The sequence below is a fragment of the Pseudomonas sp. SC11 genome (assembly GCF_047039205.1).
In the GTDB taxonomy this organism is placed as follows: domain Bacteria; phylum Pseudomonadota; class Gammaproteobacteria; order Pseudomonadales; family Pseudomonadaceae; genus Aquipseudomonas; species Aquipseudomonas boreofloridensis.
In genome coordinates, this window is record NZ_CP178183.1 from 5,068,009 (window position 1) to 5,125,679 (window position 57,671).

Genomic DNA, 57,671 nt, shown 5'->3' on the forward strand with positions numbered 1-57,671 from the left:
TGAATCAGCAGATCGCCACCGCCAGCGAACAGCAGAGCGTGGTGGCCGAACAGATCAATCGCAGCGTGATCAGCGTACGCGAGGCGTCCGACCACACCAGCACTGCCAGCGAGCAGACCGCCAGCTCCAGCTGCGAACTGGAGCAGTTGGGCCAACAGCTAAGGGGAATGGTCGGGCGCTTCAGCTTGTAGCCGTGCCAAACAATCACCTGATACAGGGACCGCTCTGCGGTCCAATCGCGATGCAAGCCAACTGTCTTTCACCTACCACCGACCCGCGGTCTTGCTCAACTTCTTGGGGGCTGCGGGATCTCGTGGGAGCGGCCTTGCGTCGCGATTGGACCGCGTAGCGGTCCCCGCTTTCCAGCTCTGCCGCCGCAATTGGCATCCCCGCTCACAGCACCTGGCGCAGGAACGCCTGGGCGCGCGGATCGGTGGGTGCGGCGAAGAACGCGGCCGGTGCCGCATCCTCCAGCAGCTTGCCATGGTCGAAGAACAGCACGCGGTCGGCCACTTCACGGGCGAAGCCCATTTCGTGGGTGACGCAGACCATGGTCATGCCTTCCTGGGCCAGGGTCTTCATCACGTCCAGGACCTCGCCGACCATTTCCGGGTCCAGCGCCGAGGTGGGCTCGTCGAACAGCATGACCTTGGGGTCCATCGCCAGCGCACGGGCGATGGCCACCCGCTGCTGCTGGCCACCGGAGAGGCGCGAGGGGTATTCGTTGGCTTTCTCGGCGATGCCCACCTTCAGCAGCAATGCCCGCGCCTTGGCCTCGCGCTCGGCCTTGTTGCGCTTGCGCACCACTTTCTGTGCCAGGCACAGGTTCTCCAGCACGGTCATGTGCGGGAACAGGTTGAAGTGCTGGAACACCATGCCCACTTCGCGGCGGTAGGCGTTGATGTCGGTCTTGGGGTCTTCCAGGCGCAAGCCGTCGATGGCCACATGGCCCTGGTCGAAATGCTCCAGGCCGTTCAGGCAGCGCAGGAACGTCGACTTGCCCGAGCCCGACGGGCCCAGCACCACCACCACCTCGCCCTTGGCCACCTGCGTGCTCACCTGGTCCACCGCACGCACCACCTGTCCCCGGGTGTCGAAGACTTTCAGCAGGTCACGAACTTCAATCACTTTGCGCAAGCCTCCGCTCGAGCCGGCTGGCGATGTGCGACAGCGGCAAGTTGATCAGCAGGTACAGGCCCGCCACGCAGAACCAGATCTCGAAGGTCGAGAAGGACGTGGTAATGGCCTCGCGACCGCTCTTGGTCAGCTCGGTGATGGCGATCACCGACACCAGCGAGGTGTCCTTGACCAGGCTGATGAACTGACCGGCCAGCGGCGGCAGCACACGCTTGAAGGCCTGGGGCAGGATCACGTGGCGCATCGACTGCCCGGCATTGAGGCCCAGCGAGCGCGCCGCCTCGTTTTGTCCCTTGGCGATCGACTGCACGCCCGCGCGCACGATTTCGGCCACGTAGGCGCCGGTGAACAGCGCCAGCGCCGCCACCCCGGCAAACTCCCGGGACAGGTTGAGCACGGTGCCGATGAAGAAGTAGAAGATGAAGATCTGCACCAGCAGCGGCGTGCCGCGCACCAGCTCGACGTACACCGTGGACAGGTCGCGCAGGGTCGGGTTGTTCGACAACCGGCACAGCCCGGCGAACAGGCCGATCAGCAGACCGAAGGCGCCGGACAGCACGGAAATCCACAAGGTGGTCCACAGCCCCCAGGCCAGTGGTCCGGCCGTCCAGTGGCGGGTCACGCCGACTGCGTCGCCCTCGGAGACGTCATCGCCACGGCTCAGTTGCAGGCTGTCCTTGGCCACGTCCAGCACCTGCGTGTCGCCGTCCTCGCCCTTGAGGGTCACGCGCGCCTGGTCGCCGGAGACCACGATCTCTTCGACGCTGCCGTAGCTGGCCGCACGTTGCACGTCTTCGGCCTGGAAGGCGAAGTATTGAGGGACGCGGTTCCAGCGCCACTCATAGGAAATCATCGACGTGGCCAGGTACAGGCTGCACGCCAGCCCCACCAGCACCAGCGCGGTGAGCGCGTGCCAGGGCCACTGGGGTTTGTTGTGTTTGATCACGGGGGTACTCCGCACAGCGCCGCGCGGCAAGCCACACGCGGGCCGCTACGAGCAGACGCGCACCGTCATCAGGTGTCGCGCGTTCTCGTAGCGGGCCGCGTGTCGCTTGCCGCGCGCGTCTGGGTTTATTCCATTTCCTTGAGCCAGTCGGTCTTCTTGAACCACTTGTCGTGGATACGATCGTAGGTGCCGTCGTGCTTGATCTGGTGCAGGAAATTGTTGATGAAGTTGATGCTGTCGTAGTCGCCCTTCTTCAGGCCGAACGCCAGCGGCTCGTAGGTGAAGGGCTCTTCCAGGTACACCAGCTTGCCGGCGCCGGCCTTGTTCACCGCGACCACGTTGTAGGGCGCGTCGTAGACGAAGGCGTCGGCCTTGCCGTTGACCACGTCCATCACGGCTTCCTGCTCGTTGTCGTAACCGTGGTACTTGGCCTTGCTGATCAGCTTCTTGGCCACCATCTCGCCGGTGGTGCCGAGCTTGGAGGTCAGGCGGTACTTCTCGTCGTTCAAGTCCTTGTACGACTTGATCTCGCCTTGCAGTTCCTTGCGGATCAGCAGGGTCTGGCCGACCACGATGAAGGGCTCGCTGAAGTTCAGGCGCAGGTTGCGTTCCTGGGTCAGGGTCATGCCGCTGCCGATCATGTCGAACTTGTCGGTGAGCAGCGCCGGGATGATGCCGTCATAGGCCGTGGAGACGGTCTCCAGCTTCACGCCCATGGACTTGGCCATGGCCTTGAGGATGTCCACCTCGAAGCCGATGATCTCGCCACGCTTGTTGGTCATTTCGAACGGCATGTAGGTCGGGTCCATGCCCACACGCAGGGTGCCGCGCTTGACCGCATCGTCGATGGCGCCGGCCTGGGCGGCGGACACCGCCACCAGTGCCGTGACGCCCAGCAGCATGCGCGACAGGTATTTCTTCATCATCACCAAGTCCCCTAGCAGGAAGTTCGCAGAATCTTGTTGTGTGCACGGCCGTGCCGGCCGCGGCGTTATGTCGGGACGGATGCTAACGCATGCACAGCCTGGGACCTAGGGCCGGAAAGGGACTTTATTGGCCAAATTAGCGCTGGAGGTTGAAAGCAGCGCGGGTGAACCGCCGTAGCGATTCACCCGCGAGAAGGTCGATCAGGCGCCCACCAGCGTCGGCTGCCCCTCGCCCTCAGGCTGCAATGGCAACAACGGCGCATGCGGATCGTTGGCGATCGAGCCGCGCCAGGCCTTGATCCAGGCCTCGTGCTGTTCGGCCCAGACCCGTTCATGCAACCGCGACAGCGCCACCGGGTCGCTCAGCAGCGCCAGGCGGGTGTTGAGGTCGATGCCCTTGGGACCGGCTTCCAGCGCCTTGGCGATGCGCTCGGCGCGCAGCGTCTCGATGGCCTCGGCCTGACCGTGGCGAGCAGTGCCCATGGCGCAGGCCAGGGCGTTCTGACGCGGGTCCACCACCGCCCGGACGAAACCGTCGCGCAGGGCATGCCAGCGGTTCTCGTGGGTGTACTGGTCGGTCGACAGCAGCTCCGGCGGCGTGGCGTATTCCTCGGGAATCAGGAACAGCTGCTCGTCCTTGGCTGCCAGGCCCAGGCGCACGCGGCTGGAAATCACCGACACCGGGATCGACAGCACCAGCGAACCGACGATCGGCGCCAGCCACCACAGGAAGCTCGGGTTCAGCCACGCCACCAGCCCGGCCCAGGCGATGCCCAGCAGGGTTTGCGGGCCATGCCGACGCACCGCCTCGCTCCACGGCGTGGAGTCGTCGTCACGCTGCGGCGAGTTCCAGGTCGCGGCCCAGCCGAGGAACGCGGCCAGCACGAAGCGGGTGTGGAAGATCATCCGCACCGGCGCCAGCAGCATGGAGAACAGCATCTCCAGCAGCATCGACAGGGTGACCTTGATGCGTCCGCCGAATTCGGTGGCGCCCTTGGCCCAGATCAGGATGACGCTGAGCAGCTTGGGCAGGAACAGCAGCACGATGGTGGTGGAGAACAGCGCGATGGCCTTCTCCGGGTGCCACTGCGGCCACAGCGGATAGAGCTGGAACGGCTCGATGAAGTACTGCGGCTCCATCAGCGTGTTGGTCGCCAGCAGCGCCGTGGACAGCACCAGGAACAGGAACCACAACGGCGCCGACAGGTACGACATCACCCCGGTGAGGAACACCGCGCGGTGTACCGGGTGCATGCCCTTGACCAGGAACAGGCGGAAGTTCATCAGGTTGCCGTGGCACCAGCGGCGGTCGCGCTTGAGCTCGTCGAGCAGGTTCGGCGGCAGCTCTTCGTAGCTGCCCGGCAGGTCGTAGGCGATCCACACGCCCCAGCCGGCACGGCGCATCAGCGCGGCTTCGACGAAGTCGTGGGAGAGGATCGCACCGGCGAACGCGCCCTTGCCCGGCAACGGCGCCAGGGCGCAGTGCTCGATGAACGGCTTCATGCGGATGATCGCGTTGTGGCCCCAGTAGTGCGACTCGCCCAACTGCCAGAAGTGCAGGCCCGCAGTGAACAGCGGACCATAGACACGGGTGGCGAACTGCTGCATGCGGGCATAGAGAGTGTCCATGCCCGAAGCACGCGGCCCGGTCTGGATGATGCCGGCGTCCGGGTTGGCCTCCATCAGGCGCACCAGGCTGCTCAGGCATTCACCGCTCATCACGCTGTCGGCGTCGAGCACCACCATGTACTTGTATTCGCCACCCCAGCGACGGCAGAAGTCGTCGAGGTTACCGCTCTTGCGCTTCACCCGACGGCGACGGCGGCGGTAGAAGATGCGCCCGAAGCCCTTGGCTTCACGGCACACTTCCAGCCACGCCTGCTGCTCGGCCACGGCGATGTCGGTGTCGTTGGTGTCGCTGAGCACGAAGAAGTCGAAGCGGTCCAGGTTGCCGGTGGCGGCCACCGACTCGAAGGTCGCGCGCAAGCCGGCGAACACCCGTGGCACGTCCTCGTTGCAGATCGGCATGACGATCGCGGTACGCGCCTCGGCGGCAATCGGTTCGTTGCCGGCACTGCTGCCGGAAATCTTGTACTTGTCGCGACCGGTGAGCAGCTCCAGGAAGCCCATCAGCGCGGTCCAGAACCCAGCCGACACCCAGCAGAAGAGGATGCCGAACAGGATCAGGATGGAGGTCTGCAAGGCATACGGCCAGACCTGCACCACGGTGTCCCACAGCGGTTGGTTGACCACCTCGTTGAAGTCGACGAACGACCAGCCCTGGTACGGCAGGATGCCTTTCATGTACCAGCCGGCGACCAAAGTCTGGCCGATCATCAGCAGCAGCAGGATGTAGCGGCGCATCGAGCCGACCCAACGCCAGCGTGCCGGCGGCAGCTCGCGCTTGGGCGGCTGCGGGGCATTGCTGCGGCCGGTCAGGCGACGCCAGATGCGCACCAGCACGTTGGTGCGCCAGGGTTCGGGCAGCACGCGGGTACGCTTGATGGGCGGTGCGATCTTCAGGCTCAGACGCCCGCCCGCATCGACGCCGAGCATCTCGGCCTCTTCGAGCTCGGCGGCGCTGCCGACGGTCAGGCGCGAGCCCACCGAGGCCTGCGCGGCCTCGCGGGCATCCGGCTGGGCCGACAGGCGTTGGTGCAGCTCGCTGAACGAGGCGCAACTGGCCAGTTCGGCGCGCTGCTCGTCGCTCAGGGGGAGGTGGGCCAGATACTCGCCAAGCGATTCCAGCCTTGCGTTGGGATTACTCATCGGCAGGCAACTGGTAGCTCCAGGTCTCGGTCAGCACCTTCTCGGTGGTGGCCGGGGCCTCGGGGGTGGACGCCGCATCGGCGGCTGGCTGCTCGGCCGGCTTCTCGGCCTTCTCGACCTTGCCGTGCTGAGCCTTGGCATGCTTGGCTGCGGCCTTGTCCTGCTTGGTCTCGGCGGCTTTCTCGGCCTTCGGTGCCTCGACCGGCACGTCACGCAGCAGCGCAGCGCGCATTTCGGTGGACTTCTTCGGATCCTTCACCTTCAGACGCAGGGTCAAACGCCAGCCTTTGGTCTCCGGGTTGTAGCGCAGGTTGTTCTCGACCAGCTCGGCGTTGTCGCCAACGCTGACCTGGCTGCGCACAGCGGTGTCTTCAGGCAATGCGGCCAGGGCCGGGCCATTGAAGTCGACCAGGAAGGCAATGCTGCCGTCAGGTTGACGGATCAGGTTGGCCTGCTTGACGTCACCGGTCGAACGCAGGGTCTGCTTGACCCAGCCCAGGTCCTGAGGCTGGTACTTGGCCTCGTCGATGGTCCAGTGCAGACGGTAGTTGTACTCGAACGGTTTGCCGGGCTCGGGCAGGGTTTCCGGGCTCCAGAAGGCAACGATGTTGTCGTTGGTCTCGTCGGCGGTCGGAATCTCGACCAGGTCGACGGTGCCCTTGCCCCAATCGCCCTTGGGCTCGATCCAGGCGCTCGGACGCTTCTGATAGTTGTCGTCCAGGTCTTCGAAGTCGCTGAAGGCGCGCTGACGCTGCATCAGGCCGAAACCACGCGGGTTCTCGACGCTGAAGTTGCTCACCGCCAGGTGTTTCGGGTTGTTCAGCGGACGCCACAGCCACTCGCCGTTGCCAGCATGGATCGACAGGCCTTCGGAGTCATGCAGCGCCGGACGGTAGTTCTGCACCTTCGACGGCTGGTTCGGGCCGAACAGGAACATGCTGGTCAGCGGCGCGATGCCCAGGCGGCTGACGTGGTCGCGCAGGAACACCTTGGACTTGACGTCGACGATGGTGTCGTCGCCCGGACGCAGGATCATCTTGTAGGCGCCGGTGGAGCGCGGCGAGTCCAGCAGGGCGTAGATCACCAGGTGCTTGTCGTTGGGCTTGGGCTTCTCGATCCAGAACTCGCGGAAGCGCGGGAATTCTTCGCCCGACGGCAGCGCAGTGTCGATGGCCAGGCCACGGGCCGACAGGCCATAGGCGTGGCCACGGCCGACCACGCGGAAGTAGCTGGCGCCAAGCAGGGTCATGATCTCGTCCTGCTTGTCGGCCTTGTTGATCGGGTAGAGCACGCGGAACCCGGCGTAGCCCAGGTTCTTGGTGGCGTCGGCATCGTGGGGCACGTCACCGAACTCGAAGCGGCTTGGGTCGTACTTGATCTCTTCGACCTTGTTGGCGGTGATCTCGTTGATGGTCACCGGCGTGTCGAAGTGCATGCCCTGATGATAGAAGGACAGCTTGAAGGGGGTCTTGTCGTTGGCCCACTCGGCCTTGGACTGGATGAAGCGGATCTTCTGGTAGTCGGCGTACTTCATGTCGCGGAACACCGGCGGCAGATTGCTCTTGGGTGCTTCGAACTTCTGGCCGGCCAGATCCTTCGCCTTGGCTGCAACATCGTCAAGATTGAATGCCCACAACTGGCCAGCGCTCATCAGGCCAACCAGCGCTGCGCCTGCCAACACGGCCTTGCGCAGCCGATTGCCGGGGATTCTTGGTGCATTACAGGGACTTACAATCACGAGCAACCCTCGCCGTAAACAGATCATGAAACCAACGGCCAGCGACCAATGCCGGGTTGGCGAGCACTGTTCGGACCCCGCAACCGGGCAATGATTCCCTAGGCGGATCCAGACAATGCTCGAGTCAGGGTGAAACGAACCTGCGAACGCAGGCTCACGCAGCGCGCGATTATCCAGCAGGCTGCGTGACAACGCATCATGCTTAACAAACTATTTATCAGCCAAATCTGCAAAATCTGTAGCCGCGTGCCTGTCCGTGACAGGCAACGCCGCACCTTGGCTGCAAGCCTGATCCTACACGCGCCAGTGCTTCAAATTTGTAACATAAAAGTCACGGGGCCATCATTGACCAGGTGCACTTGCATGTCAGCCCCGAATTGGCCGGTTTCCACCACCGAATGCTGGCCTCGGGCCTGTTGCACAAGGTAGTCGAAGAGTTCGGCACCGAGCGCAGGGGGCGCGGCGGTGGAAAAGCCCGGCCGCAGGCCGCTGCGGGTGTCTGCTGCCAGGGTGAACTGCGACACCAGCAGCAGGCCGCCACCGATGTCCTTGAGCGACAGGTTCATCTTGCCCTGTGGGTCGCTGAATACCCGGTAATTCAGCAGTTTGTGCAAGAGCTTGTCGGCGTGCTCGCGGGTGTCTTCAGGCTCGACCGCCACCAGCACCAGCAGGCCCTGGTCCACCGCGCCCACCACCTGCCCTTCGACTTCCACCCGCGCACTGCGCACGCGCTGCAGCAAACCTTTCATGCTTCTTCCAACGGCAGGTCCAGCAGGCGCCGGGCCATTTGGTCGGCGGCGCGCACCAGGGCGTCGGTGATGCCTGGCTCGGAGGCGGCGTGGCCGGCGTCGCGAATCACCTTCAGCTCGCTGTTCGGCCAGGCCTGATGCAGTTCCCAGGCGTTGTCCAGCGGACAGATCACGTCGTAGCGGCCATGCACGATGACCGCCGGCAGGTGGGCGATCTTCGGCATGTCGCGAATCAGCTGATCCGGTTCGAGGAAGGCATTGTTCATGAAGTAGTGGCATTCGATGCGGGCGATCGACAAGGCACGCTGCGGCTCGGAGAAGCGATCGACCACCAACGGGTTGGGCCGCAGCGTGGCGGTGCGTCCTTCCCAGGTGGACCAGGCCTTGGCCGCCTGCATCTGGGCGATCTGGTCGTGTCCGGTGAGGCGTTTGTGGAACGCCTTGACCAGGTCACCACGCTCGTCCTGCGGAATCGGCGCAAGGTAATCCTGCCAGTAGTCGGGGAACAGGCGGCTGGCGCCAGCCTGGTAGAACCACTCGATCTCCTGCGGGCGGCACAGGAAGATGCCCCGCAGGATCAAACCATGGACGCGCTCGGGGTGGGTCTGGGCGTAGGCCAGCGCCAGCGTGGAGCCCCAGGAGCCGCCGAACAGCACCCACTTGTCGATGCCCAGGTGTTCGCGGATACGCTCCAGGTCTTCGACCAGATGCCAGGTGGTGTTGTTCTCCAGGCTGGCGTGGGGCGTGGAGCGCCCGCAACCGCGCTGGTCGAAGGTGATGATGCGGTACAGGTTGGGATCGAAATAGCAACGGCTCTGGGCATCGCAACCGGCACCCGGCCCACCGTGGATGAACACCACCGGCAGCCCTTCGGGCGAGCCGCTTTCGTCGACATACAACACATGCGGCGCTTCCACGGCCAGATCGTGCCGGGCGTAGGGTTTGATCTGCGGGTAGAGGGTCTGCATTGCGCACTCCGTGTGGGATTAGTCGGCCGAAGGCCATCATAAACCTGAATCGCGCCAAGAGCATGCCTGTCTCCATCGACATCGGTACGCGAAGCGGCGGCCTGACGATAGCCCCTGCGCCACGCGTATCTGCCAGATCATGTTATGGGGGCAGCGCACAGCCCTGTCCCTAGCATGGGCCCTCCATCACGCGAGGTCCTCCCGATGAACTCGACTGCCGCGACGCCACCGTCGACGTCCTGCGCAACGCCCCCTGCTTCCCAACAACAGTTGATCGCCTGCCATACGCCCGCTTGGATGGTCGCGGCGCCCGCCGACGTCCATTCACGCCTGCGCACCGCACAGCGCGCTGTGCCCGCCTGGTTCCAGGACTGCCGCTTGGCCCGCCCTGACGCCGCCCGCGCGCTTGCCAGTGCCTACGCCGTCAGCCGCGCGGCCGATGCCGCCGCCGAGAAGCGTCTGGAGGCGCTGCCGGACCTGCTGCAGTTCGCCAGAACATTGCTGGTCCCTGCGCTGAAGGCCCGCTTCGACCTGGTGCTGGATGTCGACCGCACTTACCTGTTCAACGCCAACAAGGCCGTCGCCTACCAGCAGGAGGTCAACGGCGACCCGATCCAGGGCGCCGCCCGGGCCTTCAAACTGGCGACCCAATCGCTGCTGCACTGCGCATTGCAGAACTTCGAGGCCGACGAAGCCTGCGAGGGCGGTCTCGATGCGGCGGGCCTCAGCGCGTTGGTGCTGGACAGCGACCGCTTCGAGTCGGTGATTCCCAGCGGCCAGGTGATCGACATCGCGCCCCACGCCTTCGCCGCCCTGTGCCGCGAACTCGACATCGGTGGGAACTACCTGAAGCAGGTCGAAGGCCTGTGCAACGACGGGTCGGCCACCGCCCTCTTCACCCAGGCCCAACGCGGCCAATGGCACCTGGAGGTGCACCGCGCCTACCTGAGTGGAATGCTCGAACACGGGCTGTTCGAAGCCCTGCTGGCCCTGGCCGACAGCGGCCAGGCGCAGTACCTCGACAGCCCGCTACGCTGTGCGCGCATGAGGCTGCTGGGCTTCGAGCTGACCGGCGCCGTGGTCATCGGCCTGGTCCCCAGCCCGGAACGCCTGCTGGTCTATGACCCGCTGCTACTGCCTTACAAAGGCCTGCTGCTGACCTATCTGCCGGGCGCGCCGTCGCCGCTTCAAGTCCACGCCAACAGCCAGCAGGCGCAGCGCTACCTGCGCGAACAACTGTCGATCATGGACCTGGGCGCCCTGTCGCGCGCGGTCGCCGCCGCCGACAGCGCCGCCTTCCTCACCCGGCTGCGCGACGTGCTGCAGCCCATCGACTGGACGACGGTCACGCCCGAGCCTGGGCACGGCGGGGCCAGCGCCCAGCGCAGACCCGATCCGAACGCCTGGATCAGCCTGACCCTCGCGCCCTTCACCCAGGCCTTCATCGATGAGCGCGTCAGCCAGTGGCAGCAGCGCCTCAGGCAGGATGCGCTGCTCCATGCCGTGCCCAGCGCCGAGGAAGACCGCAAGAGCGCCGCCCGCCGTCGCGCCTATTTCAGCCAATGGGCGAGCGATGCGCTGATGGTGGCCGCCTTCGTGGTACCGGGGCTGGATCAACTGATGCTGAGTCTGTCGATCGCCCAGCTCAGCTATGAAACCTACGAAGGCTTCGACAGCTGGGCCGACGGCGAGCGAGAGCAGGCGCAGGGTTACCTGATGGATGTGGTGGAAAACCTGGCACTGACCGCCGCACTCGGCGCCGCGGGCGCGGCGGCCGGCGCTCAGGCCCCTGTGCCCAGGCCAGCGTTCATCGAGGCGCTTCATCCCGTGGAATTGCCCAACGGCGAACAGCGCCTGTGGAAACCCGATCTGCAACCCTTCGCCCACGACATCACCCTGCCCACCAGCCTGCAACCCGATGCCCTGGGACTGCTGCACCATCAAGGCCGCACCTGGCTGACGCTGGAGGGCCAGACCTACGCGGTCGGGCACTCGCCGCAGACCGACCAGTACCACCTGCTGCCCGCACACCCGGCCATGAGCTACCGCCTGCCGCTGCGGCACAATCGCGCCGGCATCTGGCTGCATGCCTTGGACCGGCCCAGCGCCTGGCAAGGCCTGAAACTGTTCAGGCGCCTAGGCCCGCTGGGTGCCGCCGTGGGCGATGACCTGGCACTGCGCTTCGCCCAGTTCAGCGGCGTCGAAGACAGCGTGCTGCGGCGCACGCTCAGCCACCATGAGCGGCTTCCGGCCTTGCTGGAGGATGCCTTGCTGCGCGTCCAGCTCGATCAGGCCATTGCCCAGGACAGCGCCGGGCTGCCACTGGCGCAGCGCCGCAGCGAATTCCAGCGGCGTTATCGGCAGTTGCCCTGCACCGAGGCGCCCGGGGCGGCCGTCATCCAACGGGTCTATCCAAGCCTGCCCAACGCCGTGACTGCAGAACTGCTGGGCAACGCCACGGCCGATGAAGTCCAGCAGTTGATCGATGGCAAGGTGCCGCTGCGTGTGGGCGAAGAGATCCGTGTCTACCAACAGCAACTGCGCCTGAACCGTGCCTACGAGGGCCTGTATCTGGACGCGACACACAGCGCCGACAGCGACCGCCTGATCCTGCACACTGCCGCGCAATTGCCCGACTGGCCAGCCGGACTGGCGATAGACCTCCATGAAGGCGCCATCGATCCACAGCCCATCGACCGCGTTGGCCCTGGCGACAGCCTCCAGCGCCAACTCATCACCCGCTACCCGAATGGCTACACCGTTTCCAAACCCTACCCGGACAGCCCGACCCTGCACCTGCATGCCACGCTTCACGACGCCCTGCACGAAGCGCTCGGCAGTGGCACAGCCGTCGACGCCATCGCCTTGCGCGAGCAGATTCGCCACGCACCCGTGATGCCCCGTGACGCACTGCGCCGACACCTGGGTCTGCAGCGGCGCAGCTTCAGGTCGCCCATGCGCCTGGCCGATGGGCGCTTCGGCTATCCCCTGAGCCCCACCCCTCGCCCCTTGCTGCATGACATCGGCAACCTGGACGCGATCAACCGCCACTTGCGCCAGCTCGAGGGCCAAGGCTTTTCGCCGGCAATCGCCAACTGGATCCTCAGCAACCTGGCCGATGCGCCAATCACCCACGAAGCGATGACCCAGCGCATCGCACTGTTGCCATCGGCCTCGGCCGTCGAGCTGGACGGCAGCCTTACCGCCTGGCGCGCCTCGCCGGGCCAGATCGGCGATGCCATCACCCGTATCCACGCGCGCAATTCCATCGAAATGGCGATCTGGGGTCACTGGATCGAGCGCGCCATTCCCGAATCCAGTACGTCCCCCGACACCCTGACCCTGGAGCGCACCTTCATCGCCGAGTTTCCCCAGCAGTTGCCCGAGAGCTTCACCTCGGGGGTCAAACGCCTGCGCCTGAGCGACGTCTGGATCGCGCATGCGCTCGAGCAGGAGGCGCCGCAGGCGCAGATAGAAGGCCACCTGCACAACCTGTTCCAGCATTTCCCGACCCTGGAGGCCTTGGAAATCGAGCGCCCGTACGCCAGCGACGCGCCGCCCTCGGCGTTTCGCTACAGCCTCGGAGCGATCAGCGAACGCTTGGCCGGGCTCAGGGAGCTGCGGCTGGTCAATCAGAACATCGAACTGAACGTGCAGGCCATCGACCGCCTGGCCAGCCCCGAGGCCATGACCTACCTGGACCTGGGCGGCAATGTGCTGACCCCGCAAGCCGATGCCCAACTGTCGCCGTGGCGGCTGCAATACCTGGGTCTGGAGCGCATGGCGCTGACGCACTGGCCAGCCTGGCTGAATCTGGACGCCCTGGAGCGGATCGAAGCGGTGTCCTTGCTGCACAACGACCTGCACCAGGTTCCTGCGTTTCTGACCCTCAACGAGCAGAGCGATACCTTCCATACCATCGTGTCGCTGAGCGGCAATCCGTTGAGCGAGGCGCACCTGCGCAATCTCATGTTCAGCGAGGATGGCCTTGCGCGCCGGTTTCATTTCAATCTGGCAGCGCCTCTGCATCTGTTGCCGGAACTGCAGACGCTGTTCAACCAGCGCACTCAATTGCGCGAAGCGTTGTTCAACTGGGTGAGCAGCGCGTCGGTGCAGGGCGGCAGTACGCAGCAATACTGGCAGATTGCCAATGAGCTGAGCGGTTACTGGGAGGCGCGGGTGCGCGGCGTGCAGACGCCCTTGCACTTGATGGACCTGGCGCTGGAGCACTTCCCGCGCGGGCTGCCCAGCTTTTTCAACGAGCAGGTGGACCACTTGATTCTTGAGCGTCTGAACGGCACGGCGGCGCAACTGGACACGCTGCTCAGGCATTTCCCACGGCTCTCGACGCTGGCCCTGTACGAAAACATCCAATCCCTGCATCACGTGCCAACGGCCATCACCGAGCTGGCTTCGTTGGTCGAGCTCGAACTGGTGAACCAGGGCTTGACGATCGACAACGACGACCTGCAGGCGCTGCTGAGGCTACCTGCACTCGAATCGCTGGACCTTTCCGACAACAGCGTAAGCCCTGCGCTGAGCGGGCCTTTCCACGTTGCCAGGCGCCTGGAAAACCTGTCGCTGGGCAAGACCGGCATGACCGCTTGGGCAGACTGGCTGTTCGATGTGATGCCTCGGCAGATCCTGGACCTGGACGACAACCAGATCAGCCGCTTGCCGGATGCGGTGCTGGGCGTGGCCGCCGTCGACACCGGCAGGACGCGGGTGTCACTGGTGGGCAACCCGCTGGAGGCCGATATCGTGCAGCGACTGGATGACCCCGAAAGCCTGCACCTGTACCTGCCGCACGACTACCGACCTTGAGCGTCGGCCGCTGATCGGGGCGCTACGGCTACCGGCCGTAGCGCGCCTTGCCCCAGTCCAGCAGGGTTTCCAGCAGTTGCCGCAGCACGGCCTGGGTGGGCCGTGCTAGCTCTGCGCGGTACTCGAATGGCGCCACTTCGTTCATGTAGGTGCTCTGCGCCAGTTCCAGTTGCACGGCATGAATGTGCTGCGCCGGATCGCCATAGTGGCGGGTGATGTGCCCGCCCTTGAAGCGCCCGTTGAGCACATGGCTGTAGTTCGGCGCCTGGGCGCAGACCGCCTGCAAGCGCTCGGCCAACTGCGCATCGCAGCTTGCGCCGTTGAAGGTGCCGAGGTTGAAGTCCGGCAGCTTGCCGTCGAACAGGTGCGGGATGTGCGAGCGGATCGAGTGGGCGTCCCACAGCAGCGCATAGCCGAACTCGGCGCGCAGGCGTTCCAGCTCCTGACGCAGGGTGTCGTGGTAGGGGCGCCAGATCTGCGCCAGGTAGCTGGCGCGCGCTTCGGCCGACGGTGCCTGACCGTCCTTGAACAGCGGCTCGCCCTCGAACAGCGTGGCCGGATACAGACCCGTGGTGGCGCCGACGTACAACGGTTTGTCATCGTCGGGCCTGTTGAGGTCGATGACGAACCGCGAGTAGTGCGCCGCCACTACGCTGGCGCCCAGTTCGCCGACGAAATCGTAGAGCTGCGGAATGTGCCAGTCGGTGTCCGGCAGGCCACGTGCTGACTCTACCAAACCCGCCTGCACCGTCGGCGTCAGCGCGAGACCGGCATGGGGCATGCTGACCAACAACGGCAGGCGGCCTGCGTGAAAACTCAATACCTTGTCCATGACGCCTCTCAATGGGAAATTTCATGGCCCAGGCGCACCACACGCTTGGGCAGGTCGCCGCCGAGCCAGTAGGCCAGGTCGGCGGGACGGTCGATCTGCCAGGCGACGAAATCGGCCACCTTGCCGACCTCCAGCGTGCCGTGGCTGGCGCCAAGCCCCAGGGCGGTGGCGGCATGCACGGTCACCCCGGCCAGCGCCTCTTCCGGCGTCATACGGAACAGGGTGCAGCCCATGTTCAGCATCAAGCGCAGCGACAGCACCGGCGAGGTGCCGGGGTTGAGGTCGCTGGACAGGGCGATCTTCACGCCATGCCGACGCAGGGCGTCCAAGGGCGGCAACTGGGTCTCGCGCAGGAAATAGAACGCGCCCGGCAGCAGCACCGCCACGCTGCCGGCCTTGGCCATGGCGATGGCATCGTCTTCGGTCATGAACTCCAGGTGATCGGCCGACAGCGCCTGGTAGCGCGCCGCCAGGCTCGATCCATGCAGCGACGACAACTGCTCGGCATGCAGCTTCACCGGCAGGCCCAGTTCACGGGCCTTGATGAATACCCGTTCGACCTGGGCCGGGGAGAATGCCAGGTGCTCGCAGAACGCATCCACCGCATCGATCAGCCCTTCGCTGGCCAGAGCCGGCAGCATCTGCTCGCAGACCAGGTCGATGTAGGCGTCGGCGCGCCCAGCGTACTCCGGTGGCAGCGCGTGGGCGGCCAGGCAGGTGGCGCGCACGGTCACCGGCAGTTCCTCGCCGAGGCGGCGGGCCACGCGTAGCATCTTGCGTTCGTTGACCAGGTCCAGCCCGTAGCCGGACTTGATCTCCAGGGTGGTCACGCCATCGCGCAGCAACGCTTGCACGCGTTGGCGGGCGCTGGCCAGCAGGGCGTCCTCGCTGGCCGCACGGGTGGCGCGCACGGTGCTGGCGATGCCACCGCCGTTGGCGGCGATCTCGGCATAGCTGACGCCTTGCAGGCGCTGCTCGAATTCGCCGCTGCGGTTGCCGCCGAACACGGCGTGGGTGTGGCAATCGATCAAGCCGGGGGTGACCCAGGCACCGCCCAGGTCGACCACCCGCTCGGCCTCGACGCTGGGGACGTCCGCCTGCGCGCCGATCCATTCGATCAGCCCGGCATTGCTGACGATCGCTGCCTGCTCGATCGTCGAGTAGTTGCCCTGCGCCATGGTGGCGATATGGCAGTTCTGCCAGAGGGTTCTCATAGTGCGCTCCACACGTCAGCGGTGCAGCTCGGCCTGCTCCCGGGCGACCTGGCCGCCACCGGCGCGCGGTTTGCACCACAGCCGGTAGGACAGCACCAGGAACACCACCCAGACCACGCCCACCAGCAGCGCCGCCTGGGTGTCCGGGAAGTAGCCGAGCACACCGAAAATGAACAACATGAATACGATCGCCAGCGCCGGCCCCCAGGGCCAGAACGGCACCGGGAAGGCCAGCGCGGCGGTTTGCTCGCGGTCCAGGCGTCGGCGCATGGCCACCTGGGTCAGCAGGATCATCAACCACACCCACACCGTGGCGAAGGTGGCGATCGAGGCGATCAGCAGGAACACGTTCTCCGGGATCAGGTAATTGAGCAGCACGCCCAGCAGCAGCGCGGCGCCCATCACCAGCACCGTCAGCCACGGCACGCCGTGCCGCGACAACCGGGCGAAGCCGCGTGGTGCCTGGCCCTGCTCGGCCAGCCCGTACATCATGCGTCCGGCGCCGAAGATGTCGCTGTTGATCGCCGACACCGCTGCCGAAATCACCACCACGTTCAACACCGCCGCTGCCGAGCCGATGCCCAGGTGGCTGAAGATCTGCACGAACGGACTGCCCTGGGTGCCGATCTGCGGCCAGGGGTACAGGCACATCAGCACGAACAGGGTGAGCACGTAGAACAGCAGGATGCGCAGCGGCACCGCGTTGATCGCCTTGGGAATGACGCGTCGCGGGTCCTGCGCCTCGCCCGCCGTGATGCCGATGATCTCGATGCCGCCGAAGGCGAACATCACCACCGCAAAGGAGGCGATCAGCCCGGCGACGCCATTGGGCAGGAAACCGCCGTGGGCGAACAGGTTGCCAACCCCGAGTGCCGGGTCGCCGCCCGCCTGGCCCAGGCCGAAGGCCATGATGCCGAAGCCGGCGAGGATCATCGCGACGATGGCGCCGACCTTCAGCAGCGACAGCCAGAACTCCAGCTCACCGAACACCTTGACGTTGCACAGGTTCAGCGCGCCGATCAGGAACACGATGCCCAGCACCCAGATCCAGCGCGGCACCTCGGGAAACCAGAAGCCCATGTAGATGCCGAAGGCGGTGACGTCGGCGATGCAGACGATGATCATCTCGAAGGCGTAGGTCCAGCCCAGGACGAACCCGGCCAGCGGACCGAGATAGGTACTGGCGTATTGGCCAAATGAGCCGGCCACAGGATTGTGCACGGCCATTTCACCGAGCGCGCGCATGACCATGAAAACCGCCGCGCCACCGATCAGGTAGGCCAGCAGCACCGCCGGCCCGGCCATCTGGATCGCCGAGGCCGAGCCGTAGAACAGCCCGGTGCCGATGGCCGAACCGAGGGCCATGAAGCGGATGTGCCGGGCGGTCAGCGCGCGTTTGAGTCCTTGTGCCTGCTGCATGAGTCGTCCTTATCGTTGGGCTGCTGGAGAGGGCCTGGACAGCAATCACAGACTCGGCAGAACCCCCGCCGGCAACAAGCCGGTGAGACGCCCCTCGGCCAGCAGGTCCACCGCCACCTCGATGTCCGGTGCGAAGAAGCGGTCGCGGTCGTAGTGCGGGACTTCACGGCGCAGGGTGACACGCGCCTGCTCCAGCTTCGCCGAGGTTTTCAGCCCTTCGCGCAGGTCCAACCCCTGGCAGGCGCCCAGCCATTCGATGGCCAGCACCCCACGGGTGTTCTCGGCCATTTCCCACAGGCGCTTGCCCGCCGCCGGGGCCATGGAGACGTGGTCTTCCTGGTTGGCGGAGGTGGGCAGGCTGTCGACGCTGTGCGGGTGCGACAGGGCCTTGTTTTCGCTGGCCAGCGCGGCAGCGGTGACCTGGGCGATCATGAAGCCGGAGTTGACCCCGCCGTTCTCCACCAGGAAAGGCGGCAACTGCGACATGTGCTTGTCCATCATCAGCGAGATGCGCCGCTCGCTCAGCGCGCCGATCTCGGCGATGGCCAGGGCCAGGTTGTCGGCCGCCATGGCCACCGGCTCGGCGTGGAAGTTGCCGCCGGAAATCACTTCGTCCTCGGCGGCGAACACCAGCGGGTTGTCCGACACGGCGTTGGACTCGATGGCCAGCACCTCGGCGGCCTGGCGCATCTGCGTCAGGCAGGCGCCCATCACCTGCGGCTGGCAGCGCAGCGAATAGGGATCCTGGACCTTGCCGCAATGCTTGTGCGACTGCGACACCTCGGTGGAATCGCCCAGCAGGTCGCGGTAGCAGGCCGCCGCGTCGATCTGCCCACGCTGGCCGCGCACCGCATGCACGCGGGCATCGAACGGCGCACGCGAGCCCAGTGCCGCCTCCACGGTGAGCGCGCCGCAGGCGATGGCTGCGGCGAACAGGTCTTCGGCCTGGAACAGCCCGCGCAGGGCATAGGCGGTGGATGCCTGGGTGCCATTGAGCAGCGCCAGGCCTTCCTTGGCGGCCAACGTCAGCGGCTGCAGTCCCGCCACCGCCAGCGCCTCACGGGCGTCCAGCCACTGGCCTTGGTGGCGCGCCTTGCCTTCGCCCAGCAGCACCAGCGACATGTGCGCCAGCGGCGCCAGGTCGCCCGAGGCCCCGACCGAGCCCTTGAGCGGGATGTGCGGATAGACCTCGGCGTTGACCAAGGCGATCAGCGCGTCGATGACCTGCCGACGGATGCCGGAGAAGCCCCGCGCCAGGCTGTTGATCTTCAGCACCATGATCAGCCGCACCAGTGCATCGTCCAGCGGCGCACCGATACCGGCGGCGTGGGACAGCACCAGCGAGCGCTGCAGGTTTTCCAGGTCGTGGCTGGCGATGCGGGTCGAGGCCAGCAGGCCGAAGCCGGTGTTGATGCCATAGGCGGTGCGGTCCTCGGCGAGGATGCGCTCGACGCAGGCGACGCTGGCGTCGATGGCCTCGGCGGCGCCTGCATCCAGGCTCAGGCTCACCGGCGCCTGGTGAATGCGGCGCAGTTGGGCCAGGCTGAGCTGGCCGGGGGTCAGGGTCAAAGCGTCCATGTGATAGCTCCTTGTTATTGTGTTCAGTGCCGTGCCGCCAGCAGCGGCTGCGGCAGTCGAGGGTCTTTGAGCAGGCGCGCGGCGGTGGCGATGTCCGGCGCCAGCCAGCGGTCCTGGCAATAGGCTGGGACGCACGCGCGCAGTTGCCGCCACGCGGCCCCAGTGCCCGCGCCCAGGCGGTGGTCGGCGTGGAACTCGAAGGCCTGGGCCGCCAGCAGGTACTCGATGGCGAGGATCTGCGTGCAGTTCTCCAGTACCTGGTGCAGCTTCAGTGCGGCATTGGTGCCCAGGCTCAGGTGATCTTCCTGAAGCCCCGAGGTGACGAAGTTGTCCAGCACCGCCGGCTGCGCCAGTTGGCGGTTCTGAGCGCACAGCGAGGCGGCCACGTACTGGGCGATCATCATCCCGGAGTTGACGCCGGGCTCGCTGACCAGGAACGCCGGCAGGCCGCTGACCAGCGGGTTGACCAGCCGGTCCAGGCGCCGCTCGGCGATGGCGCCGATCTCGGCCATGGCGATCGCCAGCAGGTCGCTGGCCAGCGCCACCGACTGACCATGGGGGTTGGCCTGCGAGACCACGCGAAAGTCATCGGGGGTGCCGAGCAGCAGGGGGTTGTCGTTGGCGCCATTGAGCTCGGCCTCGACCTGGCGCACCGCGTGGGCCAGTTGATCGCGGGCCGCGCCGTGCACCTGGGGGATCGAACGAATGCTCAGGGCATCCTGGGTGCGGATGCCTTCGCTGGCGGCGATCACCTCGCTGCCGGCCAGCAGCGCGCGCAGGTGCTCGCCCACCACCTGCATCCCCGGATGCGGCTTGAGCGCGATGATCTCGGGATCGAACGCGGCGATCTGGCCGCGCAGCGCCTCGAAGCTCATGGCGCCGATCACGTCGGCCCAGTCCAGCAGGCGCTGGGCATCGTCCAGGGCCAGGCAGGCCAGACCGGTCATGCAGGGCGTGCCGTTGACCAGGCACAAACCGTCCTTGGCGCCCAGTTGCACGGGCGCAAGGCCCGCGTCGGCCAGGGCCTCGGCAGCCGCGACAATGCGCCCGCGATAGCTGACCTGCCCCACCCCCAGCAGGCACACCCCGACATGGGCCATGTGCGTGAGATACCCCACCGAGCCCTGGGATGGCACCTGCGGCGTGATGCCGTGTTCGAGCAGCGCCAGCAACGCCTCGACCACCGCCCGTTGCACGCCCGAATGGCCATGACTGTAGTTGACGATGGCCGCGCAGATGATCGCCCGGGTCTGTTCGTCCGGCAGCGCCGGGCCGACACCGCAGGCGTGGCTGAGCAGGGTGTTGCGCGACAGCGCGCTCAATTGCTCGCCAGCCAGCGACACGTTGCACAGCGCCCCCAGGCCGGTGTTGACGCCATAGGCGCGCTCGCCGCTGTCGACGATGCGGCGCACGATGGCCTGGGCATTGTCGATGCGTGCCCACACCGTCGGCGTCAATTCCAGGCGCGCAGCGCGTCGGGCCACGGCGGCGATGTGCTGCCAGCGCACCGGGCCGTCGCCGAGCAGCACCACTTCAGGGTTCGACATGGGGCTCCTCATACCGCGACGGCGCGGCGCTGGACGAAGCGGTCGACGTACTCGTCGGCCGGCGAGTGCAGGATTTCCTGCGGCGTGCCCACCTGGATCAGACGACCGTCCTTGAGGATGGCGATGCGGTTGCCGATGCGCACCGCCTCGTCCAGGTCGTGGGTGATGAACACGATGGTCTTGTGCAGGGTCTTCTGCAGCTCCAGCAGTTGGTCCTGCATCTCGGCACGGATCAGCGGGTCGAGGGCACTGAAGGCCTCGTCCATGAGGATGATGTCGGTGTCGGCCGCCAGTGCCCGGGCCAGGCCCACACGCTGGCGCATGCCGCCGGAGAGTTGGTGCGGGTACTTCTTCTCGTAGCCCTTCAGGCCCACGGTCTCGATCCACTGCAAGGCACGGGCCTGGCAGGTCGCCTTGCTTTCGCCGCGCACCTTCAGCCCGTAGGCGACGTTGTCCAGCACGTTGCGGTGCGGCAGCAGGCCGAAGCTCTGGAACACCATGCTGATCTTGCGCCGGCGGAAATCACGCAGGGCGTCCATGTCGTACTGCAGGATGTCCTGGCCATCGACCAGGATCTGCCCGCTGGTGGGATCGATCAGGCGGTTGAAGTGACGCACCAGGGTCGACTTGCCCGAGCCGGACAGGCCCATGATGACGAAGATCTCGCCGCTGCCGATCGACAGCGACAGGTCGTTGACCCCGACCACGCAGCCGGTCTGGCTCAGCACTTGCTCCTTGCTGCGCCCGTCGCGGATCAGTTGCAGCGCGTCGGCGGCACGCTCGCCGAAGATCTTGAAGACGTTCTTCACTTCGATCTTGCCGATCGGCTGGGCGCTCATGGGTTCACCTCGTGACGGGGCCGGCCATAGGCCTGGGTAATGCGGTCGATCACCACCGCGAGGATGACGATGGCCAGGCCCGCTTCCAGGCCGCGACCGACGTTGAGGGTCTGGATGCCCACCAGCACGTCTTCGCCCAGGCCTCGGGCGCCGATCATCGAGGCGATCACCACCATCGACAGGGCCATCATGGTGGTCTGGTTGATCCCGGCCATGATGCTCGGCAGCGCCAGCGGCAACTGCACGCCGAACAGCTGCTGCCAGCGGTTGGCGCCGAAGGCGTTGATCGCCTCCATCACTTCCCGGTCGACCTGGCGGATGCCCAGGTCGGTGAGGCGGATCAACGGTGGCGCGGCGTAGATGACGGTGGCGAAGATCGCCGGCACCTTGCCCAGGCCGAACAGCATCAGCACCGGAATCAGGTACACGAAGCTGGGCATGGTCTGCATGATGTCCAGCAGCGGCATCAGCACCGCCCGCAGGCGGTTGCTGCGCGCCGAGAGAATGCCCAGCGGGATGCCGATCAACACCGAGATCAACGTGGCCACCAGCATCAGTGCCAGGGTCTGCATGAGCTTGTCCCACAGCCCGACCGCACCGACCAGGAACAGCAGGCCGACGATCACCAGCGTGGGCAGCAGACGCCGGGTGGCGTGCCAGGCGAGCACGCCAACCAGCGCCAGCATCAGCCACCAGGGCGTGGCACGCAGCAGGCCTTCGAGGTTGACGATGGCCCACAGCAGGGTGTCGGAGATGTGCCGGAACACATCGCCGTAGTGGGTCACCAGCGCATCGACCCAGCCATTGACCCAGTCGGCGATGGAGAACGTGAGGTTGTCAGGAAACATAGGCTGCACTCATCAGGGTGAGGACGCTCACAGCGCCGCGTTGATCTTCTTGGCAGCGTCTTCGCTGACCCACGCCTGCCACACCTCAGGATGTTCCTTGAGGAAGATCTTCGCCAGTTTCGCCGACTCGATGCGCTCCTTGCTCATGCGGCCCAGGTTCTGGTTGAGCAGGTCGATGGGGATGTTGACCTTCTCCAGCACGCCGACCAATTCGGGGGCCTGGTCATGGAAGGCTTTCGACAGGCCGACCTTGATCGACACGGTCTTGTCCACGCCCGGTTTTTCCTCGAGCTTGACCAGGTCCACCTGGCCCATCAGCGGCGTGGGTGTCCAGTAGTAGAACAGGATCGGCTCGCCGCGCTTGTAGCTCGACAGCGCGGCAGCATCGAGCGCAGGCCCGGTGCCGGGGCGGAAGTTGGTGTAGGTGTCTTGCAGGCCGTAGTCCTTGAGCATCTGGGTGTTGTCCAGCTCGCAGGTCCAGCCGGCCGGGCAGTTGTAGAAGCGGCCCTTGCTCGGTTCCTCAGGGTCTTTGAACACGCTGGCGTACTTGCCCAGGTCGGCGACGCTCTTCAGGTCAGGCGCCTTGGCCTCGAGCTTGCGCTTGGCATCGCCCTCGATCACGTAGCGCGGCACGTACCAGCCCTCGACCGCCCCAACCACCGGGGCGCCGACGCCCACCACCTTGCCGGCCGCCTCGGCCTTCTTCCACACCTCGCTGCGTCCGACCCATTCTTCGGCGAACACCTGGATGTCGTTGCTGCCCAGGGCGTTCTCCATGGTGATGGAGTTGCCCGGCAGGCTGTCGGTCTTGCAGCCGTAGCCCTTTTCCAGCACGAACTGCATCAGGTCGGTCAGCAGCATGCCGCTTTCCCAGTTCAGCCCGGCGAATTTCACCGGTTTGCCGGACTCGCACCAGGTCGCGGCCTGCGTGGCACCGGCGGTGCCGAGCAGGCCAACGGCGAACAGCGAAGCAAGCAAGGTCTTGTTGGTTTTCATTGCGTGACGCTCCCAAACTTTAGAAGTGGAATTCGGCAGTCCTTGCAAAGAAGTGGGATGGCCTGGGCTGCATGGCGCGCCCAGGCCCTCCGATCAACCCGTGATCATCGGCAGGTTCAATCCCTGCTCTTTGGCGCATTCGACAGCGATTTCATACCCGGCATCGGCGTGGCGCATGACCCCGGTGGCGGGGTCGTTGGTCAACACCCGAGCGATACGCGCAGCGGCTTCGTCGGTGCCGTCGCACACGATCACCACACCCGAATGCTGGGAGAAGCCCATGCCCACGCCGCCGCCGTGGTGCAGCGAAACCCAGGTGGCGCCGCCTGCGGTGTTGAGCAGGGCGTTGAGCAGCGGCCAGTCGGACACGGCATCGGAGCCGTCCTGCATGGCTTCGGTCTCGCGGTTGGGGCTGGCCACGGAGCCGGAGTCCAGGTGATCGCGGCCGATCACCACCGGCGCCGACAGCTCGCCGCTGCGCACCATTTCGTTGAACGCCAGGCCCAACTTGGCGCGCTGGCCCAGGCCGACCCAGCAGATGCGCGCCGGCAGGCCCTGGAAGGCGATGCGCTCGCGGGCCATGTCCAGCCAGCGGTGCAGGTGCTCGTCGTCGGGGATCAGTTCCTTGACCTTGGCGTCGGTCTTGTAGATGTCCTGCGCGTCGCCGGACAGCGCCGCCCAGCGGAACGGACCGATGCCGCGGCAGAACAGCGGACGGATGTAGGCCGGCACGAAGCCTGGGAAGTCGAAGGCGTTGTTCACGCCCTCCTCCTGGGCCATCTGGCGGATGTTGTTGCCGTAGTCGAAGGTCGGCACGCCGGCCTTCTGGAAGTCGAGCATGGCCTGCACGTGCACGGCCATCGAGCGTTTGGCGGCCTTGACGGTGCCGGCGGGATCGCGCTTGGCCTGCTCGCGGTACTGCTCCCAGGTCCAGCCGCTGGGCAGGTAACCGTTGAGTGGGTCGTGGGCGCTGGTCTGGTCGGTGACCATGTCCGGGCGCACGCCACGCTTGACCAGTTCGGGGAGGATATCGGCAGCGTTGCCGTGCAAGGCGATGGAGATGGCCTTGCCTTCGGCGGTGTAGCGGGCGATGCGCGCCAGGGCGTCGTCCAGGTCGCTGGCCTGTTCGTCGACGTAGCGGGTGCGCAGGCGGAAGTCGATGCTGGTCTGCTGGCACTCGATGTTCAGCGAGCAGGCGCCAGCCAGGGTGGCGGCCAGCGGCTGGGCACCGCCCATGCCGCCCAGGCCGGCGGTGAGCACCCACTTGCCGGTGAGGTTGCCCTGATAGTGCTGGCGACCGGCCTCGACGAAGGTTTCATAGGTGCCTTGGACGATGCCTTGGCTGCCGATGTAGATCCAGCTGCCGGCGGTCATCTGGCCGTACATGGCCAGGCCCTTGGCGTCGAGTTCGTTGAAGTGTTCCCAGTTGGCCCAGTGCGGCACCAGGTTGGAGTTGGCGATCAATACCCGTGGTGCGTCGCGGTGGGTCTTGAACACGCCGACGGGTTTGCCGGACTGCACCAGGAGGGTTTCGTCGTCGTTCAGTGCCTTGAGGCTGGACACGATCTTGTCGTAGCACTCCCAGTTGCGCGCTGCGCGGCCGATACCGCCGTACACCACCAATTCCTTGGGGTTCTCGGCCACTTCGGGGTCGAGGTTGTTCATCAGCATGCGCAGGGGGGCTTCGGTCAGCCAGCTTTTGGCGTTCAGCTGGGTGCCACGGGGGGCACGGATCTCGACGTCACGGAAGGTGGTGGGCTTTTGGTCAGTCACGAACAATGCTCCTTGAGCGATCTGGGCGAACCCGATGAGAGTGGCGGGCCGGGGTGTCACTGTTGCGCTGGGGGACAGCCAGTCCACTGTGGCGCGCTTGGCTTTACTTGTACATACAAGCATATGCAATTGGATTGCCAAGTTTTTTGGGGGGGGTGGGTGGGGTGGCTGGGGGCCTTGTGGTTGGCGGGGTGATGATGGTTTTGGGGTGGGGTTGTCGGGTGGGGGGTGGTTGGGGGATTTGCGCTATTTCGGGGCGATTGGTAACAGTGTGGGCTGTTGGGGGGCGTTACGGGTAACTGGGGGCTCGGGGGTTTTTTGGGGGATTGTGGGCGGGGGATTGTGGATTTTTGTTGCAACTCTTTGATTTGTGGTGGGTTTTAGTCACCTTTTCGCCTTTACGGCGACCCCCTTTTTCTCTTGGGAAAAAGGGGGCAAAAACCGCTTGCTCCCGCATACGGCCCCTGCGCTACGCGCAGGGGTTCCCTCGCGCCGGCGTCGCTCCGGGAGGACCGCGCTTAGGGGCCGTCCTGGCCCCAAGCGCTTGACGGGCATCCATGCCCGTCACCTCCCTGCGCAACGCCTCTGCTCGGCCTCCTGAGGTCGCGATGGGCGGCGTTTGAACTACCGCGCACGAAGATCAAGATCAACGGCAACGGCAACGGCAACGGCAACGGCAACGGCAACGGCAACGGCAACGGCAACGGCGATTCGATCGCGCAGCGCACCAGCACATCTGCCCCACCGCCCCGCGTCTAAGCGCGCAATCGTGCAGACGCCGCCCATCGCGACTTCAGGAGGCCGAGCAGAGGTGGCTCGGAGGGGGTTGACGGGCATGGATGCCCGTCAAGCGCTTGGGGCCATGGATGGCCCCTAAGCGCGGTACCCCCGGAGTGCCACCGGCGCGAGGGAACCCCGCAGCGCAGCGAAGGGGCCGGATGCGGGAGCAAGCGGTTTTTGCCCCCCTTTTTTCCAAGAAAAAAAGGGGGTCGCCGTAAGGGCGAAAAGGTGAATCAGCCTCACCCAATCCACCGGATAAGCCCACCAAAAAAAGCAGCCCCCCAAAACCCAAACCCCAAACCCCCAACAGCCAATCACCCACCAACCCGAGTCAACTCAACAACACAACACCCCCCAGAAACCTCAACCCCCACCACCCCCTCACGACCACTCACCATCAAACAGTCATAACCCCCCAACAAAACCCCATCCCCATCAACCTCAACCCCCACCTCCCCGCCCCCGGCAAACACCACCACCGTCCCAGCATCACTAAAGAACCGCGCCCGCCCTTCAAACCACTGCAACCGAGCCCTATAAAGATCAGGCGCATAAATGAGGTTGAAATCCCGAATCCCCCCACCAGGCAACGTACAAGCCACCTCACTGTCCCCCTTGAAGGCAAAGGCATCGAACACCCGCAACAACCGGCTCCGCTGCCCATCCACCGTCAAGTACATACCATCACCCTGCAACACACTGATGATCCGCTGATACCCCGCAAACCGTGAAAAGCCCCCAGAAGACTCGATATCGGCAATCGACAACCGCCAGCCAAAGCCCTCGAGCCCCTCCCCCGCATCGCGGGCAATTTCTTCAGTGGAGCCACCCCCGTTCTTCCAGGGCATGCGCGGATAATCGCGGGCACGCAACACACGGACCTCGCTCATTTGCTGAACCGTCCTTCCAGGCGATGGCGCGAGCCAGGGTGAATCAGCCGCGCCGCGGTGACCGGCTGACGCCCCGACCACGTACGTCGACGAATGAGCAAGCAAGGTTCACCACGCTCGATCTGCAACAACTGGCATTCGTCCGGCTCCGCCAGGATCGCCTCGACCACATGCTCGCCCTCGGTCAAAGGCGCCACTTGCGACAAATAGGCGTAGGGCGTCTGCCGGGTGAAGTCCTGCTCCAGGTAACCCGGCGCGATGGCGGCGTTGACGTAGCGGTCTTCGATCTGCACCGGCACCTCGTTTTCGAAGTGCACGATCAGCGAATGAAACACCCGCTGGCCTTCGCGCATGTCCAGCGCCAGGGCGCGTTCGGAGCCGGCCGCTTCCTCGGCGAGGACGATCACCTGACAGCGGTGCCGATGGCCGCGACTGGCGATCTCATCGGCGATGTTGTTGACTTCGAACAGCGCCGAGCGGGTCTTGGGCTCGGCGACGAAGGTGCCGACACCCTGCATGCGCACCAGCAGCCCGTCGGCAGTGAGCTCGCGCAGGGCGCGGTTGATGGTCATGCGGCTGAAGCCCAACTGGCTGACCAGCTCGCTCTCCGACGGCACGCGGTGATGCGGCGGCCAACTGCCGGTTTCGATCTGCTGGACGATCATCTGCTTGACCCGGGCATACAGCGGCGCCGGCCCTTCGCCCATCTGGGCCACCAGCGCGGAGACGGAGGGTGTCGGCACGGTCGTGCATCCTTGTGCAAAGTGAGTGGCGGTAGCTTGCCGCAGTTTACCCGGCAGGCAAACGTCTGTATATGTATATACAAATAACCACAGGGTGACCGACCGATGTCCGCCTATTTCGCCGAACGTGCCCTGCTGCCTTCGGGCTGGGCCAGCAACGTGCGCCTGGAAGTCTGCGCCAACGGACAGATCCAACGCCTGGACTGCGACGCCAGTGCCGAAGGTGCCGAGCGCCTCGCCGGCCCGCTGCTGCCGGGCATGCCCAACCTGCATTCGCACGCCTTCCAGCGCGCCATGGCGGGCCTGGCCGAAGTGGTCGGCAACCCCAATGACAGCTTCTGGACCTGGCGCGACCTGATGTACCGCCTGGTCGGCCTGATCACCCCCGACCAGTTGCAGGTCATCGCCCGCCAGCTCTACATCGAGATGCTCAAGGCCGGCTACACCTCGGTGGCCGAGTTCCACTACGTGCACCATGACGCCGCCGGCCAGCCGTACGCCGACCCCACCGAGCTGTCACGCCAGGTCAGCGCTGCCGCCAGCGCCAGCGGTATCGGCCTCACCCTGCTGCCGGTGCTCTACAGCCATTCCGGCTTTGGCGGGCAGGCTCCGAACGACGGCCAGCGCCGCTTCATCAATTCCACCGAACAGTACCTGCGCCTGCAGCAGCAACTCGCGCCGCTCGTGGCCGCACACCCTGCGCAACACCTGGGGCTGTGCTTCCACTCGCTGCGCGCGGTCACCCCACGGCAGATCGCCGAGGTGCTGCAGGCCAGCGATGCCACCTGCCCGGTGCATATCCATATCGCCGAGCAACAGAAGGAAGTCGACGACTGCCTGAGCTGGAGCGGGCGCCGCCCTTTGCAGTGGCTGTATGAGCACGTGCCGGTGGATCAGCGCTGGTGCCTGGTCCACGCCACCCATGCCGAAGCCGACGAAGTCAGCGCCATGGCGCGCAGCGGCGCGGTGGCCGGGCTGTGCCTGACCACCGAGGCCAACTTGGGCGACGGCCTGTTTCCGGCCGTGGCGTTCCTTGCCCAGGGCGGACGCCTGGGCATCGGCTCGGACAGCCATGTCTCGCTCAGCGTGGTCGAGGAACTGCGCTGGCTGGAGTACGGCCAGCGCCTGCGCGACCAGCGCCGCAACCGCTTGTACCGCAGCGACCAGCCGATGGTCGGCCGCACGCTGTTCGACGCGGCCGTGGCCGGCGGCGCGCAGGCGCTGGGGCAAAACGTCGGCGAACTGGCGGTCGGCAAGCGCGCCGACTGGCTGGTGCTCGACGGTCAGGATCCGTACATCGCCACCTCGCAGGGCGACGCCGTGCTCAACCGCTGGCTGTTCGCCGGCAGCGACCGGCAGGTGCGCGACGTGATGGTCAATGGGCGGTGGGTGGTGAGACAGGGGCGCCATGCCCTGGAAGACGACAGTGCCCAGGCGTTCGCGCAGGTGTTGCGCGCATTACTGGGCTGAGTGAAGCGCGGCCACTTTAGTAGAGGGCCGCGCGATTCGCACCGATCAGTGCCGGGCGACGATCTGCTTGTCCGACACACGCCAGACCAGCCGGCTGGTGTCATAGCCCTGCTGGCGCGCCTTGGACAGCAAGTGCTCGCGCTGCCAGGCCGGCAGGCTCGGGGTCCGCGACAAGATCCACAGGTAGCGACGGTTCGGACTGCCGACGATTGCCGTCTGGTAGTGCTCGTCCACGTACAGAATCCAGTAATCGGCGCGGGTCAGACCCGGCACCAGGCGGCTGAACCAATTGTCGAACTCCACCCACAGCTTGTCGGTGTGCCCCGGCTCTTCAATGCCCGCATGGCCCTCGGCGCGCAGCCACTCGTCACCCTCGGTGCGGCAGCGATTGAGCACGCCCAGGCTGCCATCGGGCTTGAGGTTGTAATGGGCTTCGGACTGCGCGCAGTCCTGCTGGAAGCGCATCGGCAAGCGCGCCAGTTCGTACCATTTGCCCTGATAGCGCTTGAGGTCGACGTGGCCGGCGGTCTTGGGCGCCAGCGGATCCACCGACGAACTCGCACAGCCGCCCAGCGCCAGCGCCAAACCCAGCGCCAGCAGCACAGGCCAGCGCTTCATTTGAGGCCCTGCCCGGAGTACATCAGCACTTTGTCAGCGGCGTACTGGACGCTGATGAAGCTGCTCTCGTCGCCCCAGGTACAACTGCTCATACCCAGCGCACCGGAGCATTCCTTCGGCGTGCCGAGCAATTGCTCGACCTCGACCTTGGTCATGCCGGCCTTGAGCTTGGCGTAGTTTTCCTGGTTGATCTTGCTGCACGCGGTCAGCACGACCATCAACGACAGCAGGGCGATAGAACGCAACGACATGAAGGGCTCTCCTGGAGATGAATGCAACAGGCGAGACGGCCTGCAGAGCCCTTAGAAGCGAAAATGCCTCCCCGGTTCCCTGACAAGCCAGCTTTCGTATCAGACCGTTCGTCGGCACACGCCCACCACGACGCACCGCGTGTAAGCGCGGTGCGTCAAGGGCGATGCAAGGGGAAAACGGAGCCCGGAAGCGGGCCCCGTCAACTCAGAACCGGGAGCCCGGTTCGAGCAGGAAATCCATCTCTTCGCTGGTGCTGGGACGATCGAGCACCAGGTTGCGATGGGGGAAGCGACCGAAGCGCTCGATCACTCGCTGGTGCTGCTCGGCGTAGTCGAGGAAGCCTTCGAACAGACGACGGTTGGCCTCGGGCTGTTCGTCCAGCAGCGCGCGGTAGCGCTCCACGCTCAGGTTCTGCCAGTCCAGCACCTCGGCGTGCTCCAGCACCAGCAGCACGAACACCCGCTGGATCGGCAGCAACTGGTAATCCCAGCCCTTTTGCAGACCCTGCATGGCCACCACCTGCGCACGCCGGTCGCCCTCGAAGGCGCGCGGCGTGTCGCGGTAGATCATGCGCGGGAGCTGGTCGAGCAGCAGCAACAGCCCCAGCCAGCCTTGCGGGCTCTGCTGCCAGTCCTCGAGCCCACCGGCCAGGGCCTGCTCGACCTGATCGCCGAACAGCGCCTGGGCGTCGGCGTCATGGTGCTTGCCGAACCACAGCGTGCTCTTCTCGTCAGCCACGGCCTGGGCACTGCTGCCCCAACCGAACCACCACTCCAGCAACGGCTGCCAAGGTGCGAGCATGTCTTACTCCTTGTGATAGGCGGTGACGCGCTCGACCTCTTGCTTCGAGCCGAGGATGACCGACACGCGCTGGTGCAGGCTCTCCGGCTTGATGTCGAGGATGCGCTCGTAACCGTTGGTCGATGCGCCGCCGGCCTGTTCGATGATGAAGGACATCGGGTTGGCTTCGTACATCAGGCGCAGCTTGCCCGGCTTGCTCGGCTCGCGAGCGTCGCGCGGGTACATGAACAGGCCGCCACGGGTGAGGATGCGGTGCACGTCCGCCACCATCGAAGCGATCCAGCGCATGTTGTAGTTCTTCTGCAGCGGACCGGTCTCACCGGCCAGCAGCTCGTCGACGTAGCGCTTGACCGGGGCTTCCCAGTGACGCTGGTTGGACATGTTGATGGCGAACTCGGCGGTGGTTTCCGGCACGCAGATGTTTTCGTGGGTGAGCACGAAGCTGCCCAGCTCGCGGTCCAGGGTGAAGCCCTTGACGCCGTTGCCCAGGGTGAGGATCAGCATGGTCTGCGGGCCGTAGATGGCATAACCGGCGGCGACCTGCTCGGTGCCTGGCTGCAGGAAGGCGTTCTCGTTCAGGGTTTCGTTCTGGCTCAGGTACTCGTTCGGGCAGCGCAGTACCGAGAAGATGGTGCCGACCGAGACGTTGACGTCGATGTTCGACGAACCGTCCAGCGGGTCGAAGACCAGCAGGTAGGCGCCTTTGGGATAACGGCCCGGAATCTGGTAGGCGTTGTCCATTTCCTCGGACGCCATGCCGGCCAGGTGGCCGCCCCACTCGTTGGCCTCCAGCAGGATGTCGTTGGAAATGACGTCGAGCTTCTTCTGCACTTCGCCTTGCACGTTTTCGGTGCCCATGCTGCCCAGCACGCCACCCAGGGCGCCTTTGGACACGTGGTGGCTGATTTCCTTGCACGCGCGCGCCACCACTTCGATCAGGAAGCGCAGATCGGCAGGAGTGTTGTTGCTGCGGGTCTGCTCAATCAGATAGCGACTCAGGGTAACGCGGGACATGTATGGCTCCGAAAAGGAAGAGGGGGTAAAAACCCTCGCAGTTTACAGGGAGAGCTGCGCCCTAGCGAGCGTCGAGGTGGGGCTGGGCAGTGAGACGACGAATAAGGTCGGGAGTTCAGCCGTGCCGGTGATCCTGCTGCCGACAGATGCAGGTTCACCGGCGCGGCCTGAGCTCAATCCAAGGCTTTCCAGATCTCGGTCGCGTACTCGCGAATGGTCCGGTCCGAGGAGAACCAGCCCATGCGCGCGGTGTTGAGCACCGCCATGCGCCACCAGTCCTGCGGCGCGTGCCACAGCTCCTCGACGCGCTGCTGGGCATCCCAGTAGGCGTCGAAGTCGGCGCAGACCAGGAAGCGGTCGTAGGCGATCAGACCGTCGATCAGCCCGGCGTAGCGCCCCGGATCGTCCGGCGAGAACACCCCGCTGCGAATGGCCTGCAACACATCGCCCAGGCGCCCGGAGGCGTCGATCGCCGCCGTGGCGCCGAAGTCGCCGGCGCGCTTGCGCGCTTCCACCTGCTGCGCGGTCAGGCCGAAGATGAACATGTTCTCCGCGCCCAACTGCTCGCACATCTCGACGTTGGCGCCATCGAGCGTGCCGATGGTCAGCGCGCCATTGAGGGCGAACTTCATGTTGCTGGTGCCGGACGCCTCGTAGCCGGCCGTGGAGATCTGCTCGGAGAGGTCCGCCGCCGGAATGATGCTCTCGGCCAGGCTGACGTTGTAGTTGGGCAGGAACACCACCTTGAGCAGGCCGCGCACGGTCGGGTCGTTGTTGACCACCCGGGCGATGTCGTTGGTCAGCTTGATGATCAGCTTGGCCTGGTGATAACTGGCCGCCGCCTTGCCGGCGAAGATCTTCACCCGCGGCGCCCACTGGGTGCCGGGATCGTTGCGCATGGCCTGGTACAGCGCCACGGTGTGCAGCAGGTTGAGCAACTGGCGCTTGTACTCGTGGATGCGCTTGACCTGCACATCGAACAGCGCCTCGGGATTGACCGTGACGCCGACCCGGTCCTGGATGATGCTGGCCAGGGCGCGCTTGCTGTGCAGACGCTGTGCCGCGAACTGTTTACGGAAGGTGTTCTTTTCGGCGAACGGTTCCAGCGCCTTGAGCCCGCCTTGCGGGTCGTCCAGCAGCCCGGCGCCCAGCGCCTCGACCAGCATGGCCGTGAGCGGCGGGTTGGCCTGGTACAGCCAGCGGCGGAAGGTGATGCCATTGGTCTTGTTGTTGATGCGCTGCGGGTAGAGCTTGTGCAGTTCGGCGAACACCGTGCTCTTCATCAATTGGCTGTGCAGCGCCGACACCCCATTGACGCTGTGCGAACCGAGGAACGCCAGGTTGCCCATGCGCACGCGCCGGCCGTTGTCTTCCTCGATCAGCGACACCGCGCGCAGCACGTCGAAGTCATGCTGCCCTTTGGCGCGCAGCGCATCGATGTGGTACGCGTTGATCAGGTAGATGATCTGCATGTGCCGCGGCAGCATGCGCTCCATCAGCGCCACCGGCCAGGTCTCCAGCGCCTCGGGCAGCAGCGTGTGGTTGGTGTAGGCCAAGGTGCCGACGGTCAGCTCCCAGGCGGTGTCCCACGGGATCTCGTGCTGGTCCACCAGCAGGCGCATCAGCTCGGCCACGGCGATCGACGGGTGCGTGTCGTTGAGCTGGATCGCGGCCGCATCCGGCAGGTTGAGCAGGTTCTGGTGCATGTTCAGGTGACGGCGCAGCAGGTCCTGCAGCGAGGCGGAGACGAAGAAGTACTCCTGGCGCAAGCGCAGTTCCTGCCCCGCTTCGGTGCTGTCGGCCGGGTACAGCACCCGCGAGATGCTCTCGGCGCGGGCCACCTCGGCCACCGCGCCCAGGTGGTCGCCGGCGTTGAAGCGCTCCAGGTGCAGCTCTTCCAGCGCCCGCGCCCGCCACAGGCGCAGGGTGTTGACGCTGGAGCCGCGCCAGCCCACCACCGGCGTGTCGTAGGCCACCGCGCGCACGGTCTCGCCGGGGGTCCACACCTGACGCGCCACGCCGTGGGCGTCATGCAGGGTCTCGACGCTGCCGCCGAAACTGATCGGGTAGATCACCTCGGCGCGCTCGAACTCCCAGGGGTTGCCGAAATCCAGCCAGTTCTCGGTCTGCTCCTGCTGCCAGCCATCGACGATGGCCTGGCGGAACAACCCGTGTTCGTAGCGGATGCCATAGCCATGGGCAGCGATGCCGAGGGTCGACATGCTCTCCATGAAGCAGGCGGCCAGCCGCCCCAGGCCACCGTTGCCCAGCGCCGCGTCGGGCTCCAGCAGACGGATGCGCTCCAGGTCCACGTCCAGGCCTTCCAGGGCTTCGCGAGCGATCTCCAGATAGCCCAGGTTGCTCAGGCTGTCGTACAGCAGGCGACCGATGAGAAATTCCAGGGAGAGGTAATAGACCCGCTTCTGACTGCGCCGGTAAGCCTGGCGCGTGTGATCCATCCAGTGATCGACCATGTGATCGCGTGCGGCCAGGGCGATGGCTTCGAACCAGTCGTGGTCGAAGGCGTGCTCCGGATCCTTGCCGACCGCGTAGGTCAGTTTGTCCAGTACAGCGGTGCGAAAAGCAGCCACCTCGGCGTCACGCGCTTTGGGTTCCTGAGACATCGGGCATCCTCGGGCAAGTTGACGAATACGCAAGGGAGAGTGATGAGACTAGACCCTTCGACAGGGCGTTGACATGACGGTTCGCAGTTTTCATGCCTAGCCGGGGTGTCCGGCAAAAGGTTGTACATAATTTGTACAACTCCGGTATGATCGCGCGCCCTCAGCCCCAGATCCGCCCGAAAACGATGAAACCGACCCTGATTGCCGCCGCCGAAGTCGACCGCCTGGAAACCTGGCAACGCTATGCCAGCCACATGTGCGGGGGCTGCCACTCGACCTGCTGCACGCTGCCGGTGGAAGTGAAGATCAAGGACTTGATCCGCATCGGCGTGGTGGACGAATTCGAAAAGGACGAGCCGCCGAAGAACGTCGCTAAGCGCCTGCAGAAAGACGGCATCATCGAACGCTTCAATCAGAAGTCGGGGATTTTCACCCTCACCCGCATGAGCAACGACGACTGCCTCTATCTGGACCGCAAGAGCCGGCTGTGCACCATTTATGACAAGCGCCCGGACACCTGCCGCAACCACCCCAAGGTCGGACCACGGCCGGGGTATTGCGCCTACAAGCCGAAGAAAGTTTGAAGTTGTGAGCGGCAAGCGGCAAGAAAGAGCAATCAGGGCGTCGTAGCGGTGTCTCAGCCGGACTGGGCGCCTGCGCGGCCGTCTTCGACGACGAAGCGCCTCAACGTGGAGATCGTCGCTGCGGGATCGCGGCGCTCTGAAATCACCTGGAAGCGCGTTGTCATTTGTCGCGGCTCCAAGGTCACCGAGACATAGCCGCGCTGGCGGCTGTCGAAGAACTTCACGTGCGGATTGAGCGGCAGCACGGCGTTGAACGCTTCATAGGGCGGGCCGTCGGAGGTCACCGAGGTGCCGACGAATTCGGTGGCAACCACCTTCGAGGCAGGGTCCTGGCTGTCCAGGTGCAGATCGGTGGTCCAGAACGAATGGATATCCCCGCCCCAGAAGACCGGGTTGAGCGCCTTCGTCTGGTCGATCGCGGTGAGCACCCGTTGGCGTGAAGCCGCATAGCCGTCCCAGCCGTCGGTCCAGTGACCCAGCGCCTGGGTGTCGGCAGCGCGTTGCAGCATCGGCGCCACCAGCAAATCCTGGGCGATGACGTTCCAGCGGGCTCGGGACCGCGCCAGCCCGTCCTGCAGCCAGGCCTCCTGCTTCCAGCCGAGCATCGTCCGACGGGGGTCTGACAGGTCCGCGCAGTCGAGCGCGGCGACATGCCCGCGATGGCTGCCGTTGGCTGGAAGGCAGGGCTGTTCGCTGCGGTACTGGCGGCCATCGAGCACATGGAAGCGCGCAAGCTGACCGAAATCGATGCGGCGGTAGACGCGCATGTCGGCGCCGCGCGGCACGCTGCTGCGACGCAGCGGCATGTGCTCATAGAACGCCTGATAGGCCGCCGCGCGGCGACGCAGGAAGGCGTGCGGGCTGACGCCAGCGTCCTGCGACCAGCGGTTGGCGTAGTCGTTCTGCACCTCGTGATCATCCCAGGTCGCCACACAGGGCGCGCTGGCATGCAGCGCTTGCAGGTCGGGATCGCGCTTGTATTGCGTATAGCGCGCGCGATACCCGGCCAGGTCGCTGGCCTCGGCCACGTCGTGGGCACGGACGATCTTGGCTGAGCCGGCGGCGTTGGAGCCTTCGTAGATGTAGTCGCCCAGGAAGAACACCAGGTCTGCCTGCTCCTGCGCCAGGTGCCGATAGGCGCTGAAATAGCCCAACTCATAATGCGAGCACGAGGCAAACCCGAAATGTGCCGGAGCCAGGCTGTCGGCGGCAGGCGCGGTGCGTGATCGTCCGACAGGACTCTGCTCACCCAAGGCTTCGAAGCGGTACCAGTAGGGCCGCCCAGGCTGCAGGCCGGACACCTCCACATGCACCGAATGCGCCAAGCCGCCCTGGGCCAGCGCCTCGCCGCGACGCACCACCTGGCGCATGCCTTCATCGGTGGCGACGGTCCAGCGCACTGGAACCTGGCGCTCGGGCTGCAATCGACCAACCGGCGCCAGGCGGGTCCAGATCACGAAGCCATCGGGCAGTGGATCACCACTGGCCACGCCCAGCGTGAAGGGGTACTCGATGCCGACTGCACGGGCGTAGGGACCGACCAGCGCCAAGCTGCCGCCGACTGCCAGGCCGGTGAGGAGGCGTCGTCTGCCAAGGTCCGGGAGGCCGGATTCAGTGCCCATGAAAATCTGTCCGCCTGATCAAATCGGCGCAGGATGGCAGCCGCGCAAGTCCATTTCATGACATCACAAAAAAGTTAATGGGACCGTCAAAAAGCCCGTCCTAGAGCCTTTTCAATCTTCAAAGGCTGGTCATTTTTTGTTCATTATTGGTTGCTAGTGTCGCCCCTCCAATCGAGACGAGGAGGCTTCATGAGAGCCTGGGACGAGCCAACCAAGCGCAAGGCACACATCGAACTGATCCCCATGATCGACGTGATGATGTTCCTGCTGGTGTTCTTTGTACTGATCAGCCTGAACGTGATTCCGGCGCTGGGCATGAAGACCCAGTTGCCCAGCGCCAGCACCGCGCAGCAGCTCAAGCCGCAGAACAAGTCCATTCTCACCCTGGGCCTGAATGGCGAGCTGCAGCTCGATGGCCAGGCGACCAGCGTGGACGCACTGGTGCCGGCCCTGAAGGGCCTGGAGAAGCCTGACGCCAAGACCGTGATCATCGTCAACAGCGACAAGGGCGTCGAGGTGGCGCGGCTGGTCGAGGTCATGGACACCCTGCGCGCAGGCGGTTTTACCTCCATCTCCATCGCTACCCGCAAGCCATGACACTTTATTTCCTCTATCGCGGCCGCCAATGGCTGGGCGCCGTACCGGCCGTGGCGGCCATCGCCGCGATCCTGGTGGCGGTCAATACCAAGCCGTTGAAGATCGAACCGGTGTACGACGAATCGGCAGTCGAGGTGGCGCTGGTCGAGCCCGCGCCGCCCGAAGAGCCTGCGCCTGCGGTCACCGAGCCCCCACCGCCGCCGGTGGAAACGCCACCGCCGCCGCCCCCTGTGGAAGAACAACCCGAGGCCGCCCTGCCGCCGCCCGAACCGGTCGTGCCCAAGCCCGTGCCCAAGCCTGCGCCGAAGCCCAAGCCAACCCCCAAGCCTGTCGTCGCCAAAGCCGCGCCCAAGCCAGTGCCACAGCCACAGCCACAGCCGACGCCCGTGGCCAGTGCCCCGGTGCGCCCGGCCGCTGAACCGGCCAAGCCAGCGCCCCCGGCACCTGCCGCGCCCAAGGTCGATGTCGCCGCACTCGAAGGCGGCTACATGCAGGGCCTGCGCAGCGACATGGAGCGGTTCAAGCAATACCCCACCGGCCGCCAGGCGGCCCTCGAACGACCCACCGGCGATGTGGTGGTGTGGATGCTGGTGGATCGCGCCGGCAACGTCCTCGACTCGGGTATCGAAACACCGGCTTCGAGCATGCTGCTCAACCGCGCCGCCACCACCAGCCTCAAGCGCATCAAGCAAGTCAAACCGTTCCCGGAGCAGGCCTTCGGCGGCAAATCCCAGCACCGCTTCACCGCCACCTTCAACTACCGCGTGCAATAGGCACCGATACACAGGAAACCCGTGATGAAGTTCAGCAAGCTCACCCTCGCCCTGATGACGGCCGGCCTCGCCCACGGCATGGCTTATGCCGCCGACAGCACCGAGTCCGACATCGGCGCCATCAAGGTCGAAGGCAAGGCCACCCAGGGCGGGGGCTACATGGTCCCCGAGGACAGCGCCAAATCCCGCTCGACCGTGACCAAAGAAGCACTGGACAAGCAGACCGCCACCGGCAACGCCGTCGACAAGCTCAAGTACACCCCCGGCCTGAACATCTCCAGTGAAGACGCCACCGGCCTGTCGGGCTTTCGCTTCACCATGCGCGGCATGAACTCCGATCAGGTCGGCATGAGCGTCGATGGCATGCCGATCAACGACTCGGGCAACTATGCGCTGTACTCCAACCTGCTGGGCGACGCGGAGAACATCGAACAGATCTTCGTCACCCAGGGCGCCTCGGAAGCCGACGGCCCGCACATCGGCTCCAGTGGCGGCAACATCGGCCTGGTGACCCTTCGCCCGACCAAGGAAACCGGTGCCTTCGTCAAGCAAAGCATCGGCAGCAACGCAACCCGCAAGACCTTCGCGCGCCTCAATACCGGTGAGATCAACGGCCTGAGCAACTGGCTGTCGGTGTCGCACGAAGAGGGTGACAAGTGGCGCGGCGACGGGGCGGTGCGCGCCAACAAGGTGGAATGGAACAGCTTCTTCGACGCCGGCGAGGGCAATACGGCCAACCTGATCCTCAAGTACCACAAGCAGGAAAACAACAGCTACAGCCAGCTGACCAAGAGCCAGTACACCCAGTTCGGGCGCCGCTACGACCCCTACCCTTCGGTGGCCGCGCGCAACGGCAGCGGCAAGATCACCAGCTACTACGGCTTGGCGCAGAACCCGTTCGAAACCTTCACGGCGGTGTTCAACACCCACTTCAAACTCGCCGACAACGTCTCCATGGACGTCATCCCGTATTACTACTACGGCAATGGCGGTGGTGGCGGCAGTTCCACCTCCGCGCTCAACAGCGGCTCAAGCGCCAGCGGCGTGTACGACCTGAGCAACCTGGCCTCGGCCGCCACCTACAATGCCGACGGCACGCCCAACAGCGGTGTCTACTATCGCTTGTCACGCACCCAGACCTGGCGCCCAGGCATCACCACCAAGCTGAACTGGGACCTGGGCGAACACAGCCTGCAATTGGGCTACTGGTTCGAGGATGCGCGTCAGCGCCAGACCCAGCCCTTCATCGGCATCGATACCGCCGGCAAGCCCGACAGCATCTGGCCGGACAGCCACCGCGTGACCGACGCCAATGGCCAGATCGTCCAGGGCCGCAACCGCTTCACCGAAACCCCGGCGCAGAAGATCTGGGCCCAGGACACCTGGTACATCAACAGCGACTGGACCCTCAACGCCGGCCTGTCGTTCATGAATGTGGAGCGCAAGGGCCACAACCACGGCAGCCTCACCGAAGCGCCCGTGGACCGCAACCAGACCTACAACAAGTTCCTGCCCAACGCGGGCCTGAAGTACCAGGTCGACGACCGCAACCAGGTGTTCTACAGCGTGTCGCGCAACATGCGCATCCCGCAGAACTACGCGCTGTACGACAACTCGCCCGAGTCCATCGGGCTGAAGCCTGAAACCAGCTGGAACCACGAGCTAGGCTGGCGTTTCGTCGAGCCGGACATGACCCTGTCGGCGAGCCTGTTCTACATGCAGTTCAAGAACCGCCAGGTGTCGTCCAAGGACATCAATGGCGACGCTGCCGACATCAATGCCGGCGCCGTGGACAACTACGGCCTGGAACTGGAGTGGAGCGGCCTGCTGCCGCATGACTTCAACTACTACACCTCGTACACCTACACCCGCTCCAAGCAGAAAGACGACCTGCAAGTGTTCAACAAAGGTGCTGCGATCACCCTGCCGACCGCCGACAAGCAGTTCGCCAACGTGCCCGAACACATGCTCGCCGCCAACATCGGCTACGACAACGGCCGCTACTACGGCACCTTCGGCGGCAAGCTCACCAGCAAGTTGTATGGCGACCTGACCAACGACGAGAGCATCCCCGGCCGCGTGGTCTTCAACCTCGGCGCCGGCGTCTACTTGCCGGTCGACAAGCGTGTGTTCAAGAGCGCGATGCTGCGCCTGAACGTCGACAACCTGTTCGACAAGAAATACCTCGACGGCGTCTACACCACCAAGACCAACTCGGCCACCTACAGCGGTTTCCGCGACGGCGACCCGGCCTACATCGTAGGCGTGGAGCGCACCGTGACCGTCGCCCTCGAAGCCAACTTCTGACGCAACCTCAAGCGGAGCCTTTCATGAACACCGACCTGATGCACGATGTGACCTTCTATGTAATGTACGGCGCGCTGGCGATCGCCGTGTTCATCATCATCGAACGCTCGCTGTATTTCGCCTACGTACGCAAGCAGGCTGCCCGGCTGCTGGCGCAACTCACCCCGGCCGTGCAGAACGAACGCGGCTTGAGCGAAGAGGTGACCGCACGCAAGAGCCTGCCCATGGACATGGTCCGGGAAGTGCTCAAGCAGAAACACGCTGGTGGCAGCCGCAAGGACCTGGACGACGTCGTCGAAACCCAGTATCTCGCTTCCCGGGCGCCCCTGGCGCGCAGCTTGTGGATCGTCGAGACCATCGTCACGGCGGCCCCGCTGCTCGGACTGCTTGGCACCATCCTGGGCATCATCGACACCTTCAAGGCACTGGCCAGCGCCGGTGTGTCCGACCCAGGGCAGATTTCCGCCGGCATCGGCACAGCGCTCTACGCCACCGGCCTGGGCATCGCCATCGCCCTGTTCTGCGTGGTCTTCCACAACCTGTTCCAGGATCGCCTGGAGCGCATCAACGACCAGCTCAAGATGCTGCTGATCCGTGCCTCCATGGGTGCTCGGGTGACGGCGCCCGCCGAGCTGACGCCCGTGCAGGCACCGCACTACCGCACGGCCTGAGGCCGGACTACGAGAGTTCACACGTGAAAGCCTTTACTTCGTCCGACAGAAAACTGCGCCTGTCCACTGCCCTGCATCACGCTCGCGGCCTGGCGGCGATGCTGGCGTGCGCGGCGCTGGCCGCCTGCAGCCAGACGCCCAGCGTCGCACCGAGCGAGCCGGTGGAGATCAACATCGTCGCCATCAACGACCTGCACGGCTACCTTCAGGCCAATCCCTGGCGCTACAAGGATGCCAGCGGCGCCGAGCACAGCCTCGCCGCCGGAGGGATCGCCACCTTGGGCGGCATGCTCGACCAACTGCGCGCCAAAGACCCGCAATTGCTGTTCGTCGGTAATGGCGATCTGATCGGCGGCAGCCCGGCCATTTCGGCGATGTGGGCCGATGAACCCACGCTCGAAGCCTTGCGCGACATGGGGCTGCTGTTCAGCACCGTGGGCAATCACGAACTGGACAACGGCAAAGCCGAACTGCTGCGACAGATCAACGGCGGCTGCCAATCCCATCGACCGCAACAGGCCTGCACCTTCCGGCCTGATTTCGCCGGTGGCGGTTACCCGTACATCGCTGCCAACCTCGTCGACACCGATACCGGCAAGCCGCTGTTCGCGGCCTACCGCATCGAGGAGCGCCGTGGGGTGAAGATCGCCTTCGTCGGCGCGGTGTTGCGCGATGTGGCGCAGGTGGTCAGTGCCAAGGGCATGCAAGGATTGCAGGCCAGCGACGAAGCCGAAGCGATCAACCGTGTGATCCCTGATCTCAAGGCCCAAGGCGTGAACGCCATCGTCGCCATGGTGCACCAGGGCGGCAGTACGCCAGAAGCGTTCGACCAAAGCGATTGCAGCCAGCTCAAGGGCGACATCGTCGAGGTGGCGCAGCGCCTGGATCCGGCGGTGGACGCACTGCTCACCGCCCATACGCACCAGGGCTACCTGTGCAAGGTGGGTAAATTGTCGGTCAGCCAAGGCGGCTCTTACGGCCACCTGCTGACGCAGTTGACCCTGCGTGTCACGCCCGGCACCCATGCGGTGACCGCTGTCACCGCGCGCAACTTGCTGGCCGATCCTCAGCGTTATCCACAGAACGCCAAACTCGCCGCCCTTGAGCAAGAGGTTGAGGCGCGTAGCGCAGCGGTGCTCGAGGCGCCGGCCGGGCGCATCGCCGTGCCCCTGGTGAGCGAGCGCCAGGAGCGCAACGGTGAGTCTCCACTAGGCGACTTGGTCGCCGATTCGCAACTGGCCATGACCCGCCAGTGGGGCGCGCAGATCGCCTTCATGAATGTCGGCGGCATTCGCGCCGATCTGCAACAGTCCCCTGGCAAGGGCCTGACCTATGCGCAAGTCGCCAGCGTGCAGCCCTTCGGCAATACCCTGGTGTTGATGGACCTGACGGGCGAACAATTGCTGGCCTTGCTCAACCAGCAGTTCGGCGCCAGCGACAGCAACATACTGCAGATTTCCCAGGGGTTCAGTTACCAATGGGACGCCAAACGTCCAGCCGGCAGCTACGTGGTACCCGGCAGCCTGCGCCTGGAGGGGCGAGCGGTGGACATGAACACGCGCTATCGCATCGTCGCCAACTCGTTCCTGGCGGCAGGCGCGGAGCGCTTCTCGGTGTTCAAGCAAGGCACGAACGTGGTCGACAGCAAGCGGATCGACCTGGATGCGATGCTGGCCTATCTGCGCGACCGCGAGCAACAAGCGATCCCCGTCGGTGCCACGCACAGCGCCGGGCGGATCGTGCGCAAGAACTGATCGCGAGCGGGTCACTGGCGTGCAGTGACCCGTGTTTTTTTTCAGTCATCTGCGCTCGCTACTCTGCCCAGTAGATCGTGGACACGTGCAGACCTCAGGTAATCACCAGCATGACAGACACCCCCAAAGACAAACGCGATGGCGTGACACCAAGCCCTTCGCCGCAAGACCCCAACCGTAGACGCTTCATCGGCGGCGCCGCACTGCTGGGGGTCGGCCTAACCCTGGGCGCTTGCGAGGACACCGAGAAGCCACGCACGGCGCCCAGCCGCCCGCCGCTGGGCGCGGTGGAACTGGACGAGGCGCTGCAACGGCAGGTCAAGACCGTCGTGGTGATCTATGCCGAGAACCGCAGCTTCAACAACCTGTTCGCGGACTTCCCCGGGTTGCAGAAGCCGCTGTCGTCGCTGGCGCCAGCCGATTATCGCCAGCTCGACCGAGATGGCAGCGCGTTACCCTCGCTGCCAGCACCCTGGGGAGGGGTGCTGCACGTCGGGCCTCAGACCGTGGATGGCGTGACTTACCCCACCGGGCAGGCGTTTCAGGACAACGTGCCCAACGCACCTTTCGCACTGAAGGGTCCACAGGGCGAAGACCTGCCGTTCAGTCTCGTGACCCGCGACTTGTGGCATGTGTTCTACCAGAACCAGATGCAGATAAACGGGGGCAAGAACGACGGGTTCGTCGCCTGGGGTGACTCAGGCGGCCTGGTGATGGGCCACTATGCGCAGTCGCGCTACGAGCTGCGCTTATGGGATGTCGCCAAGGAGTTCGTGCTCTGTGACAACTTCTTCCAGGGTGCTTTCGGCGGCTCGTTCCTCAATCACCACTACCTGGTGGCGGCCAGACCGCCCTACTACCCAGATGCGCTGAACTCGGTCGCCAAGTCGCAGATCGCCACGCTGCAGTCCGACGACCCGACCGACCCGCGCCTCAAGCCGCTTCCCACCTCGCCTGCCAGCGCCATGGACGGCCCTCCACAGTTTGGCCCCAGCGCCCTGACACCCGATGGCTACGGCGTGAACACCCTGGCGCCGCCCTACTGGCCCACATGGATACGCGATCCAGAACGCCCGGACTACTCCAAATCCGGATTGCCCAATGTCATGGTCGCGCAGACGCACGAACACATTGGCGACAAGCTGTCCAAAAAGAACGTGGACTGGGCGTGGTACGCGGGCGCCTGGCAAGCCACCCTGGAGCAATTCAAGGATTCGGGCGGCATTCCGAAGATCCCCAATTTCCAGTTCCATCACCAGCCGTTCAATTACTTCCAGCAGCAGGGACCGGACAATCCCGCCGAGCGCACGCGAAGACTGCGCGACGCAGGGCTGGGCGACACGCCGGCCACCAATCTGTTTCTACGTGACGCGCAAGCCGGGACGCTGCCTGCGGTGACCTTCTACAAGCCCCAAGGCAATCTCAACATGCACGCCGGCTATGCCGATGTCGCGTCCGGCGACCGGCATATCAACCGCGTGTTGAAGGTGCTGCGAGAAAGCCCGCAATGGAACGACATGGTGGTGATCGTCACCGTCGATGAAAACGGCGGCTGGTGGGACCACGTCGCCCCGCCGGCAGGCGACAGATGGGGCCCTGGCTCACGGATTCCGGCGCTGGTGGTCTCGCCCTTCGCCCGTAAAGGCACGGTCGACCACACCGTGTACGACACTGGCTCGATCCTGCGCTTCATCACGCGGGTGTTCAAACTGGAAACCCTCGAAGGTCTCAAGCACCGCGACGAGGCGATGATCGCTCGCGGTCAGCAGCCCATGGGCGATCTGACCAACGCCTTGCAGTTCGGCGCCTAGCTCACTCAAGCGAGCCCACCGCACACTTGCCGCTTACCGCTTGCCGCTAAAAAAAACGCCCCCGGCCTTTCGACCGGGGGCGTTTTCATTCAGCCAGCGCTCACTCAGTTCTTGGCTTTCTTGGCAGCGCGGGTACGCTCGCCTTCGTCCAGGATCTTCTTGCGCAGACGGATCGACTTCGGCGTCACTTCGCACAGCTCGTCGTCCTGGATGAATTCCAGGGCCTGCTCGAGGGTGTGGCGAACCGGCGGAACCAGGGCGATGACTTCGTCTTTGCCCGAAGCACGCATGTTGTCCAGTTTCTTGCCCTTGGTCGGGTTCACGCCCAGGTCGTTGTCACGGCTGTTCAGACCGATGATCTGACCGTTGTAGATCTCCTGGCCGTGCTCGACGAACAGCTTGCCGCGCGCCTGCAGGGTTTCCAGCGAGTAGGTGAGAGCCTTGCCGGTTTCGACCGACACCAGGACGCCGTTCAGACGACCGGACATCTGGCCCGACTTCATGGTGTCGTAGCGGTCGAAGATCGAGGTCAGGATGCCTGCGCCGTTGGTCAGGGTCAGGAACTGGTTACGGAAACCGATCAGACCACGGGCTGGAATGTTGTACTCCAGACGCACACGGCCTTTGCCATCCGGCACCATGTTGGTCAGGTCGCCCTTACGCAGGCCCATCTCTTCCATGACCTTGCCCTGGGATTCTTCAGGGATGTCGATGGTGACGTTCTCGAACGGTTCCTGCTTGACGCCGTCCACTTCGCGGATGATCACTTCAGGACGGCCCACGGCCATCTCGAAGCCTTCACGGCGCATGGTTTCGATCAGTACCGACAGGTGCAGTTCGCCACGGCCGGAGACTTTGAACTTGTCCGGGGAGTCGGTCTCTTGAACGCGCAGGGCTACGTTGTACAGCAGCTCCTTGTCCAGACGGTCCTTGATGTTACGGCTGGTGACGAACTTGCCTTCCTTGCCGCAGAACGGCGAGTCGTTGACCTGGAAGGTCATCGAAACGGTGGGCTCGTCGACGGTCAGCGGCTTCATCGCTTCGACCGCGTCCGGTGCGCACAGGGTGTCGGAGATGAACAGCTCGTCGAAACCGCTGATGCAGACGATGTCGCCGGCCTGGGCTTCTTCGACGTCCACACGGTGCAGACCGTGGTGACCCATCAGCTTGAGGATACGGCCGTTGCGCTTCTTGCCGTCGGTGTCGATGGCGACCACCGGAGTGTTCGGCTTGACGCGACCGCGGGCGATACGGCCAACGCCGATGACGCCGAGGAAGCTGTTGTAGTCCAGTGCCGAGATTTGCATCTGGAACGGACCGTCACGGTCGACCGAAGGCGCAGGTACGTTGTCGACGATCGACTGGTACAGCGGGGTCATGTCTTCGGCCATGGCGGTGTGGTCCAGGCCGGCGATGCCGTTCAGGGCCGAGGCGTAGACCACTTGGAAGTCCAGCTGGTCGTCGGTGGCGCCGAGGTTGTCGAACAGGTCGAAGATCTGGTCCAGGACCCAGTCAGGACGCGCGCCCGGACGGTCGACCTTGTTGATCACGACGATCGGCTTCAGACCGGCTTCGAAGGCCTTCTTGGTCACGAAGCGGGTTTGCGGCATCGGGCCGTCCTGGGCGTCGACCAGCAGCAGCACCGAGTCGACCATCGACATCACACGCTCGACCTCACCACCGAAGTCGGCGTGGCCGGGGGTGTCGACGATGTTGATGTGGTAGCCATTCCAGTTGATGGCGGTGTTCTTCGCCAGAATGGTGATGCCGCGCTCTTTTTCCTGGTCGTTGGAGTCCATGACGCGCTCGTCGTTGAGCTCGTTACGTTCCAGGGTGCCGGACTGGCGCAGGAGTTTGTCGACCAGGGTGGTTTTACCATGGTCAACGTGGGCGATGATGGCGATGTTACGCAGATTTTCGATCACAACTGTATCTCGTGCAGAGGATTCGGTGGCCGCCAGTGTAGGCGGCGAATATGTACGAAAGCAGACTCAGCGGGCCCGTGGGTCGGGAGGGCGATGGCGGATGCTGCCGCCATACAGCCCTGGCGTCTTATGCCGGACGATAAACACGCACATTGGCATGTCCCTCACTGAGCAGATGGTGTGCGTGCAAACGGCTCATCACACCCTTGTCGCAATACAGCAAGTACTGGCGCGTGTCGTCCAGGTGCTTGAACTTGCTGTTGATGGCATAGAACGGCATGACCTGCACCTCGATGCCGTCGAGCACCAGCGGCTCGTCTTCCTGGGCATCGGGGTGGCGGATATCGACGACGATCTGGCCAGGCATCGCCTGCGCCACTTCCTCGACCTCGATGTCCTTGCCCAGCTCGTCGATCACATGGTCGATGGAGATGAACCGGGCGCGCTCGATGGCGCGTTCGAGCACGGCCATCTCGAACTGCTTCTCTTCGTGCTCCATGCGGTGACGCTTGGCATGGGTGGTCGGGTTCACCGAAATCACGCCGCAGTACTCGGGCATGTGCTTGGCGAAATCGGCGGTGCCGATCTGGTAGGCGGTGTCGATGATGTCCTGCTTGTGGCTGGCCAACAGCGGGCGCAGCACCAGCTTGTCGGTGGCCGAGTCGATGATCGCCAGGTTCGGCAGGGTCTGGCTCGACACCTGGGAAATCGCCTCGCCGGTGACCAGGGCATCGATCTGCAAACGCTCGGCCATGCGCGCGGCGGCGCGCAGCATCATGCGCTTGAGGGTGACGCCCATGTAGCTGTTGTCGACCTTGCCGAGGATCTCGCCGACCACTTCTTCGAACGGCACGCTGATGAACAGCACGCGCTGGCTGCTGCCGTACTTCTTCCACAGGAAGTGAGCGACTTCCATCACCCCCAGCTCGTGGGCGCGACCGCCGAGGTTGAAGAAGCAGAAATGGGTCATCAGGCCGCGGCGCATCATCTGGTAGGCCGCCACGGTGGAGTCGAAGCCACCGGACATCAACACCAGCGTCTGCTCCAGCGCGCCCAGCGGGTAGCCGCCGATACCGTCGTGCTGACTGTGGATGACGAACAGGCGCTGGTCGCGGATCTCCAGGCGCACCACTACTTCCGGACGCTTGAGGTCGATACCGGCCGCGCCGCACTGCTGGCGCAACTGGCTACCGACGTAGCGGTCGACGTCCATCGAGGTGAAATCGTGGTGCCCCCCGCGCTTGCAGCGCACGGAGAAGCGTTTGCCGGCCAGCAGATGACCGTAGTGCTGCCTGCATTTTTCGACGATGTCGTCGAAGTCGCCCAGCGGATACTCCTGCACTTGCAGGAAGTGGGTGATCCCCGGGGTGCAGGTCAGGCGCTCGATCATCTCGCGCTGAATCTTCTCGTCCTCGAGGCGGGTGACCACTTCGAGATTGTCCCAGACACCGTTGACCACGAGCTCCGGATCCAGATCCTTGAGCACGTTGCGGATGTTCTTGCCGAGCTGGCGGATGAAGCGCTTGCGCACCGGCCGGCTCTTGATGGTGATCTCTGGGAAGACTTTGACGATAAGTTTCATTGGGTTAACAGCGCGCGCGGAGCCTGCCGAAAATGAGGGGCGCGAATTATAGCGGAAACAGGTAGAGATTTGAGCAACTTTTGATCAGAGGTTTACAGATAGGTGCCGCGTGGCGGTCTGACAGTGCTTTTAGCGGTCTGATGGCTGATGAATCGCCGCAGCCCCCAAACAAAGCACGCTCGCCCCACTGACGCACCATATCAGTGCATTACCAACGAATGACGCCTTCTTTAGGTGCATATCGCCGTTGCGGGGGGCCCTTAGATGCCTATGGACGCCGCCTTTTATCCCGCCCTAGCCATTTTCGGGCACTGGCATGCAATTTGCTCCCTTGTGATGCAGGTAAGCTTGGCCGACTATCCGCGCCCGGCGACACCCTTTTTCCAGGGCAGCGGCCTACCGCGCTCTAGACCATCCGGAGGACAACATGTCGAAGTCGGTTCAACTCATCAAAGATCATGACGTCAAGTGGATTGATCTGCGTTTCACGGACACCAAAGGCAAACAGCACCACGTCACCATGCCGGCTCGCGATGCGCTGGATGATGAGTTCTTCGAAGCCGGCAAGATGTTCGACGGCTCCTCCATCGAAGGCTGGAAAGGCATCGAAGCCTCCGACATGATCCTGCTGCCGGACGATTCGTCCGCCGTGCTCGACCCGTTCACCGAAGAGCCGACCCTGATCCTGGTCTGCGACGTCATCGAACCTTCCACCATGCAAGGCTACGACCGCGACCCACGCGCCATCGCCAAGCGCGCCGAAGAGTTCCTGAAGTCCACCGGTATCGGTGACACCGTATTCGTCGGCCCTGAGCCTGAGTTCTTCATCTTCGACCAGGTCAAGTTCAAGTCGGACATCTCCGGCTCGATGTTCAAGATTTACTCCGAGCAAGGCTCCTGGATGACCGACCAGGACGTCGAAGGCGGCAACAAGGGCCACCGCCCAGCCGTCAAAGGCGGTTACTTCCCGGTTCCGCCGTGCGACCACGACCACGAAATTCGTACCGCCATGTGCAACGCCATGGAAGAAATGGGCCTGGTCGTCGAAGTGCACCACCACGAAGTGGCTACCGCCGGTCAGAACGAAATCGGCGTGAAGTTCAACACCCTGGTCACCAAGGCTGACGAAGTTCAGACCCTGAAGTACTGCGTGCACAACGTCGCCGATGCCTACGGCAAGACCGCCACCTTCATGCCCAAGCCTCTGTACGGCGACAACGGCTCGGGCATGCACGTGCACATGTCGATCTCCAAAGACGGCAAGAACACCTTCTCCGGCGAAGGCTATGCCGGCCTGTCCGACACCGCCCTGTACTTCATCGGCGGCATCATCAAGCACGGTAAGGCCCTGAACGGCTTCACCAACCCGGCCACCAACTCCTACAAGCGTCTGGTGCCTGGCTTCGAAGCGCCGGTCATGCTGGCCTACTCGGCCCGCAACCGTTCGGCCTCGATCCGTATTCCTTACGTGTCCAGCCCGAAAGCTCGCCGCATCGAAGCGCGCTTCCCGGACCCGGCCGCCAACCCGTACCTGTGCTTCGCCGCCCTGCTGATGGCCGGCCTGGACGGTATCCAGAACAAGATCCACCCAGGCGATGCCGCCGACAAGAACCTGTACGACCTGCCGCCTGAAGAGGCCAAGGAAATCCCGCAGGTCTGCGGTAGCTTGAAAGAAGCCCTGGAAGAGCTGGACAAGGGCCGTGCCTTCCTGACCAAAGGCGGCGTGTTCTCCGACGACTTCATCGATGCCTACATCGAGCTGAAGTCCGAAGAAGAGATCAAGGTACGCACCTTCGTTCACCCGCTGGAATACGACCTGTACTACAGCGTCTGATGACTGCGGCGCTTGCGCCGTAGCGATCAACCCAAACGGCTTCCCTCGGGAAGCCGTTTGTATTTTTACGGTCACGCGGTTCGGACGCGTCCTACTGGTACACAAAAGGGCATTGGCCACACTCAGGTCTCCCATTTCAAGGAGATCGCCATGCGCCTCACCCCGCTCTGCCTGTTGTGCATCCTCGCCCTCACCGGCTGCCTGAAAGCCCCGGATCCCGACCCCACCTTCGAGGCCCTGCTAGACAGCATCGAGCAGCGTCTGGCCATCGCCGACGCCGTGGCCCTGCACAAGTGGGACAACGGCCAGCCGGTACAGGACAGTGCTCGCGAGCAGCAGGTGCTGGAAAGAGTGCGCAAGGCCGCATCGAGCCATAACGTCAGCCCGGAGCGTGCGACCCTGTTCTTCAGCGACCAGATCGAGGCCAACAAGCTGCGTCAGTACCATCTGCTCAGCCAGTGGAGCCTGGTGGAGGCCGCGCCAGGCATTCCACGCCTGGACCTCACCCGTGAGATTCGCCCACAACTGGACCTGTTGCAGGCGCAGATGCTCGATCGCCTGGCGCGTTTCGACCGCCACCGGCCCGCGCAATGCGAGCACGCACTGGCCAAGGCCATCGGCCTGCGCTCCAGCGATGCCACTCGCCGCCTCATGCTGATCCGCGCCACCGCAAGCCTCTGCCCACGCGACTAACGAGCAATGCTCTATATTGGTGCAACAAATAGCTGAACGCCCTGCGGTGCAGCCCAAATCAGGTCAGTTGAATCGATAAAGCGCGAATTATTGAGCCGATTTTGCGCACAACCTGCGCTTCATCGGCCAATTCCGCTTCTTTTCGGAGCCTTGGTTTGTTTCTTGCATTTTCCAGGGCAACCAGCGGCTGACCCGTCTGCTTCCTTGAGGCATGCGGGCCGGAACAGCGCCAATAGAGGTCGACAACGCACCATGACCATCAGCGATGCACAGCACCGACTGCTCCTGGACAACCTGACCACCGCGACCCTGCTGCTCAACAGCGAATTGCGCCTGGAGTACATGAACCCGGCCGCCGAGATGCTGCTGGCAGTCAGCGGTCAGCGCAGCCACGGCCAGTTCATCAGCGAACTGTTCACCGAATCGACCGAAGCGCTGCACTCCCTGCGCCAGGCCGTGGAGCAGGCGCATCCGTTCACCAAGCGCGAAGCCCAGTTGACGTCCCTGACCGGCCAGAGCATCACCGTGGACTACGCTGTCACGCCCATCCTGCATCAGGGCAACACCCTGCTGCTGCTCGAAGTGCACCCGCGTGATCGGCTGCTGCGCATCACCAAGGAAGAGGCGCAACTGAGCAAGCAGGAAACCACCAAGATGCTGGTGCGTGGCCTGGCCCACGAGATCAAGAACCCCTTGGGCGGGATTCGCGGCGCAGCGCAACTGCTGGCCCGCGAACTGCCCGAGGACGGTCTGCGCGACTACACCAACGTGATCATCGAAGAGGCCGACCGCCTGCGCAATCTGGTCGACCGCATGCTGGGCTCGAACAAACTGCCGTCGTTGGCAATGACCAACGTGCACGAAGTGCTGGAGCGGGTGTGCAGCCTGGTGGACGCCGAAGCCCAGGGCAGCATCACCCTGGTGCGCGACTACGACCCAAGCCTGCCGGACGTGCTGATCGACCGCGAGCAGATGATCCAGGCCGTGCTCAATATCGTGCGCAACGCCATGCAGGCGATCAACGGCCAGAACGAATTGCGCCTGGGCCGCATCACCCTGCGCAGCCGCGCCGTGCGCCAGTTCACCATCGGCCACGTGCGCCACCGCCTGGTGGCGCGGATCGAAATCACCGATAACGGCCCCGGCATCCCCGCGCAACTACAGGACACCCTCTTTTATCCGATGGTCAGCGGACGCCCGGACGGCACCGGGCTGGGCCTGGCCATCACCCAGAACATCATCAGTCAGCATCAGGGGCTGATCGAGTGCGAAAGCCACCCTGGCCACACCACCTTTTCGATCTTCCTGCCCCTGGAACAAGGAGCCACAGCCCCATGAGCCGTAGTGAAACCGTGTGGATCGTCGACGATGATCGTTCCATCCGCTGGGTCCTGGAAAAGGCCCTGCAGCAGGAAGGCATGACCACCCAGAGCTTCGACAGCGCCGACGGGGTCATGGGACGCCTGGCCCGCCAACAGCCGGACGTGATCATCTCCGACATCCGCATGCCCGGCACCAGCGGCCTGGACCTGCTGGCGCAGATCCGCGAAGCGCACCCGCGCCTGCCGGTGATTATCATGACCGCCCATTCCGACCTGGACAGCGCGGTGGCGTCGTACCAGGGCGGCGCCTTCGAGTACCTGCCCAAGCCATTCGATGTGGATGAGGCCGTGGCGCTGGTCAAGCGCGCCAACCAGCACGCCCAGGAGCAGCAGGCGCTACAAGCCCCACCGACCCTGGCGCGCACCCCGGAGATCATCGGCGAGGCGCCGGCGATGCAGGAGGTGTTCCGCGCCATCGGTCGCCTGAGCCACTCCAACATCACCGTGCTGATCAACGGCGAATCCGGTACTGGCAAGGAGCTGGTCGCCCACGCCCTGCACCGCCACAGCCCGCGCGCCGCCGCGCCGTTCATCGCTCTGAACATGGCGGCGATTCCCAAGGACTTGATGGAGTCGGAGCTGTTCGGCCACGAAAAAGGTGCCTTCACCGGCGCGGCCAACTTGCGACGCGGCCGCTTCGAACAAGCCGATGGCGGCACGCTGTTCCTCGACGAAATCGGCGACATGCCCGCCGACACCCAGACGCGCCTGCTGCGCGTGCTGGCCGACGGCGAGTTCTACCGGGTCGGTGGACACCTACCGGTCAAGGTGGACGTGCGCATCATCGCCGCGACCCACCAGAACCTGGAATCGCTGGTGCAGGCCGGCAAGTTCCGCGAAGACTTGTTCCACCGCCTGAACGTGATCCGCATCCATATCCCGCGCCTGGCCGACCGGCGCGAGGACATTCCCGCGCTGGCCCGTCACTTCCTGGGGCGAGCGGCACGGGAGCTGGCAGTCGAACCGAAACTGCTCAAGCCGGAAACCGAAGAGTTCATGCGCAACCTGCCGTGGCCGGGCAACGTGCGTCAGATGGAAAACACCTGCCGCTGGATCACGGTGATGGCCTCGAGCCGCGAAGTGCTGATCAGCGACCTGCCGCCAGAACTGCTCAACCTGCCCCACGACGCGGCACCGATCACCAACTGGGAGCAGGCACTGCGCCAGTGGGCCGACCAGGCCCTGGCCCGCGGCCAGTCGAACCTGCTCGACAGCGCCGTGCCGAGCTTCGAGCGGATCATGATCGAGACCGCCCTCAAGCACACGGCCGGGCGTCGACGTGATGCGGCAGTGCTGCTGGGCTGGGGCCGCAACACCTTGACTCGCAAGATCAAGGAGCTGGGGATGAAGGTCGATGGCAGCGATGAGGACGACGGCGAGGAACACTGATCGCCAGCGGTCGCTGTCATGACCGGGGCCGCTCATGGCTGGCATAGGGGCTGCTGCGCAGCCCATCGCGACACAAGGCCGCTCCTACAGGGTCCGTGCACGGGTTTTGTAGGAGCGGCCTTGTGCCGCGATGGGCCGCGAAGCGGCCCTTTTCATGTCTGCCAGGACTTGCACCGATGCAGTGCCCGCTGCACCTGCGCAAGGCACAGGATAGGGAGCACCTCACCGAATAAAACAGTCAAGCCATTGAATTTAAAGGCTTTTAAAAACTGGCATGACACCTGCAATAACACTGATAACGACAGTTTCGGGGACCCCGGTACAGGCAGGCCGGGACATCCCCCTCTTTATTCGCAACACCGCCCGTTTTGGGGACCTTGGTACAGGCAGGCCGAGACTCCCTCTTTTATTCGCAACACCGCCCGCTTCGGGGACCTCGGTACAGGCAGGCCGAGACTCTCCTCTTTTATTCGTGCAGCCTGACCTGCACCCGCCAACGCCCCGCGTCCTCTGCAGCGCTCCAGGTGCCGCGCAGGGGACGCGCGGCCACCAGGCTCAGCACCAGTCCCTCATCGCTACGCTGCAAACGCCAGCCCACCGGCCTTCCTTGCAGGGTCAACTGGCCACGCTGCGGTTTGCCCTCGGCCTGGAACACCAGCGCCACGGTGCCATTGACGTTCTCACCATGCAGCTTGGGCGAGGCGTTGAACAACAGGTCCAGGCCTTCATCCATGACCTGCACCTGTTCCAGCACACGCGGCTCGGGCGCCGTCAGCCGACCGATCATCAAACCGACCATCACCCCGACGATGGCCATCGACATCAATACCCGCGGCCATGCCTTCGAACGCGGGTCCGGTTCGAGGGTAGAATGCGCGTCATCTTCTTGCCTGGGGCCGTGCATGTTCCACGTCATCCTCTTTCAACCTGAAATTCCGCCGAATACCGGCAATATCATCCGCCTGTGCGCCAACAGCGGCTGCGACCTGCACCTGATCGAGCCGATCGGTTTCGAGCTGGACGACAAGCGCCTGCGCCGGGCCGGGCTGGATTACCACGAGTATGCCACGCTCAAGCGCCACGACAGCCTGGCCCAGTGCCTGGAAAGCCTCGGCCAGCCGCGCCTGTTCGCCTTCACCACCAAGGGCTCGCACCCGTTCCATGAAGTGGCCTATCAACCCGGCGATGCGTTTTTGTTCGGCCCGGAGAGTCGTGGGCTGCCCGCTGAAGTGCTCGACAGCCTGCCCGTCGAACAACGCCTGCGCCTGCCCATGCGTCCGGGGTGCCGCAGCCTTAACCTGTCCAACACGGTGGCGGTGACGGTGTATGAGGCGTGGCGCCAGCAAGGATTCGCCTGAATCGGCGTAGGTAGGGTGGCCGGCGGCGGGGCGAATCCCCGCTGCCGGCAAAGAGAAGCGTTACTCGACGATGCAGATCCAGCGGTGGTTGCAGCGGTACGGCGCGCGGGTGAAGGCGATATCGACCAGGCGTTTCAGGCCGCGTCGCTTGAGCGCCTGGGTCAGTTCGGCAAGCGTTTCTGCTTCGATAGTCATGCGGTTACCTCGTCAGATTACTGCGTACATAATTCTTGACCGAGGGGACAAACCGGGGATTCACTTTTTTACCGGGCCGATTCGACCACTGGTCCGATAAACGCAAAAGGCCGCATCCTTCAGAGGATGCGGCCTTTTCGATGCAGATGCCGACTCAGTTATCCAGCACGGCTCGTCCGGCGACGCCGCGCTTGCGATGCACCAGCAGCCCGGTGATCACCACGGCGATGCTCAACAGCGCCGTGGCGATGATCTCGATGCGGTGGTCTTCGCGCAGGGCCATCACGCCCAATACGGCGACGATGAACGCGATGGTGGCCCAGGTCAGCCCCGGGAACAGCCACATCTTGAACGAGATTTTCTCGCCCCGCGCCTCACGCTGGGCACGCATGCGCAACTGCGACACGGCGATCACCAGGTACACCAGCAGGGCGATGGCGCCAGAGCTGGCCAGCAGGAACTCGAACACCTCGGCCGGTGCAAGGAAGTTAGCGAACACGCACAGGAACGCAGCCGCAGTGGACAGCAGCACGGCCCAGTGCGGGGTGCCCGCGCGGGTGGTGCGCTGGGCGACGGCTGGGGCGTCGCCACGCTTGCTCAGCGAGAACAGCATGCGCGAAGAGGTGTACAGCGCCGAGTTCAAGCAACTGGTGACCGCGATCAGCACGACGATGTCGACGATCAGCTTGGCGTTGGGCACGCCGATCAAGCTCAGCACGGTCTGGTAGGAGCCCTTCTCGGCCAGGGCCGGATCGTTCCACGGCACCATGGCCACCACCAGGAAGATCGACACCAGGTAGAACAGGCAGATCCGCCAGATCACCGAGTTGGTGGCGCGGCTGATCTGCTTGCCCGGATCCTTCGACTCGGCGGCAGCGATGGTGACGATTTCGGTGCCCATGAACGAGAACATGGTGGTCAACATGGCCGCCAGCACCGCGCCCAGGCCGTTAGGCATGAAGCCCTGGGTGTCGAACAGGTGGCTGACACCGCTGACCTGACTGCCCGGCACCAGGCCGAACATGGCCGCGCAGCCGACCACGATGAAGGCGATGATGGCCAGCACCTTGAGCAGGGCGAACCAGAACTCGAACTCGCCGTAGTTCTTCACGCTGAACAGGTTGGTGACGGTGAGCGCCAGGGTGATGATCAACGAGAAGGCCCACAGATCGACGGCCGGGAACCAGGCATGCAGGATCGCCGCAGCGGCGTTGGCTTCCAGCGGAATCACCAGCACCCAGAACCACCAGTACAGCCAGCCGATGGTGAACCCGGCCCAGCGCCCGATGGCGCGGTCGGCGTAGGTGGAGAAGGAACCTGTGTCGGGCGACGCGACCGCCATCTCGCCGAGCATGCGCATCACCAGCACCACCAAGGTGCCCGCTGCGGCATAGGCCAGCAGTACGGCAGGACCGGCAGCGGCGATGGCGTGGCCGGAGCCGACGAACAGGCCGGCGCCGATCACGCCGGCAATGGAGAGCATGGTGACATGCCGTTGTTTGAGCCCCTGAGCGAGGTCATTGGAATTGTGCTTACCGCTCATAAAACTACCTTTGTAAGGAGTGGACCACCCGATTACTGGAACGAAGCGCGCCAAGGGTTGATTTAGACGGCTTGGCAATCGGCGCCTTGCTGCTGGCAATAACTGCGCCAGCGGTGCAGGTCATGCACATGAATCTTCTCGCTACCGCGATTGACGTGGCTTTGCCGCCCTTCGGCCAAGCAATGACCGAAGGGTCGTCGAAGCGGTCCCCGCAGTGTGCATTACTGAAATACTCACTTACAAACGCACCAAAGGTAGTCCTTAGTAACACCTTCGCACCAAAAAGACGCACCCTAGGTGCAACCCTCAGGCGCAACCCAACTCCGTCCGAGGACGGTCACTCAAGAGCCTGCCATCCACCCGCGAAGCAAAAAGCCTTTCCTCGCCAAACCAAAACTGGCACCATCGCGCCTTTTTTCATCAAGGCTCCGGCGCCGAGCGCAACGCGTTGCGGACATCCGCGCGACGTTGCACTGCAGCGATGCGACAAACTGTCCCGCCAGCGACCCGAGTCCCCTGCGTCCCGGTTGGCCGCCCCGACCCGCTATGCTAGCGTTGCGCACGCCAGGAAGGCCGCCAACAGCTGGGAACGCACCCGATCACATGAGGACCGCACATGGCCCAGGCCACGCCCGCGCTGGAAATCCGCAACCTGCACAAACGCTACGGCGACCAGGAAATTCTCAAGGGCATTTCGCTGACCGCGCGCGATGGTGACGTGATCTCGATCCTCGGATCGTCCGGCTCCGGCAAGTCCACCCTGCTGCGCTGCATCAACCTGCTGGAGAACCCGCACCAGGGCGAAATCCTGGTGGCCGGCGAAGCGCTCAAGCTCAAGGCTGATAAAACCGGTGAGCTGATCGCCGCCGACAACCGGCAGATCAACCGCCTGCGCAGCGAAATCGGCTTCGTCTTCCAGAATTTCAACCTGTGGCCGCACATGTCGATCCTCGACAACATCATCGAGGCGCCACGCCGCGTGCTCGGCCAGAGCAAGGCCGAAGCCGTGCAGGCCGCCGAGGCGCTGCTGGAGAAGGTCGGCATCTTCGACAAGCGCCACAGCTACCCGGCGCAGCTGTCCGGTGGTCAGCAGCAGCGCGCCGCCATCGCCCGTACCCTGGCCATGCAGCCGAAGGTCATCCTGTTCGATGAGCCCACCTCGGCGCTCGATCCGGAAATGGTCCAGGAAGTGCTTAACGTTATCCGCGCACTGGCCGAAGAAGGCCGTACCATGCTGCTGGTAACGCACGAGATGAACTTTGCCCGCCAGGTGTCCAGCGAAGTGGTGTTTCTGCACCAGGGCCTGGTGGAAGAGCAGGGATCGCCGCAGCAGGTCTTCGAGAACCCGACCTCGGC

Annotated in this window: 45 protein-coding genes (2 of these 45 only partly in view); 16 read left to right on the forward strand and 29 right to left on the reverse strand. The window is 64.6% G+C overall.

The window, feature by feature from the left end; genetic code table 11:
• On the forward strand, positions 1-191 hold the 3' portion of the coding sequence (locus ACK2SD_RS22585; protein WP_412460891.1) for a methyl-accepting chemotaxis protein. It extends 1,753 nt beyond the left edge of the window; 191 of the gene's 1,944 nt are visible here — the last part of the coding sequence; the start codon falls outside the window, past its left edge; its stop codon occupies positions 189-191.
• A 202-nt stretch (positions 192-393) separates the two neighbouring features.
• On the opposite strand, the gene ACK2SD_RS22590 is transcribed toward ACK2SD_RS22585, so the two are convergent.
• The 7 genes from ACK2SD_RS22590 to pip form a co-directional block, all read right to left on the reverse strand.
• Entirely contained in the window at positions 394-1,128 is a 735-nt protein-coding gene (locus ACK2SD_RS22590) for an amino acid ABC transporter ATP-binding protein (RefSeq protein WP_412462356.1), read from the reverse strand.
• Entirely contained in the window at positions 1,121-2,083 is a 963-nt protein-coding gene (locus ACK2SD_RS22595) for an amino acid ABC transporter permease (RefSeq protein ID WP_039582714.1), read from the reverse strand. Before ACK2SD_RS22595 ends, ACK2SD_RS22590 begins: the two co-directional genes overlap by 8 nt.
• Before the next feature lie 125 nt (positions 2,084-2,208).
• Entirely contained in the window at positions 2,209-3,006 is a 798-nt protein-coding gene (locus ACK2SD_RS22600) for a transporter substrate-binding domain-containing protein (RefSeq protein ID WP_029612516.1), read from the reverse strand.
• Between the two features lie 204 nt (positions 3,007-3,210).
• A complete protein-coding gene (mdoH, locus tag ACK2SD_RS22605) occupies positions 3,211-5,778 on the reverse strand; it encodes a glucans biosynthesis glucosyltransferase MdoH (protein WP_304484405.1) in 2,568 nt (855 codons plus the stop codon).
• Entirely contained in the window at positions 5,771-7,516 is a 1,746-nt protein-coding gene (locus ACK2SD_RS22610; protein WP_342649918.1) for a glucan biosynthesis protein G, read from the reverse strand. The genes mdoH and ACK2SD_RS22610 overlap by 8 nt, the downstream gene beginning before the upstream one ends.
• A gap of 311 nt (positions 7,517-7,827) precedes the next feature.
• A complete protein-coding gene (dtd, locus tag ACK2SD_RS22615; protein WP_116887407.1) occupies positions 7,828-8,265 on the reverse strand; it encodes a D-aminoacyl-tRNA deacylase in 438 nt (145 codons plus the stop codon).
• On the reverse strand, positions 8,262-9,233 hold the full coding sequence (pip, locus tag ACK2SD_RS22620; RefSeq protein WP_039582708.1) for a prolyl aminopeptidase: 972 nt from the start codon (positions 9,231-9,233) through the stop codon (positions 8,262-8,264). The genes dtd and pip overlap by 4 nt, the downstream gene beginning before the upstream one ends.
• A gap of 204 nt (positions 9,234-9,437) precedes the next feature.
• Here pip and ACK2SD_RS22625 point away from each other — a divergent pair, with 204 nt between their 5' ends.
• Positions 9,438-14,057, forward strand: a complete 4,620-nt coding sequence (locus tag ACK2SD_RS22625; protein WP_412460892.1) for a dermonecrotic toxin domain-containing protein — start codon at positions 9,438-9,440, stop codon at positions 14,055-14,057.
• Between the two features lie 28 nt (positions 14,058-14,085).
• Here the strand turns inward: ACK2SD_RS22625 and hutG are convergent, their stop codons facing one another.
• The 11 genes from hutG to hutC all read right to left on the reverse strand — a co-directional run bounded on the left by hutG (position 14,086) and on the right by hutC (position 27,480).
• Positions 14,086-14,889 (reverse strand): N-formylglutamate deformylase, encoded by an 804-nt coding sequence (gene hutG, locus ACK2SD_RS22630; protein ID WP_412460893.1) that lies wholly within the window; start codon positions 14,887-14,889, stop codon positions 14,086-14,088.
• Positions 14,890-14,897: 8 nt separating this feature from the next.
• Complete coding sequence (gene hutI / locus ACK2SD_RS22635; RefSeq protein ID WP_412460894.1) at positions 14,898-16,103, reverse strand: imidazolonepropionase; 1,206 nt, start codon at positions 16,101-16,103, stop codon at positions 14,898-14,900.
• Positions 16,104-16,118: 15 nt separating this feature from the next.
• Positions 16,119-17,522 (reverse strand): amino acid permease, encoded by a 1,404-nt coding sequence (locus ACK2SD_RS22640; RefSeq protein ID WP_412460895.1) that lies wholly within the window; start codon positions 17,520-17,522, stop codon positions 16,119-16,121.
• Between the two features lie 45 nt (positions 17,523-17,567).
• Positions 17,568-19,100, reverse strand: coding sequence for a histidine ammonia-lyase (hutH, locus tag ACK2SD_RS22645; protein ID WP_304484400.1), 1,533 nt, complete (start codon positions 19,098-19,100; stop codon positions 17,568-17,570).
• Between the two features lie 23 nt (positions 19,101-19,123).
• A complete protein-coding gene (locus ACK2SD_RS22650; protein WP_412460896.1) occupies positions 19,124-20,647 on the reverse strand; it encodes an HAL/PAL/TAL family ammonia-lyase in 1,524 nt (507 codons plus the stop codon).
• An 8-nt stretch (positions 20,648-20,655) separates the two neighbouring features.
• Positions 20,656-21,486 (reverse strand): quaternary amine ABC transporter ATP-binding protein, encoded by an 831-nt coding sequence (locus tag ACK2SD_RS22655; protein ID WP_295486565.1) that lies wholly within the window; start codon positions 21,484-21,486, stop codon positions 20,656-20,658.
• A complete protein-coding gene (locus ACK2SD_RS22660) occupies positions 21,483-22,334 on the reverse strand; it encodes an ABC transporter permease (protein WP_029614635.1) in 852 nt (283 codons plus the stop codon). Before ACK2SD_RS22660 ends, ACK2SD_RS22655 begins: the two co-directional genes overlap by 4 nt.
• Before the next feature lie 27 nt (positions 22,335-22,361).
• Complete coding sequence (locus tag ACK2SD_RS22665; protein ID WP_304484396.1) at positions 22,362-23,330, reverse strand: ABC transporter substrate-binding protein; 969 nt, start codon at positions 23,328-23,330, stop codon at positions 22,362-22,364.
• Between the two features lie 93 nt (positions 23,331-23,423).
• Entirely contained in the window at positions 23,424-25,103 is a 1,680-nt protein-coding gene (gene hutU / locus ACK2SD_RS22670) for a urocanate hydratase (RefSeq protein WP_412460897.1), read from the reverse strand.
• Between the two features lie 1,094 nt (positions 25,104-26,197).
• On the reverse strand, positions 26,198-26,773 hold the full coding sequence (locus tag ACK2SD_RS22675) for a HutD family protein (protein ID WP_412460898.1): 576 nt from the start codon (positions 26,771-26,773) through the stop codon (positions 26,198-26,200).
• Positions 26,770-27,480 carry a histidine utilization repressor gene (hutC, locus tag ACK2SD_RS22680; protein WP_162889581.1) on the reverse strand — a complete coding sequence of 237 codons (711 nt, stop codon included), beginning with the start codon at positions 27,478-27,480 and terminating at the stop codon, positions 26,770-26,772. The genes ACK2SD_RS22675 and hutC overlap by 4 nt, the downstream gene beginning before the upstream one ends.
• A gap of 141 nt (positions 27,481-27,621) precedes the next feature.
• Between hutC and ACK2SD_RS22685 the strand changes: the two genes are divergently transcribed.
• Positions 27,622-28,986, forward strand: coding sequence for a formimidoylglutamate deiminase (locus tag ACK2SD_RS22685; RefSeq protein WP_342649926.1), 1,365 nt, complete (start codon positions 27,622-27,624; stop codon positions 28,984-28,986).
• Between the two features lie 45 nt (positions 28,987-29,031).
• Here the strand turns inward: ACK2SD_RS22685 and ACK2SD_RS22690 are convergent, their stop codons facing one another.
• The 5 genes from ACK2SD_RS22690 to ACK2SD_RS22710 form a co-directional block, all read right to left on the reverse strand.
• Entirely contained in the window at positions 29,032-29,604 is a 573-nt protein-coding gene (locus ACK2SD_RS22690) for a lipocalin family protein (RefSeq protein ID WP_039582690.1), read from the reverse strand.
• Positions 29,601-29,855, reverse strand: coding sequence for an outer membrane protein assembly factor BamE (bamE, locus tag ACK2SD_RS22695; protein ID WP_029614711.1), 255 nt, complete (start codon positions 29,853-29,855; stop codon positions 29,601-29,603). The genes ACK2SD_RS22690 and bamE overlap by 4 nt, the downstream gene beginning before the upstream one ends.
• Positions 29,856-30,060: 205 nt before the next feature.
• Positions 30,061-30,657, reverse strand: a complete 597-nt coding sequence (locus ACK2SD_RS22700; RefSeq protein ID WP_029614710.1) for a DUF924 family protein — start codon at positions 30,655-30,657, stop codon at positions 30,061-30,063.
• Positions 30,658-30,660: 3 nt separating this feature from the next.
• Positions 30,661-31,671, reverse strand: coding sequence for a class 1 fructose-bisphosphatase (locus ACK2SD_RS22705; RefSeq protein WP_039582689.1), 1,011 nt, complete (start codon positions 31,669-31,671; stop codon positions 30,661-30,663).
• A 173-nt stretch (positions 31,672-31,844) separates the two neighbouring features.
• A complete protein-coding gene (locus ACK2SD_RS22710) occupies positions 31,845-34,295 on the reverse strand; it encodes a glycogen/starch/alpha-glucan phosphorylase (protein ID WP_412460899.1) in 2,451 nt (816 codons plus the stop codon).
• 185 nt (positions 34,296-34,480) lie between these two features.
• Here ACK2SD_RS22710 and ACK2SD_RS22715 point away from each other — a divergent pair, with 185 nt between their 5' ends.
• Positions 34,481-34,879 (forward strand): YkgJ family cysteine cluster protein, encoded by a 399-nt coding sequence (locus ACK2SD_RS22715; RefSeq protein ID WP_029614709.1) that lies wholly within the window; start codon positions 34,481-34,483, stop codon positions 34,877-34,879.
• Positions 34,880-34,932: 53 nt separating this feature from the next.
• On the opposite strand, the gene ACK2SD_RS22720 is transcribed toward ACK2SD_RS22715, so the two are convergent.
• Positions 34,933-36,501 (reverse strand): alkaline phosphatase D family protein, encoded by a 1,569-nt coding sequence (locus ACK2SD_RS22720; protein WP_412460900.1) that lies wholly within the window; start codon positions 36,499-36,501, stop codon positions 34,933-34,935.
• A 189-nt stretch (positions 36,502-36,690) separates the two neighbouring features.
• Here ACK2SD_RS22720 and ACK2SD_RS22725 point away from each other — a divergent pair, with 189 nt between their 5' ends.
• From ACK2SD_RS22725 to ACK2SD_RS22750, 6 genes are all read left to right on the forward strand, one after another.
• Positions 36,691-37,098, forward strand: a complete 408-nt coding sequence (locus tag ACK2SD_RS22725) for an ExbD/TolR family protein (RefSeq protein ID WP_412460901.1) — start codon at positions 36,691-36,693, stop codon at positions 37,096-37,098.
• A complete protein-coding gene (locus tag ACK2SD_RS22730; protein ID WP_412460902.1) occupies positions 37,095-37,871 on the forward strand; it encodes an energy transducer TonB in 777 nt (258 codons plus the stop codon). The genes ACK2SD_RS22725 and ACK2SD_RS22730 overlap by 4 nt, the downstream gene beginning before the upstream one ends.
• 24 nt (positions 37,872-37,895) lie before the next feature.
• Positions 37,896-40,178 carry a TonB-dependent receptor gene (locus tag ACK2SD_RS22735; RefSeq protein ID WP_412460903.1) on the forward strand — a complete coding sequence of 761 codons (2,283 nt, stop codon included), beginning with the start codon at positions 37,896-37,898 and terminating at the stop codon, positions 40,176-40,178.
• A 23-nt stretch (positions 40,179-40,201) separates the two neighbouring features.
• Positions 40,202-40,849 carry a MotA/TolQ/ExbB proton channel family protein gene (locus ACK2SD_RS22740; RefSeq protein WP_029614707.1) on the forward strand — a complete coding sequence of 216 codons (648 nt, stop codon included), beginning with the start codon at positions 40,202-40,204 and terminating at the stop codon, positions 40,847-40,849.
• Positions 40,850-40,947: 98 nt separating this feature from the next.
• Positions 40,948-42,603: a bifunctional metallophosphatase/5'-nucleotidase gene (locus tag ACK2SD_RS22745; protein WP_412462357.1), complete on the forward strand. Its 1,656-nt coding sequence runs from the start codon at positions 40,948-40,950 to the stop codon at positions 42,601-42,603.
• Between the two features lie 110 nt (positions 42,604-42,713).
• Entirely contained in the window at positions 42,714-44,414 is a 1,701-nt protein-coding gene (locus tag ACK2SD_RS22750) for an acid phosphatase (RefSeq protein WP_412460904.1), read from the forward strand.
• A gap of 104 nt (positions 44,415-44,518) precedes the next feature.
• Here ACK2SD_RS22750 and typA read toward each other — a convergent pair whose 3' ends face one another.
• Both typA and thiI read right to left on the reverse strand, forming a co-directional pair.
• Complete coding sequence (gene typA, locus ACK2SD_RS22755; RefSeq protein WP_039582676.1) at positions 44,519-46,339, reverse strand: translational GTPase TypA; 1,821 nt, start codon at positions 46,337-46,339, stop codon at positions 44,519-44,521.
• A 127-nt stretch (positions 46,340-46,466) separates the two neighbouring features.
• Positions 46,467-47,921: a tRNA uracil 4-sulfurtransferase ThiI gene (thiI, locus tag ACK2SD_RS22760; protein ID WP_039582674.1), complete on the reverse strand. Its 1,455-nt coding sequence runs from the start codon at positions 47,919-47,921 to the stop codon at positions 46,467-46,469.
• Between the two features lie 427 nt (positions 47,922-48,348).
• On the opposite strand from thiI, the gene glnA reads away from it, so the two are divergent.
• The 4 genes from glnA to ntrC all read left to right on the forward strand — a co-directional run bounded on the left by glnA (position 48,349) and on the right by ntrC (position 53,219).
• Positions 48,349-49,755 (forward strand): glutamate--ammonia ligase, encoded by a 1,407-nt coding sequence (gene glnA, locus ACK2SD_RS22765; RefSeq protein WP_039582672.1) that lies wholly within the window; start codon positions 48,349-48,351, stop codon positions 49,753-49,755.
• Between the two features lie 150 nt (positions 49,756-49,905).
• Positions 49,906-50,448 (forward strand): chorismate mutase, encoded by a 543-nt coding sequence (locus ACK2SD_RS22770; RefSeq protein WP_412460905.1) that lies wholly within the window; start codon positions 49,906-49,908, stop codon positions 50,446-50,448.
• Positions 50,449-50,700: 252 nt separating this feature from the next.
• The gene (gene glnL / locus ACK2SD_RS22775; protein ID WP_039582670.1) at positions 50,701-51,786 is read left to right on the forward strand and encodes a nitrogen regulation protein NR(II); all 1,086 of its coding nucleotides are present in this window, start codon (positions 50,701-50,703) and stop codon (positions 51,784-51,786) included.
• Positions 51,783-53,219: a nitrogen regulation protein NR(I) gene (gene ntrC, locus ACK2SD_RS22780; protein ID WP_039582669.1), complete on the forward strand. Its 1,437-nt coding sequence runs from the start codon at positions 51,783-51,785 to the stop codon at positions 53,217-53,219. The genes glnL and ntrC overlap by 4 nt, the downstream gene beginning before the upstream one ends.
• A 466-nt stretch (positions 53,220-53,685) precedes the next feature.
• Here the strand turns inward: ntrC and ACK2SD_RS22785 are convergent, their stop codons facing one another.
• A complete protein-coding gene (locus ACK2SD_RS22785; RefSeq protein WP_029612666.1) occupies positions 53,686-54,123 on the reverse strand; it encodes a hypothetical protein in 438 nt (145 codons plus the stop codon).
• Between ACK2SD_RS22785 and trmL the strand changes: the two genes are divergently transcribed.
• Entirely contained in the window at positions 54,122-54,577 is a 456-nt protein-coding gene (gene trmL / locus ACK2SD_RS22790; RefSeq protein ID WP_412460906.1) for a tRNA (uridine(34)/cytosine(34)/5-carboxymethylaminomethyluridine(34)-2'-O)-methyltransferase TrmL, read from the forward strand. The two genes, ACK2SD_RS22785 and trmL, sit on opposite strands and share 2 nt — an antisense overlap.
• A 60-nt stretch (positions 54,578-54,637) precedes the next feature.
• On the opposite strand, the gene ACK2SD_RS22795 is transcribed toward trmL, so the two are convergent.
• On the reverse strand, positions 54,638-54,772 hold the full coding sequence (locus tag ACK2SD_RS22795) for a hypothetical protein (protein WP_275898074.1): 135 nt from the start codon (positions 54,770-54,772) through the stop codon (positions 54,638-54,640).
• A gap of 154 nt (positions 54,773-54,926) precedes the next feature.
• Entirely contained in the window at positions 54,927-56,315 is a 1,389-nt protein-coding gene (gene gabP / locus ACK2SD_RS22800; protein WP_029612667.1) for a GABA permease, read from the reverse strand.
• Positions 56,316-56,931: 616 nt separating this feature from the next.
• Between gabP and ACK2SD_RS22805 the strand changes: the two genes are divergently transcribed.
• Positions 56,932-57,671, forward strand: the 5' portion of a protein-coding gene (locus tag ACK2SD_RS22805; RefSeq protein WP_039582666.1) for an ABC transporter ATP-binding protein. Its footprint extends 34 nt past the window's final position; the window shows 740 of its 774 coding nt (coding positions 1-740); the start codon lies at positions 56,932-56,934; the stop codon falls past the right edge of the window.

Bases quoted from the DNA above. Each gene is read 5' to 3' on its own strand.
- hutI (WP_412460894.1), bottom strand. From the start codon at position 16,103: ATGAGAACCCTCTGGCAGAACTGCCATATCGCCACCATGGCGCAGGGC.
- ACK2SD_RS22720 (WP_412460900.1), bottom strand. From the start codon at position 36,501: ATGGGCACTGAATCCGGCCTCCCGGACCTTGGCAGACGACGCCTCCTC.
- gabP (WP_029612667.1), bottom strand. From the start codon at position 56,315: ATGAGCGGTAAGCACAATTCCAATGACCTCGCTCAGGGGCTCAAACAA.
- ACK2SD_RS22735 (WP_412460903.1), top strand. From the start codon at position 37,896: ATGAAGTTCAGCAAGCTCACCCTCGCCCTGATGACGGCCGGCCTCGCC.
- pip (WP_039582708.1), bottom strand. From the start codon at position 9,233: ATGCAGACCCTCTACCCGCAGATCAAACCCTACGCCCGGCACGATCTG.
- hutH (WP_304484400.1), bottom strand. From the start codon at position 19,100: ATGGACGCTTTGACCCTGACCCCCGGCCAGCTCAGCCTGGCCCAACTG.
- ACK2SD_RS22675 (WP_412460898.1), bottom strand. From the start codon at position 26,773: ATGAGCGAGGTCCGTGTGTTGCGTGCCCGCGATTATCCGCGCATGCCC.
- ACK2SD_RS22725 (WP_412460901.1), top strand. From the start codon at position 36,691: ATGAGAGCCTGGGACGAGCCAACCAAGCGCAAGGCACACATCGAACTG.
- ACK2SD_RS22745 (WP_412462357.1), top strand. From the start codon at position 40,948: ATGCTGGCGTGCGCGGCGCTGGCCGCCTGCAGCCAGACGCCCAGCGTC.
- thiI (WP_039582674.1), bottom strand. From the start codon at position 47,921: ATGAAACTTATCGTCAAAGTCTTCCCAGAGATCACCATCAAGAGCCGG.
- hutC (WP_162889581.1), bottom strand. From the start codon at position 27,480: ATGGGCGAAGGGCCGGCGCCGCTGTATGCCCGGGTCAAGCAGATGATC.
- ACK2SD_RS22650 (WP_412460896.1), bottom strand. From the start codon at position 20,647: ATGTCGAACCCTGAAGTGGTGCTGCTCGGCGACGGCCCGGTGCGCTGG.
- ACK2SD_RS22665 (WP_304484396.1), bottom strand. From the start codon at position 23,330: ATGAAAACCAACAAGACCTTGCTTGCTTCGCTGTTCGCCGTTGGCCTG.
- ACK2SD_RS22625 (WP_412460892.1), top strand. From the start codon at position 9,438: ATGAACTCGACTGCCGCGACGCCACCGTCGACGTCCTGCGCAACGCCC.
- hutG (WP_412460893.1), bottom strand. From the start codon at position 14,889: ATGGACAAGGTATTGAGTTTTCACGCAGGCCGCCTGCCGTTGTTGGTC.
- glnA (WP_039582672.1), top strand. From the start codon at position 48,349: ATGTCGAAGTCGGTTCAACTCATCAAAGATCATGACGTCAAGTGGATT.
- ACK2SD_RS22660 (WP_029614635.1), bottom strand. From the start codon at position 22,334: ATGTTTCCTGACAACCTCACGTTCTCCATCGCCGACTGGGTCAATGGC.
- ACK2SD_RS22770 (WP_412460905.1), top strand. From the start codon at position 49,906: ATGCGCCTCACCCCGCTCTGCCTGTTGTGCATCCTCGCCCTCACCGGC.
- ACK2SD_RS22705 (WP_039582689.1), bottom strand. From the start codon at position 31,671: ATGTCCCGCGTTACCCTGAGTCGCTATCTGATTGAGCAGACCCGCAGC.
- ACK2SD_RS22740 (WP_029614707.1), top strand. From the start codon at position 40,202: ATGAACACCGACCTGATGCACGATGTGACCTTCTATGTAATGTACGGC.
- mdoH (WP_304484405.1), bottom strand. From the start codon at position 5,778: ATGAGTAATCCCAACGCAAGGCTGGAATCGCTTGGCGAGTATCTGGCC.
- ACK2SD_RS22710 (WP_412460899.1), bottom strand. From the start codon at position 34,295: ATGTCTCAGGAACCCAAAGCGCGTGACGCCGAGGTGGCTGCTTTTCGC.
- trmL (WP_412460906.1), top strand. From the start codon at position 54,122: ATGTTCCACGTCATCCTCTTTCAACCTGAAATTCCGCCGAATACCGGC.
- ACK2SD_RS22795 (WP_275898074.1), bottom strand. From the start codon at position 54,772: ATGACTATCGAAGCAGAAACGCTTGCCGAACTGACCCAGGCGCTCAAG.
- bamE (WP_029614711.1), bottom strand. From the start codon at position 29,855: ATGTCGTTGCGTTCTATCGCCCTGCTGTCGTTGATGGTCGTGCTGACC.
- ACK2SD_RS22715 (WP_029614709.1), top strand. From the start codon at position 34,481: ATGAAACCGACCCTGATTGCCGCCGCCGAAGTCGACCGCCTGGAAACC.
- ACK2SD_RS22785 (WP_029612666.1), bottom strand. From the start codon at position 54,123: ATGCACGGCCCCAGGCAAGAAGATGACGCGCATTCTACCCTCGAACCG.
- ACK2SD_RS22700 (WP_029614710.1), bottom strand. From the start codon at position 30,657: ATGCTCGCACCTTGGCAGCCGTTGCTGGAGTGGTGGTTCGGTTGGGGC.
- glnL (WP_039582670.1), top strand. From the start codon at position 50,701: ATGACCATCAGCGATGCACAGCACCGACTGCTCCTGGACAACCTGACC.
- ACK2SD_RS22750 (WP_412460904.1), top strand. From the start codon at position 42,714: ATGACAGACACCCCCAAAGACAAACGCGATGGCGTGACACCAAGCCCT.
- ACK2SD_RS22690 (WP_039582690.1), bottom strand. From the start codon at position 29,604: ATGAAGCGCTGGCCTGTGCTGCTGGCGCTGGGTTTGGCGCTGGCGCTG.
- ACK2SD_RS22655 (WP_295486565.1), bottom strand. From the start codon at position 21,486: ATGAGCGCCCAGCCGATCGGCAAGATCGAAGTGAAGAACGTCTTCAAG.
- dtd (WP_116887407.1), bottom strand. From the start codon at position 8,265: ATGAAAGGTTTGCTGCAGCGCGTGCGCAGTGCGCGGGTGGAAGTCGAA.
- ACK2SD_RS22685 (WP_342649926.1), top strand. From the start codon at position 27,622: ATGTCCGCCTATTTCGCCGAACGTGCCCTGCTGCCTTCGGGCTGGGCC.
- ACK2SD_RS22600 (WP_029612516.1), bottom strand. From the start codon at position 3,006: ATGAAGAAATACCTGTCGCGCATGCTGCTGGGCGTCACGGCACTGGTG.
- ACK2SD_RS22730 (WP_412460902.1), top strand. From the start codon at position 37,095: ATGACACTTTATTTCCTCTATCGCGGCCGCCAATGGCTGGGCGCCGTA.
- ACK2SD_RS22640 (WP_412460895.1), bottom strand. From the start codon at position 17,522: ATGCAGCAGGCACAAGGACTCAAACGCGCGCTGACCGCCCGGCACATC.
- ntrC (WP_039582669.1), top strand. From the start codon at position 51,783: ATGAGCCGTAGTGAAACCGTGTGGATCGTCGACGATGATCGTTCCATC.